This window comes from Kluyvera sp. NPDC087067, from assembly GCF_044745165.1.
Taxonomy (GTDB): Bacteria; Pseudomonadota; Gammaproteobacteria; order Enterobacterales; family Enterobacteriaceae; genus Kluyvera.
The window spans coordinates 346,030-403,700 of record NZ_JBIUZS010000002.1 but is presented as its reverse complement, the minus strand read 5'-3'; the positions used below and the strand labels follow the sequence as shown (position 1 = coordinate 403,700).

Here is a 57,671-nt window from a genome sequence, read left to right as displayed (position 1 = left end):
ACTCCCACGGTGCGCCGCTGGGTGAAGAAGAAGTTGCGCTGACCCGTAAAGCGCTGGGCTGGAACTATGGTCCATTCGAAATCCCGGCTGACATTTATGCCCAGTGGGATGCGAAAGCCGCAGGCCAGGCGAAAGAAGCAAGCTGGAACGAGAAGTTTGCTGCCTACGCGAAAGCCTTCCCGCAGGAAGCCGCTGAATTCACCCGTCGTATGAAAGGTGACATGCCAGCTGATTTCGATGCAAAAGCTAACGAAATCATCGCTAAGCTGCAGGCTAACCCGGCTAAAATCGCCAGCCGTAAAGCGTCTCAGAACGCGATTGAAGCATTCGGCCCTCTGCTGCCAGAATTCCTCGGCGGTTCCGCTGACCTCGCACCTTCTAACCTGACTATCTGGTCTGGTTCGAAATCGATTAACGAAGACACCGCGGGTAACTATATCCATTACGGCGTGCGTGAATTCGGTATGACCGCGATTGCCAACGGTATTTCGCTGCACGGCGGTTTCCTGCCGTACACCTCAACCTTCCTGATGTTCGTTGAATATGCCCGTAACGCGGTGCGTATGGCAGCGCTGATGAAGAAACGTCAGGTGATGGTCTACACCCACGACTCCATCGGTCTGGGCGAAGATGGCCCAACTCACCAGCCGGTAGAGCAGATTGCTTCTCTGCGCGTGACGCCAAATATGAGCACATGGCGCCCATGTGACCAGGTTGAATCCGCTATTGCCTGGAAATATGGCGTTGAGCGTCAGGACGGCCCAACCGCGCTGATTCTGTCCCGTCAGAACCTGGCACAGCAGGAACGTACCGAAGAGCAGCTGGCTAACGTCGCTCGCGGCGGCTACGTGCTGAAAGATTGCGCAGGTCAGCCTGAGCTTATCTTCATCGCCACCGGTTCCGAAGTTGAGCTGGCGGTTGCCGCTTATGAAAAACTGACTGCTGAAGGCGTGAAAGCGCGCGTGGTTTCCATGCCGTCTACCGACGCATTCGACAAGCAGGACGAGGCTTACCGTGAATCCGTACTGCCGAAAGCGGTATCAGCGCGCGTGGCAGTGGAAGCGGCTATCGCTGACTACTGGTACAAATACGTGGGCCTGAACGGCGCTATCGTCGGTATGACCACCTTTGGTGAGTCTGCACCGGCTGAGCAGCTGTTCGAAGAGTTTGGCTTCACCGTTGATAACGTTGTTGCGAAAGCAAAAGCGCTGCTGTAGTTTTTCACACCGTAGAAAACGGGTCGCTCAGGCGGCCCGTTTTTTTTGCCTACGAACGGGCGCTAAGTTGACCCTTTTCGAAGCGCATTACAGGATTTCAGCGGCATTAACGACAGCAAAAATAAGATGTCTTGGGAGCGACAGGGCAATGATAACCCTGCATCATTAAATTATATGAATTGATTGGGTGTATAACTGTCTTTGTTTTTATTTCTTTGGTTATTTATTATTTTTATTAAAATATGACAACAGAAAAATAAACTTGATTTTTATATTTTCAGGTATTTTTATTTGAGTGGTGAATGTATACCGGTTTCATAGCGCTAAAGTATATCTCTGAATTATTAATGTGTCGATTTAAGTATAGCCCGTTTAAATATAATGACGTCATTAACAGGCAGTTGGTGATTGTCATATTGAATGATTATGCGTTGCAAATAATAATATAAATTGTCACATAATTTTTCTAACGGAATAGACAGCCATGAGACCAGGATTACAAAAAATTCTTGCCGCGGTTCAAATTGTTCTGCAGCTCTGCCCACCGTCGTTCTTATTATATGTTATGCAAACAAATACGGTAAGCGCGCAGGACAATATCGCCCCCAATATCACTCAGTCACCCAAAGATGCTAATTCAACCGAGAAGAGCGTTGCCCAGATTGCGGTACAAGCAGGAACGGCTCTAGGCGCTGATGATGCATCAAGTTCCGCGGCGAATGCGCTAGTTTCCACGGCAACAGGCACTGCCTCTGCCGAAGTACAACAATGGCTCAGCCAGTTTGGCACCGCCCGGGTGAGTATCAGCACCGATGAGCGCTTCACCCTGAATGATTCAGAACTGGATCTGCTGGTGCCGTTATACAATCAAAAAGAGAATCTCCTGTTCACCCAGCTGGGCGGACGCCGCAATGACGATCGTAATATTATTAATACCGGTCTCGGCTATCGTCATTTCTCCGATAACTGGATGTGGGGGACTAACGTCTTTTACGATCGCCAGATTTCCGGTAATCAGCACGAACGGTTGGGTGTGGGGGCAGAATTAGGCTGGGATTATATTAAGCTTTCTGCGAATGGTTATTTCCGTCTTAGTGACTGGATGTCATCTTCCCGCTATCAGGATTATGATGAGCGCGTGGCGAATGGATTTGATATCCGGGCAACCGGTTATTTACCCGCTTACCCACAGTTGGGGGCGAATGTTATTTATGAACAGTACTATGGCGATAGCGTAGGGCTGTTCGGCGACGATGAAGACGATCGCCAGAAAAATCCTCACGCGGTGACGCTGGGCCTGAATTATACCCCTGTTCCTCTGGTGACCTTTGGCGTTAACCAGAAATTTGGTAAAGGCGGTGAAAATGACACCCAACTGAACCTGGCCGTTAGCTGGACGCCGGGTGTACCAATGAGCGTTCAGCTTGATCCATCCTCGGTGGCTGCGCGTCGCTCGCTAATGGGCGGACGTCAGGATTTGGTCGATCGTAATAATAATATCGTACTGGAATACCGCAAACAGGAACTGATAACCCTCTTTTTGCCTCCAATGATTGAAGGCGATGAACTGTCAAAACAGAGCGTTACCGCAAAAGTAAAAACCAAGCACGGCCTTGACCATATCGAATGGCAGGCCGCGTCATTTTTAAGCAACGGCGGGAAAATCAGCGCCGGAAAAAGCCCTGACCAGTGGGTATTCACTCTGCCATCCTGGCAAAGCAGCGGCGTCAACAGCTATACGCTCACAGGCACTGCGTGGGATAAAAATGGCAACGCCTCTAATACCAGCGAGATGAAAGTCAACGTCACCGGGATGGATGTTAATTCGTTACAGTCCTCAACCACCGTGTCGCCGACCAAAATAGCGGCAGATGGCGTGAGCACGGCAACCGTGACGGTTACGTTGAAAACCAGTAATGCCGAAAGCGCTACCGGTCTGGCTTCACGAATGAGCGCGACATTAACGTCTTCGGTGACTCCTTCTGCGAACGCATCTTCTACCGTCGATGTGAAAAAACCAACGATCGCCAGCTTCAGCGAAACGTCCCCTGGGATATATACCGCGACGCTAACCTCGGGAACGACACCGGACACCTTAACCATCCAGCCGTTTATTGATGGTTCTGTGAAACTGGCAAGCGCAAAGTTGATTGAAGAAGCGACCGTTACCCTCCCGCAGCTGACGACGCTGGATGTCTCGGCAACCAGCGCGGTGGCAGGTGGCAGCACGCCTATTACCCTGACCGCACATGTGGCAGACCAGAACGGCAATCCTCTCAAAGACGCGGTGGTGAACTGGGCCTCTGATAACGAGCAGGCGCAACTGTCGCAAACCCAGTCATCAACGGATGAAAAAGGCGTCGCTCAAATTCAGGTGTCCAGTACACAGGTGATTTCCACCGTTGTGACTGCGCAACTGGCCGAGGGCAATAGCCTCAGTACGCCAACGCTGAGCTTCACCGTTGATGCTTCGACGGCAAAAGTCGCTTCTGTTGAGAGTGATAAACTGCAAATTGTGGCAAACAATATCGATACCGGCACCGTAACGGCTAAGGTCGTGGATAATTATGATCATCCTTTAAACGGCATAACGGTTAGCTGGTTGGTAGAGAACAGCGACGTTGTGAAAGTGGGTGAGAAAACCTCGGTAACCAATAGCCAGGGGATCGCGACGCTGCCGCTTAAATCAGCGAAAACCGGAGCGGTTACGGTGACTGCCAGCGTCAACGGCACGTCGCCACAGAAAACGGACACGATTAACTTTGTGGCCGACAGCAGCACACAAAAAGTCACGTCAATAACCTTAAGTAAAAACAGCGCGCTGGCGAATGGTAGCGACAGCATTACCTATGAAGCCACCGTCACCGATGCGTCTGGAAACGTTATTAAAAATGCGGCCGTGAGCTGGTCTGCGGATAATACCGATGCGGTGCTGTCAGCCACACAAACCACCAGCGATGCTGATGGTAAGGCGAAAATCCAGGTCAGTTCACGCAAAGTTGGCGACGTTGTAATTTCTGCACAAACCAGTGCCAGCACCGCGTATCAGGCAGAAAAAGCCACCTTCACCGCCGATACGTCAACCGCGACAATCCTTACGCTCGATAGCGATCGCGATTCTGCACTGGCCAATGGCGCAGATGGCATCGCTCTTAGTACCACCATTGTTGATGCCAACGGCAACCGATTGTCGGGCGTTGACGTCAACTGGTCGTCCTCTCCTGCGACGGGCGCGCTCTCGGCGAGCAGTACGAAAACGGATAGCTCGGGCGTGGCGAAAGTCACCCTGACCTCAAAAGAGGTGGCGGTCTACAGCGTGAGCGCTGACGTGAATGGCACCACGAAAACGTCGTCTCCGCTTACGTTTATCGCGGATAGCAACTCGGCACATCTGGATACGTTGAAATCGTCTACCAATAGCGCACTGGCTGACGGCAGTACGGCGATCACCCTGACCGCGACGGTGCTTGATTCATCAGGACATCCGGTCAAGGGCGAACAAATTAACTGGCGTGCAGAAAACAGCAAGGCCCAGCTTTCCGCAACGCAATCCACGACGGATGAGCAAGGGCAAACGCAAATCCAGGTGACCAGTGCGGAGGTGATCAGTACCGTTATCACCGCCCAGCACAACCAGGCTGAAGCGCTGCAAAGCGACACGCTGAACTTTACCGCCGATACCGCTTCAGCCAGCGTGTATTCGGTTAAGCCCGAAAAAACGCAGGTCGTTGCGAATAACATCGATACCAGCACCATCGAAGCGCAGGTGGTGGATAGCTTCAATCACCCGTTAAGCGGCATTACCGTTAACTGGAAGGTCAACAAAGCTGATGGTACTTCTGCCGCAACGGCAACGTCGGTGACGGACAGTCAGGGAACGGCGACCTTCGTCGTGAAATCGGCAAAAGCGGGCGTGGTGACGGTGTCTGCGGACGTTAACGGTAGCAATGCGAAGCAAACCGGCGAGATTACTTTTGTTGCTGATAGCAGTACGCAAAGCGTAAGCCAGGTTCAGCCAGATAAAAATCAGGCCACCGCCAACGGTACGGACACGATTATCTATGAAGCCACCGTCACGGATGCGAAAGGCAACCCGGTTTCTGGCGTGGCAGTGAACTGGTCTGCGGACAGCACCGATGCCACCTTGAGCGTGAAGCAAACCACCAGTGATGCCAGCGGAAAATCGCAGATTAGCCTGACGTCGCTGAAAGCGGCAACGGTGATAGTGACCGCGCAAACCAGCGACACGACGGCAAAACAGGCCGATGGCGTGAAGTTTGTGGCGGATACCGCTAGCGCAAAAATCGCCAATGTTACCAGCGATAAACAGTCAGCACTGGCAAACGGCAGCGATGCCATCATGGTGAAAGCGACGGTGACAGATGCCAACGGCAACGCTCTCGACGGTGCAGATGTTGCCTGGGCCGCCACGCCAACCGGCGCAAACTTATCCGCCGCCAGCGCTAAAACTGGCAGTGATGGCGTAGCGCAGGTACAACTGACTTCGACGAGCGTCGGAAAATATAGCGTAGCAGCCACGATCAACGGTTCTTCTGAGTCGGCATCCGATCTAAGTTTCACCGCGGACAGTTCAACGGCAGAATTAACATTGCTGGAAGCGGACAAAGAGAGCGGAATTGTCGCGGATAAAGATAACGTCACGCTTACCGCTACCGTCGTGGATGAAAACAAACATCCCGTCTCAGGCGTAACGGTCAACTGGACAAGCAGTGAGACGAATAGCACCTTTACCGCCTCTTCTTCCGTGACCGATGTGAATGGACAGGCAACGACGCTCTTCTCGAGCTTAAAAGCAGGCGATATCATGGTGACGGCGGCACTGGGAACCCACACTCAGACTAAGACTCTGAAGGTTATCGGTAATGTGGATACGGCCACTATCGTAAGCGTAACCCCGGATAAGTCGAAGGAAGTGGCCGATGGCACGGCGTCGATAGCATGGACGGCAAAAGTTACCGATGCTAACGATAATGCGCTAAACGGCGTCACGGTAAACTGGAGTGCGGATAACAGTCAGGTGGTGTTATCACCTGCAAGCACTACGTCAGGCGAAAGCGGCGAGGCGACGACGCATGCAACGTCGGTTAAATCGGGTCAGGTGGCGATGACCGCAGCCATCACCACGCCAGCGGTACAGCGTGCTGCAAGCGTAGTGAGCTTTGTTGGGGACGCGAAAACCGCGAGAATAAGCAAATTAACTGCGAATACTGACCACGTCGCGGCAAATACCACGCCGGTTACCTATACGGCAACGGTGCTCGACGTCAATGACAACCTGGTCGAAGGGGCGACGGTGGCGTGGACGACCACCATGAACAAGCTCTCGGCTCAAACCAGTAATACCAATGCCAGCGGCGAAGCCACGGTGAAACTCTCCGGCGCGGAATTTGGTAAACCCACGGTCTCGGCCACCATTAACAACAGCACCTTGTCGGATGCTACGGTGATGTTTATGGGGACGATTGATGATACGTGGACCATTGCTAACGGTGCTCAGGCGAGTTCCTATAAAGGTGAAACCATCAGTAACCTGAATTATCTGGGCTTCATCGTAACCGGGAACACGACGGGGCCTACGCAGTTGGTATGGAACACAAACTATGGTGCGTACTCGGTACTGACCGCGCCGTTAGTCGATGAAAATGGGGTAACTCATACGGTGACGTTCAGAGGTCAAGTGAGCAATCAGTGCACCTTATTTGAGTTTAACAACGCGTCTGGTTGTCAGTATCCGGGGAACGCACCGAAGATTACCTACGATCCTTCATGGGGCGATAACGCTAAGCTGCCAGCAGGGAAGTACACCGGTGAGATTACGTTCAACGGTAAGGACTGGCACTCTTCCTGGGCGCTCAGTTATACCGTGCACACCACGTTAAACATTAACTAACCTTAATCGCCTCTGCTGTTCATTCAGCAGGGGCGATAGTCACTATTCCAGTTTGCAAGATTATGTCGGGCAACTATTCCATTTAAAATGTGACGCACATCAGATAACAAGCTAATCAATCTGGACAAACATTCCTTTTATTCCTTGTTTCGCTTATTCTAGCTGAAGCGTTTCAGTCGGCATTTTGTTCGACATTTAACCAATCAGTCACTGTTTGTGGCAGGTAAGGTTTCCCTGAACGTTTGGCTGCATTACTCTGTGAGCCACTTTGCATCGGGAAAGCCTTGCAGGAGATCTATGACCGTACGCGTAGCGATTAATGGCTTCGGTCGCATTGGACGTAACGTGGTTCGTGCTTTGTATGAATCCGGACGTCGTGCGGAAATCACCGTGGTGGCAATCAACGAACTGGCAGACGCTGCCGGCATTGCGCATTTGTTGAAATATGACACCAGCCATGGGCGCTTTGCCTGGGATGTTCGCCAGGAGCGAGAGCTGCTCTACGTCGGCGACGATAGCATCCGTCTTCTGCACGAGCGCGCTATTGACGCGCTGCCCTGGCGCGAGCTGTCGGTTGATGTTGTGCTCGACTGCACCGGTGTATACGGTAGCCGTGAGGACGGTGAAGCGCATATCGCCGCAGGCGCGAAGAAGGTGCTCTTTTCACATCCTGGCAGCAACGATCTCGATGCCACCGTCGTGTTTGGCGTTAACCAACACGAACTGCGCGCCGAACACCGTATTGTGTCCAACGCCTCCTGTACCACGAATTGCATAATCCCCGTCATCAAATTGTTAGATGATGCCTATGGCATTGAATCGGGTACGGTCACGACTATTCACTCCGCAATGCATGACCAGCAGGTGATTGACGCTTATCACCCGGATTTACGCCGCACACGCGCGGCAAGCCAATCTATCATTCCTGTCGACACCAAACTTGCGGCGGGCATCGCCCGTATTTTCCCGCAGTTTAGCGACCGTTTTGAAGCGATTGCGGTGCGTGTACCGACCATCAACGTGACGGCTATTGACCTGAGCGTGACGGTGAAGAAACCTGTAAAAGCCAATGAAGTCAACCAGTTGTTGCAAAAAGCAGCACAGGATGCATTTCATGGTATAGTTGACTATACGGAATTACCGTTGGTCTCGACTGATTTTAATCACGATCCGCACAGTGCCATTGTTGATGGCACGCAGACGCGGGTCAGTGGCGCGCATCTGATCAAAACTTTGGTCTGGTGCGATAACGAATGGGGCTTTGCTAACCGAATGATCGACACGACGTTAGCGATGGCTGCTATTGGTTTCAGGCTCGACGCTCAAGCGTCGACAAAACTTTAAGTATCAACGAGAGGATTCACCATGTCTGTAATTAAGATGACCGATCTGGATCTGGCTGGTAAACGCGTTTTCATCCGTGCGGATTTGAACGTGCCGGTTAAAGAAGGGAAAGTAACCAGCGACGCGCGTATTCGTGCATCTCTGCCGACCATTGAAATGGCTCTGAAGCAGGGCGCAAAAGTCATGGTCACTTCTCACCTGGGTCGTCCGACCGAAGGCGAGTACAACGAAGAATTCTCTCTGCTGCCGGTTGTTAATTACCTGAAAGACAAACTGTCTAGCCCGGTACGCCTGGTTAAAGATTACCTGGACGGCGTTGAAGTTGCTGCCGGTGAGCTGGTTGTTCTGGAAAACGTTCGCTTTAACAAAGGCGAAAAGAAAGACGACGAAACCCTGTCTAAAAAATATGCCGCACTGTGCGACGTATTCGTAATGGACGCATTCGGTACTGCACACCGTGCACAGGCTTCTACTCACGGTATCGGCAAATTTGCTGACGTGGCGTGCGCAGGTCCGCTGCTGGCCGCTGAGCTGGACGCACTGGGTAAAGCACTGAAAGAACCAGCACGTCCAATGGTTGCTATCGTTGGCGGTTCTAAAGTTTCTACCAAACTGACCGTTCTGGATTCTCTGTCTAAAATCGCTGACCAGCTGATCGTTGGCGGTGGCATCGCGAACACCTTCGTTGCCGCTCAGGGCCATAACGTGGGTAAATCCCTGTACGAAGCTGACCTGGTTGATGAAGCAAAACGTCTGCTGACCACTTGTGACATCCCAGTCCCAACTGACGTTCGCGTAGCGACCGAGTTCTCTGAAACGGCGACCGCGACCCTGAAATCTGTTAACGACATCAAAGATGACGAGCAGATTCTGGACCTGGGCGACGCTTCTGCACAGCAGCTGGCTGAAATCCTGAAGAATGCAAAAACCATTCTGTGGAACGGCCCGGTTGGCGTATTTGAGTTCCCTAACTTCCGTAAAGGGACTGAAATCGTGGCTAACGCTATCGCAGACAGCGAAGCGTTCTCCATCGCAGGCGGCGGCGATACTCTGGCTGCTATCGACCTGTTCGGTATTTCTGACAAAATCTCCTACATCTCTACCGGCGGCGGTGCATTCCTCGAATTCGTGGAAGGTAAAGTTCTGCCAGCAGTAGCAATGCTCGAAGAGCGTGCGAAGAAGTAAGTCAGCTTTACCCTAAATAATTAGCGCGCTCTTTAGGGCGCGCCCCTTTCCAAGGCCGAAGATACAGGACTCGTAACATGTCTAAAATTTTTGATTTCGTAAAACCAGGCGTAATCACTGGTGATGACGTACAGAAAGTTTTCCAGGTAGCAAAAGAAAACAACTTTGCTCTGCCAGCCGTTAACTGCGTCGGTACCGACTCCATCAACGCCGTACTGGAAACCGCAGCAAAAGTTAAAGCACCGGTTATCATCCAGTTCTCCAACGGCGGCGCTGCGTTCATCGCAGGTAAAGGCGTGAAAACTGACGTTCCTCAGGGCGCAGCAATCCTCGGCGCAATCTCTGGCGCGCACCACGTTCACCAGATGGCTGAGCACTACGGTGTTCCTGTTATCCTGCACACCGACCACTGCGCGAAGAAACTGCTGCCGTGGATCGACGGTCTGCTGGACGCTGGTGAAAAACACTTTGCAGTGACCGGTAAGCCACTGTTCTCTTCTCACATGATTGACCTGTCTGAAGAGTCACTGCACGAAAACATCGAAATCTGCTCCAAATACCTGGCGCGCATGGCCAAAATGGACATGACTCTGGAAATCGAACTGGGTTGCACCGGCGGTGAAGAAGACGGCGTGGACAACAGCCACATGGACGCTTCTGCACTCTACACCCAGCCAGAAGACGTTGACTACGCGTACACTGAGCTGAGCAAAATCAGCCCACGTTTCACCATCGCGGCTTCCTTCGGTAACGTACACGGCGTGTACAAACCAGGTAACGTGGTTCTGACTCCAACTATCCTGCGCGATTCCCAGGACTATGTTTCTAAGAAACATAACCTGCCGCACAACAGCCTGAACTTCGTATTCCACGGCGGTTCCGGTTCTTCTGCTCAGGAAATCAAAGACTCAGTAAGCTACGGTGTTATCAAAATGAACATCGATACCGACACCCAGTGGGCAACCTGGGAAGGTATTCTGAACTACTACAAAGAGAACGAAGCTTACCTGCAGGGTCAGCTGGGCAACCCGAAAGGCGAAGACCAGCCGAACAAGAAATACTACGATCCACGCGTATGGCTGCGTGCCGCTCAGACTTCAATGATCGCCCGTCTGGAACAGGCTTTCACTGAACTGAACGCGAAAGACGTTCTGTAAGACAAAACTCATCTTTGTCATAAAGCCCGCTAATAAGCGGGCTTTTTTATTGTCTTTTCAATATGAATGACCGCGAAAAAACGTGATCAGTTTGGCATATTCCTGATTTTTTGTTTACCCTTTACACCTGCCTGAACTTTTACAGGCCGTTTTTTGTTTCCCATAAGGAATATTGAATGGAAGATTTAAACGTTGTCGATAGCATAAATGGCGCGGGTACGTGGCTGGTACGCAATCAGGCATTGTTACTGAGCTATGCAGTCAATATCGTTGCAGCAATTGCGATTATTATCGTCGGGATGATTGTGGCGCGTATTGTTTCTAATACCGTCAACCGCCTGATGCTGGCGCGCAAAATTGATGCCACCGTCGCGGACTTCCTGTCGGCGCTGGTGCGCTATGCGGTGATTGCTTTCACCCTGATTGCCGCGCTTGGCCGCGTTGGCGTACAGACCGCTTCCGTTATTGCGGTGCTCGGTGCCGCCGGTCTGGCCGTGGGTCTGGCGCTGCAAGGCTCGCTCTCGAACCTGGCGGCTGGCGTGCTGCTGGTGATGTTCCGTCCGTTCCGCGCCGGTGAATATGTTGATCTTGGCGGCGTTGCGGGAACCGTACTAAGCGTGCAGATCTTCTCCACCACCATGCGCACCGTTGATGGTAAAATTGTTGTTATTCCAAATGGTAAAATTATCGCCGGGAATATCATCAACTTTTCCCGCGAACCTGCTCGCCGTAACGAATTTATTATTGGCGTTTCTTACGATGCCGATATTGATCAGGTTAAGCAGATCCTGACCCGAATTCTGGAATCAGACAGCCGCGTACTGAAAGACCGCGATATTACCGTGCGCTTAAATGAACTGGCACCGTCATCGGTGAATTTTGTCGTTCGCGCATGGAGCCTCAGTGGCGATCTGCAAAACGTTTATTGGGATGTGCTGGAGAAAATTAAGCGTGAATTTGACGCAAACGGCATTAGTTTCCCTTACCCGCAGTTAGACGTGAATATGAAAGCGGAAAAAGCGCCGCAACAATAATACGTCGCGTAATATTGAAAAGGGTCGCCATGGATAAGGGCGACCCTTTTTTGTTAGCGGATTGCTGCGTCAAGCGCAGTGCTGACCTGCTTCATAATCCGTCCTGCGTCGACGACACCTTCTTGTTTTTGCTCTGCAACCCACCGCTCCTGTACCTCTTGATAGCGGCTTGCCTGACGCCATGTTTGTAATTTAGCAGGGGAAAGCCAGGTAATGCTGGCACCGCTTTGGCGCATCGAGTCCGCCATATTGCGCAGGCTGGTGTCGAGCAGCGGCCCAATCTGCCTTTGCGTTAACGCCGCTGCCCGCCCAATAGCGGCTTTATCCTCAGCGGAAAGCGTATCCCAGCGAGTCTTATTAATGACCAGCAGATAGACGTGACCCAACCAAAGCTGCGGTGACAGTTGAATATATTTTGCAGCCTGCTGCGCCTTGATATCGTCGCCGCTATCAAGATTAACCAGCAGCCCATTGAGCGTCCCGGTTTTGAGTGCATCGGTAATTTGCGCATTCCACGGCATCTTAACCACCTTACCGCCGGCATTTTCCAGATACGCCTGGTGCCAGAAACTGGCGGTGCGCCAGGTGGTGCCTTGTAAATGGTTTAACGGCGTAGTGGGTGAGGTCGAGAAGAATGCGGCAGGGTAGCCGAGGAAAAATTGTAAGTTAACCAGGTTATTTTTTGCCAGTTCAGCATTGAATTCCGGCATGTCATGAAAGACGCGCAGGAAGAATGCGGCCTGCTTTTCGCCGCTATCTGGGCCAATGGGGAAGCTTTTGAAGATCTGGAATAGGGGAAGCTGTTTCGGCGTGTATTCCGGCACAACGATGCCAATATCTGCCTTTTCACCGTCCTGCACGGTGCGTAGCGCGTCATAGCTGGTGGAGAGTTCACCATTCCAGTGTGCTTCAATATGCACGCGGCCTTGCGATTCTTTTTCTATGGCGGCGAAGAAAACATCGTTTATCGCCTTTGTTCGCATATTGCCGTAAGGTTCGTGATCGGTGTAACGCAGCACGGTTTCTGCTCTGGCGCAGGTGATAACAGACAGTGCTGTAATAGTTAATGCATAAACAATGACGACACGTAATTTCATGCCACTTCCTTATGATTTCAGGGGCTGATGCGGGCCGCATTATGGCTTAATCTATCGTCTTAGGTGCTGCCTTTTAGCGACGATGCCACGAACCGCCCCTTCTGATTAGTTTTGCTAATTACTGATTAAGAATATCAATTTCCTCTAATGATGATGCCGCGTTATAGTCAGCGCCATTCCTGAACAACGTTAAGAAAAAACATCATGTTATCTTATTATTTTCAAGGGCTTGCCCTTGGTGCCGCAATGATTCTACCGCTCGGACCGCAGAATGCGTTTGTGATGAACCAAGGGATACGCCGCCAGTACCATTTGATGATTGCGCTGCTGTGTGCAATTAGCGATCTGCTGCTCATCTGCGCGGGTATCTTTGGCGGTAGCGCGTTGCTGATGGCCTCGCCGTGGTTATTAGCGCTGGTCACCTGGGGCGGGGTAGCGTTCTTGCTCTGGTACGGTTTTGGCGCATTGAAAACGGCTATGGGCAGCAATATTGAGTTGGCTAATGCTGAAGTGATGAAACAGGGGCGCTGGAAGCTGATTGCCACTATGCTGGCAGTCACCTGGCTTAATCCTCATGTTTATCTCGATACCTTCGTCGTATTGGGCAGTTTGGGCGGACAGCTGGACGTAATACCTAAACGCTGGTTTGCTTTGGGTACTATTAGCGCCTCGTTCTTATGGTTCTTTGCCCTGGCGCTGCTGGCCGCCTGGCTCGCGCCGCGTCTGCGCACCGCCAAAGCACAACGTATCATCAACGTGGTGGTGGGTGTGGTTATGTGGTTTATCGCCTTTCAGCTGGCGAAAGAGGGCGTTCAACACATTCTGGTACTCTTTAACTAAGCGTCGTCTGATGGACTTTCGTCTGGTAAAGGCTAAGCTTGCAGGCAAGACCCCCGTTGTCGGGTGAAACCATGGAGATACAACAGTGAAGTTTAAAGTGATGGCTCTGGCCGCAGTAATTGGATTTAGCACAATGGCGGTTCAGGCAAATGAGTTGCCGGATGGCCCACATATCGTTACTTCAGGCACGGCCAGCGTAGATGCGGTACCAGATATTGCGACGCTGGCTATTGAAGTGAATATTGCCGCTAAGGACGCTGCAAGTGCTAAAAAACAGGCCGATCAGCGTGTTGCGCAATATCTCTCGTTCCTTGAGCAAAATGGCGTAAACAAGAAAGACATTAGCTCCGCGAATCTGCGTACCCAGCCGGATTATGACTATCAGGATGGAAAGAGCGTATTGAAAGGATACCGTGCAGTCCGTACGGTGGAAGTGACTCTGCGTCAGTTAGACAAGCTTAATTCGCTGCTGGATGGCGCATTAAAAGCGGGATTAAACGAAATTCGTTCCGTGTCGCTGGGCGTTGCGCAACCGGACGCTTACAAAGATCAGGCGCGTAAAGCGGCGATTGAAAACGCTATTCATCAGGCTGAATCACTGGCGTCAGGCTTCCACAGTAAACTGGGACCGGTTTACAGCGTGCGCTACCACGTCTCTAACTATCAGCCAAGCCCGATGGTTCGTATGATGAAGGCCGATGCGGCGCCAGCGTCAGCACAAGAAACCTATGAACAGGCAACTATTCAATTTGACGATCAGGTTGATGTCGTGTTCCAGCTGCAGCCAGAACAGGCGGCTGCCCCAGCTCCTGCTGCGAAATAATCACCCGCTAACCCCTCGCCACGCGAGGGGTTTTTTCTGGTTTTAATCCTGACGTAAAACCTTGTGCCCGTAGGCCAGCAGCGCATCGGTAACTTTGCGCATCATGCGGCTTTCTGGCGCAAAACGATGCCAGTACAGCATACGGCGCTGGAACAAACTTGGGGTGAGATCGATAAGCTCACCGCTGGCGAGTTCTTTCTCGATTTGCAGATGGGGGATCATGCAGCAGGTGGTTCCCTGACGCGCCAGTTGCACAAAGGCTTCCGACGAGTTGACGATGTGGCACGGCACGCTGCCCGGTGGTAAATCGAAGTTTTGCTGCAAAAAGGCCTGGTGCATATCATCCAGATGATCAAACGCCACGGCAGGGGCTTTCAGCAGTGCGGAGCGCGTGACGCCGTTAGGGAAATAGCGTTCAGCGAAGGCTTTAGAACCAACAAAAAGGTAATCGAGCGCGCCGAGTTGATCGACCAGACAGCTTGGTAGCGCCTGTGGCTGAATACTCACCGCACCAACCACTTCACCGCGGCGCAGGCGTTCCTGAGTGCGGGTTTCATCTTCAACCTGAAGATTTAAGCGAATAGGCAAATTGCTCAGCACGTCGGATAACGCCGGCAGCAGCCAGGTTGCCAGACTGTCGGCGTTGACCGCCAGCGACAATAACAGCGGCGTTGACCCGGTTTGCTCATCGCCCAACCACTCTTCTTCCAGCAGTTCAACCTGACGCAGCAACGCCAGCAATTTTTGCCCTTGCTCCGTTGGCCGCGGGGGAACGGTACGCACCAGCAACGGTTGCCCGAACATATTCTCCAGTTGCTTAATGCGCTGAGAAACGGCGGACTGAGTAATACACAGTTTCTGCGCGGCGCGTTCAAACCCACGTTCCCTGATAACGGCATCCAGCGCCTGTAGTGTTCTGTAGTCCGGACGTTTCATTGCTCTGAGCTGCTCCCCTTTAGGTGTTATCTGCACTATGACATAAATTTTGTGTAGATACAGACGAAATTGAATTGCACTTTACTGTGATATGAATCACGTGCTGGCATGCTTATCTATCATGCCCGGCTTGCGGGCTGGCTGTCGCTCGAATTGTGCGGGGGATATGTTCTATAATGCGCGGCAGATGATGACACCACAGGCGAAACGATCATGACGCAGGATGAACTGAAAAAAGCAGTAGGTTGGGCGGCACTTCAATACGTACAACCGGGGACGATTGTCGGTGTAGGTACGGGGTCTACCGCGGCGCACTTTATTGATGCGTTAGGCACGATGAAAGGACAAATCGAAGGAGCCGTTTCCAGCTCTGATGCCTCTACCGAAAAGCTGAAAAGTCTCGGTATCACCGTTTTCGACCTCAACGAAGTTGACCGTCTGGGCATCTACGTCGATGGCGCAGATGAGATTAACGGCCACATGCAGATGATCAAGGGCGGCGGAGCGGCGTTAACGCGCGAAAAAATCATCGCTTCCGTGGCGGATAAATTTATCTGCATCGCCGATGCCTCAAAGCAGGTGGATATTCTGGGTAATTTCCCGCTGCCGGTTGAGGTTATTCCGATGGCGCGCAGCGCAGTGGCGCGCGAACTGGTGAAACTGGGCGGTCGCCCGGAGTATCGTCAGGGCGTTGTGACCGATAACGGCAACGTTATCCTCGATGTACACGGCCTGGAAATTCTCGATGCCATCGCCCTGGAAAATGCCATTAACGGTATTCCGGGCGTGGTGACGGTGGGCCTGTTCGCCAATCGCGGCGCTGATGTTGCTCTTATCGGTACCGCCGATGGCGTAAAAACCATTGTGAAATGATCTGACGCCAGGGGGGAATGACCATTTCCCCCATTTTTTTTATTCAGGGCAAATTTGGTGACTTGTGTCACATTTGTTATCCCTCGTCTAATTAACATCCCACAGAAAGTTTTCTGTTTAGCATTTTATGCTGGTATCTGGCCGTGCATGACGCTTCTTCATGACCCCGACGCAAACGTTCATATTGCCGCAATATTTATTTTTGATATGTTGCTTAGATGAACTTTCGTTCAGCACAACACGAATAATGCGAAGACAGGACGGGGAAATGGCTAAGGTATCACTGGAAAAAGACAAAATTAAGTTTCTGCTGGTTGAAGGCGTGCACCAGAAGGCGCTGGATAGCCTTCGCGCAGCAGGTTACACCAATATCGAATTTCACAAAGGTGCGCTGGATAGCGAACAGCTGAAGGAGTCCATCCGTGATGCTCATTTCATCGGCCTGCGCTCGCGCACACAGTTGACGGAAGAGATCCTGGCGGTTGCCGACAAACTGGTGGCGGTAGGTTGCTTCTGTATCGGCACCAACCAGGTTGACCTGAAAGCAGCGGCCAGACGCGGCGTTCCGGTGTTTAACGCACCGTTTTCTAACACACGTTCCGTGGCGGAGCTGGTGATTGGCGAGCTGCTCCTTCTGCTACGCGGTATTCCTGAAGCCAACGCCAAAGCGCACCGTGGCATCTGGAATAAACTGGCGGCGGGTTCTTATGAAGCGCGTGGTAAAAAGCTGGGGATCATTGGCTACGGTCATATCGGCACTCAGTTGGGGATCCTCGCCGAATCGCTGGGCATGCACGTCTTCTTCTACGATATCGAAAACAAACTGCCGCTGGGGAATGCCACTCAGGTGCAGCATCTTTCCGACCTGCTGAATATGAGCGACGTTGTCAGCCTGCATGTGCCAGAAAACGCGTCGACTAAAAATATGATGGGCGCCGAAGAGCTTGCGCTGATGAAACCGGGCGCGCTGCTGATTAACGCCTCACGCGGCACGGTGGTGGATATTCCTGCCCTGTGCGCGGTGCTGGCGAGCAAACATCTTGCGGGCGCGGCGGTTGACGTATTCCCAACTGAGCCGGCAACCAACAGCGATCCGTTTACTTCACCGCTGTGTGAATTCGACAACGTGATCCTGACGCCGCATATCGGCGGATCGACCCAGGAAGCGCAAGAAAATATCGGTCTGGAAGTGGCAGGGAAACTGGCGAAGTACTCTGATAATGGTTCGACGCTGTCTGCGGTGAACTTCCCTGAAGTGTCTCTGCCGCTGCACGGTGGTCGTCGTCTGCTGCACATCCATGAAAACCGTCCTGGCATCATGACCGCACTGAACCAGATTTTTGCCGAGCAGGGCGTCAACATTGCCGCGCAGTATCTGCAAACTACTGCGGATATGGGGTATGTGGTTATTGATATCGAAGCGGAAGAAGATGTTGCTGAAAAAGCGCTGCTGAGCATGAAAGCCATCCCGGGCACCGTTCGCGCGCGTCTGCTGTACTAATCCATCCTCTCACGGGCAGGCAAGTAGTCTGCCCGTTTCTCTTTTTCCCGTCCTGAATTATCCCTTTTTGCAACGCATACACTGGATTTCCGAGCCTTGCCGCAAACGGCGATAAAAGGCTAAACCCCGCATTGTTTATGGGTAAAAGCAATTTACGATAGGGGTTCAGCATTGGGCTGAAACGGAAAAGCCCCTACCGAAGCAGGGGCTCAAAAAGGAAAGGGACAATGATGAGATACGTCATCATACTGCTGATTCTGTTAATTATCGCTTACCCGGCATATTAACAGTTAGCACGCAGGAGGGAGGTTCGCCTCCCTCACCCTTTACCGAGGAATTTAGGTCAAAAAAACGGCGCTGTCAATCGATAGAATTTGTCTACCACTGCCAGGTTTTTGACGGTGTCACCACGGCAGGAAGAGGGATATCCCACTCTTCGACCGGCAGCGTGGTCACCAACTGACAGTCATGCGCGTAGCCGACGGGTTGAACGCCATACTGGCGCCAGTTTTGTAATGTGCGGTCATAGAAACCACCGCCCATGCCTAGCCGTTGCCCTTTTTCATCAAAGGCCACTAACGGCGTAATTAGCACATCCAACTGACTGAGCGGTAGCACGTCACGCACATCAAGCCGTGGCTCGCTGATTTTCAGGCGATTAACCACCAGATGGCTGTGCGGATGGTAGTGCAGAAACAGCAGATTGCCCGGGCTAAACGGATGTAATACCGGCAAATAAACACGTTTGCCTGCCTGCCAGAGCTGTTCTATCAAGGGTTGGGTATCAAGTTCACCATCGAAGGATAAAAACAAGGCGACCGTTTTGGCTGTCAGAACGGGAGGCCAGGCCATCATTCGGGCCGCGGCTTGTTGACCGAACAGCTGCTGTTGCTCAGCGGTGAGCGCACGACGTCGTTGCCGGATTAACTGGCGAATGTCTTGTCGGGAAAGGGTATGCTCAGGAAACTGTGTCATAAGACCGGTAGGTAGAAGGGGAATCTCCGAGATGCCGCCGCAGGCTGTAACCCTTGAACCCTTGGTTCAAGGTGAATGTGTCGTCACAGTTTTAAGGCTTCTCGGACGAACCGAGCATGCTCACCAACCGTGGAGCGCCACATTCTTGTGGTATGAAATATCGGCTCAGGGGACTGGCCCGCTTGCGAACATCTCAGAGAAATTTTTTCTTCACAGTCACTCTACCATAGTAGACTGCAAAGTGTTATTCAAACTTTGGCCCTGACTTTTCGGATGTGCGACCCTGATCAAGTAACGCTTGTTCAATAGTCTGTTGCAACATCCGAATACGCTGTTCCATGCTTGATGCATAGTCACGCGTCTTCGCCTTTTCCTGAGTTAACTCATAGCTGATGTTCAACGCGGCGATGAAAACCAACTGCTCAGTATTTGTGACTTTAGTGCGTTCTTTTAGATCTTGCAACCGCTGATTCAGATCGTCCGCAGCCTGATTCAAAGCATCCCTTTGTTCAGGCGGGCAATTCACTCGCAGTGAACGGCCAAAAATATGGATATCGACGGGTTCTGCAGACATGCCACCTTCCTGCTGATTGACTGCGCGACCTTCACTCTCAGGGCGTGAAGGGGCGACACTATAGCTACCCTGGTGCGAACATACAAGCCCTTTTCTGGTATCCCCAGGGTCCAAAGTGGTAGCATATCATGAAATCCCTCCAACGATGACGAATGCGCATGTCTATAAAGAACGAAATGCCGGGTTACACCCTGGTAAACCAGCAATTGAACCAACAAGGCGTGGGTCTGACCCCCGCTGAAATGCACGGACTGCTGAGCGGGCTGCTGTGCGGCGGCAACAAAGACAGCTCATGGCAGCCGCTGGTTCACGACCTGACTAACGAAGGCCTGGCCTTTGGTCAGGAATTGGCTCAGTCGCTGCGCGCCATGCATGCCGCAACCAGTGACGCGCTGGAAGATGACGGTTTTCTTTTTCAGCTTTATCTGCCTGACGGTGATGACGTCACCGTGTTTGAGCGCGCCGATGCGCTGTCCGGTTGGGTAAACCACTTCCTGCTGGGCCTCGGCATGGTGCAGCCTAAGCTTGATAAAGTGAAAGATGAAACTGGCGAAGCCATTGACGATCTTCGTAATATTGCGCAACTTGGTTATGACGAAGATGAAGACCAGGAAGAGCTGGAGATGTCGCTGGAGGAGATTATTGAATACGTTCGTGTTGCAGCGCTCTTGTGCCACGATACTTTCACGCATCCGCAGCCGACAGCACCTGAAGTTCAAAAACCAACATTACACTAAGCCTGATTGCTCTGTTGACGGCGTATTCACGCGAACGGAGCGCTAAGGGATTGAAAGGAGATGTCATGACACAGCAAGCGTTTCTCCGCCGTCGCCAGGCGCTACTGGCACAGATGAAGCCAGGTAGCGCGGCGCTGATTTTTGCCGCGCCAGAAGTGACGCGCAGCGCGGATTCCGAGTATCCCTATCGCCAGAACAGCGATTTCTGGTACTTCACGGGCTTTAATGAGCCAGAAGCCTTGCTGGTGCTGATTAAAAGCAATGACACCCACAACCATAGCGTCCTTTTTAACCGCGTTCGCGATCTGACCGCTGAAATCTGGTTTGGTCGCCGCCTGGGACAGGATGCGGCACCGGAAAAACTGGGCGTCGATCGGGCACTGGCGTTCAGCGAAATCAATCAACAGCTGTATCAACTGTTGAACGGTCTGGACGTGATTTATCACGCTCAGGGCGAATACGGCTGGGCCGATGAGATTGTCTTTACCGCCCTGGATAAACTGCGTAAAGGCTCGCGTCAGAATCTGACCGCGCCGGATTCAATCATCGATTGGCGTCCGATGGTGCACGAAATGCGCCTGTTTAAGGACAGCGAAGAGATTGATATTCTGCGCCGCGCGGGCGAGATTAGCGCGCTGGCGCATACCCGCGCGATGGAAAAATGCCGCCCGGGCATGTTTGAATATCAGCTGGAAGGGGAGATTCTGCATGAGTTTTCCCGCCACGGTGCCCGCTATCCGTCCTACAACACCATCGTCGGCGGCGGTGAAAATGGCTGTATCTTGCACTACACCGAAAACGAGTCTGAACTGCGCGACGGCGATCTGGTGCTGATTGATGCGGGCTGTGAATATCAAGGTTACGCCGGTGATATTACCCGTACCTTCCCGGTTAACGGCAAATTTACCCCCGCACAGCGCGCCATCTATGACATCGTTCTCGCGTCGCTGTACAAGTCTCTTGAGCTGTATCGTCCCGGCACCTCAATTCAGGAAGTGACCACGGAAGTGGTGCGGATCATGATTACCGGTCTGCACGGCCTGGGGATCCTCAAGGGCGATATTGAACAGCTCATCACCGACAACGCGCATCGCCCATATTTTATGCATGGCTTAAGCCACTGGCTGGGGCTCGATGTCCATGACGTGGGCGCCTACGGCGTAGAACGTTCTCGCGTGCTTGAACCTGGCATGGTGCTGACCGTTGAGCCGGGCCTTTATATCGCGCCGGACGCTGACGTTCCGGCAGAGTATCGCGGCATCGGTATTCGTATTGAAGACGATATCCTGATAACCGAAGACGGCAACGAAAACCTCACCGCCAGCGTCGTCAAAAACGCCGATGACATTGAAGCCTTGATGGCGGCGGCGCGAAAGCTATGAGCCTGATAATCGTCGGCGGCGGAATGACCGGCGCCACGCTTGCCCTGGCGGCATCGCAACTTACCGCTGGCCGTCTGCCGGTACACGTGATTGAGGCGGCTGATATTCACGCCGCCCAGCACCCGGGCTTTGATGCGCGAGCGATTGCGCTGGCCGCTGGCACCTGTCAGCAGCTGGAGAAAATCGATCTTTGGCAGGCCATTGCCGACTGTGCGACCGCTATTACCACCGTGCATGTCAGCGATCGTGGTCACGCGGGATTTGTCACCCTGGACGCTGCCGACTACCGTCTGGCGGCGCTCGGTAACGTGGTCGAGCTGCATGACGTCGGTCAGCGGCTGTTCGGCTTGCTGCGCAAAGCGCGCGGCGTGACGCTGCATTGTCCTTCACGAGTGACGCAGGTCGAGCGGCAATCCGACGGCGTGAGCGTCACGCTGGATAACGGCGAAACGCTGCACGGTAAACTGCTGGTGGCGGCTGATGGCTCGCGCTCAACGCTGGGCGAGCAGTGCGGTATTCACTGGCAGCAGGAACCGTATAATCAGGTGGCGGTAATTGCTAACGTCACCACCGCCGTCCCTCATCAGGGACGTGCGTTCGAGCGCTTCACCGAATACGGGCCGCTGGCAATGTTGCCGATGTCCCATAACCGCTGCTCGCTGGTGTGGTGTCATCCGCTGGAACGTCATGACGAGGTATTAAGCTGGTCAGATGAACGTTTTTGCCACGAACTGCAGCAGGCGTTTGGCTGGCGATTAGGTCGCATTACCCAGGCCGGGGCGCGCAACGCTTATCCGCTATCGTTATCTACCGCAACGCGCACCGTGTCACACCGGCTGGCGCTGGTGGGCAACGCCGCGCAGACGCTGCATCCGATTGCCGGGCAGGGATTTAACTTAGGCTTGCGCGATGTGATGACGCTGGCAGAAACGCTGGCGCAGGCGCATGCCAACAATCACGATATCGGCGACTACCCGCTGTTATGCCAGTATCAACGCCAGCGGGCAGAGGATAAATCTGCCACCATTGGCGTTACGGACGGTCTGGTGCATCTGTTTGCTAACCGCTGGGCGCCGCTGGTTGCCGGACGCAACGCGGGGCTGATGGCAATGGAATTATTTACCCCGGCACGCGATGTGCTGGCGCAGCGTACGCTGGGCTGGGTCGCTCGTTAAGAGCTTTAAGGAGTTAATGTGCAAAGTGTTGATGTTGCCATCGTAGGCGGTGGAATGGTTGGGCTGGCGGTGGCCTGCGGTTTACAGGGCAGCGGCCTGCGGGTTGCAGTACTGGAACAATCGCTGCCGCAGCCACTTGCCGCCGATGCGCCGCCTGCGCTGCGCGTGTCGGCCATTAATGCGGGTAGCGAAAAGCTGTTATCGAAGCTGGACGTCTGGTCGGCAATTGTTGCCCAGCGCGCCAGCTGTTACCACGGCATGGAAGTGTGGGATAAAGACAGCTTTGGCCGCATCGCGTTTGACGACCGCAGCATGGGTTACAGCCATCTCGGGCATATCGTCGAGAATGCGGTTATTCATCAGGCGCTGTGGCAAAAGGCCGAGCGCTGCGCAGACGTCACGTTAATGGCACCGGCAGAATTACAGCAGGTGGTGTGGGGCGAGAACGAAGCCTTTTTGACCCTGAAAGATGGCAACATGCTGACCGCTCGCCTGGTGGTTGGCGCCGACGGCGCAAACTCCTGGCTACGCAACAAAGCCGATATTCCGCTGACCTTCTGGGATTACCGACACCATGCGCTGGTCGCCACCGTGCTCACCGAGGAGCCGCATGAAGCCGTCGCGCGCCAGTGTTTCCACGGCGAAGGTATCCTCGCTTTCCTGCCGCTGTCCGATCCTCATTTATGCTCTATTGTCTGGTCGCTGTCGCCGCAGGAAGCTGAGCGGATGCAGCAAGCCGATGCAGCCGAATTTAATCAGGCGCTGAATATTGCCTTTGATAACCGTCTGGGGCTTTGCAAGGTGGAGAGTGAGCGGCAGATTTACCCGCTCACCGGACGCTATGCGCGCCAGTTTGCGGCGCACCGTTTAGCGCTGGTCGGCGATGCGGCGCACACCATCCACCCGCTTGCCGGGCAGGGCGTTAATCTGGGCTTTATGGATGCGGCTGAACTGATTAATGAGCTTAAACGGCTACAGGCGCAGGGCAAAGATTTTGGTCAGCATTTCTATCTGCGTCGTTACGAGCGTAGCCGCAAGCATAGCGCGGCGGTCATGCTGGCGGGCATGCAAGGTTTCCGCGAACTGTTCGCTGGGGAAAATCCGGCGAAAAAACTGTTGCGCGATATCGGCCTGAAACTGGCGGACACGCTGCCCGGCGTTAAGCCGCAATTAATTCGTCAGGCGATGGGCCTGAATGACCTGCCTGAGTGGCTTCGTTAAGTCGCTCACACTTTTACTCCCGGTGATTCCACCGGGAGTCTCTCCCTCATTTGAAAAAATCTAATTTCACGTCATTTTTCGCATTAGTTTTATTAATCCATCCATTTTTTTGTTACGGAAAACACGCCTTGTTTCCCGCAGGAAATATTATCTTGTGCTAAATATTTCGCCGTTATTGTTAATAATATGTGGCGTATTTCGCTTTTTTGCAGTTGATAGTTCTGTATGATTTTTGGCGTCTTTGGGTCATAAGCTAATGTGATGGCCCTTTTTTCTTGATGGTTAACGACGGTGTTCAGTGGTAAGTTCAGGGAAAAGATAACGTTTGCGTCGGTGCCTTAGACGGGGATCGGCGTCAGGTTTTGTGGTGCGATTTACAAAACGAGGATATGATGGCTCAAGAAACGCCTTTGTACGATCAGCACGTGTTATGTGGCGCGCGCATGGTAGATTTCCACGGCTGGATGATGCCGCTGCACTATGGCTCGCAGATTGATGAACACCACGCGGTGCGTACCGATGCCGGGATGTTCGATGTGTCGCATATGACCATCGTTGACCTCCACGGCCCGAGAACCCGAGAATTTCTGCGCTACCTGCTGGCGAACGACGTCGCAAAGCTCACCAAACCGGGTAAAGCGCTTTACAGCGGCATGCTAAATGCCTCGGGTGGCGTGATTGACGACCTGATTGTCTATTACCTTACCGAAGATTATTTCCGCCTCGTTGTTAACTCCGCTACCCGCGAAAAAGACCTCTCCTGGATTACCCAACACGCCGAACCTTATGCCATCGACATCACCGTCCGTGATGACCTGTCGCTTATTGCGGTACAGGGGCCGAACGCGCAGGCGAAAGCCAATAGCCTGTTTACCGATGAGCAGCGTCAGGCCGTTGACGGCATGAAACCGTTCTTTGGCGTACAGGCGGGCGACTTCTTTATCGCGACGACCGGCTATACCGGGGAAGCGGGTTATGAAATTGCGCTGCCGAAAGAGCAGGCCGCTGATTTCTGGCAAAAGCTGGTACAGGCTGGCGTGAAGCCTTGCGGTCTGGGCGCGCGCGACACGCTGCGTCTGGAAGCGGGCATGAACCTGTACGGTCAGGAGATGGATGAAGGCGTTTCGCCGCTGGCTGCCAATATGGGCTGGACTATCGCCTGGGAACCGGCCGATCGTGACTTTATTGGTCGCGACGTACTGGAACAAGAACGCGAGAGAGGGACTGAACAACTCGTCGGCCTGGTGATGACAGAGAAAGGCGTTCTGCGCGGCGAACTGCCGGTACGCTTTACCGATGCCAACGGCAACGCCTGTGAAGGGACGATCACCAGCGGCACCTTCTCGCCAACTTTAGGCCACAGCATTGCGCTGGCTCGCGTCCCGGAAGGGATTGGCGAAACGGCAATTGTGCAAATCCGTAACCGCGAAATGCCGGTGAAAGTGACCAAACCTATTTTTGTGCGTAACGGCAAGGCCGTCGCGTAACCTATTCTTATTCTGGAGAATTTTTGATGAGCAACGTACCAGCAGAACTGAAATACAGCAAAGAACACGAATGGCTGCGCAAAGAAGCTGACGGTAGCTACACCGTGGGGATTACCGAGCACGCGCAGGAGCTCCTGGGCGATATGGTCTTTGTTGACCTGCCGGACGTAGGCGCCACCGTTAGCGCGGGCGATGACTGTGCGGTCGCAGAATCCGTTAAAGCGGCTTCTGATATTTACGCGCCAATCAGCGGTGAAATTGTCGCCGTCAACGAAGAACTGGGTGATTCACCGGAGCTTGTGAACAGTGAACCATATGAAGGCGGCTGGATCTTCAAAATTAAAGCCAGTGACGAATCGCAGGTTGCCGCGTTGCTCGATGCAACCGCATACGAAGCATTATTAGAAAACGAGTAAGGTTGTGCCGGATGGCACTGCGTTTATCCGGCCTACGTGATGTGGGCCCGGTAAGCGAAGCGCCACCGGGCAGTTCAGTTAGATAATCTCGATTCACCGCACGTTTCAGGAACCATCGCTCATGACACAGACTTTAAGCCAGCTTGAAAACCGTGGCGCGTTTATTGAACGTCACATCGGGCCGGATGCCCAACAGCAGCATGAAATGCTCAAAACCGTCGGCGCAGATTCATTAAATGCGCTGATTGGGCAGATCGTGCCGAAAGATATCCAGCTTGCTACGCCGCCACAGGTAGGCGACGCCACGACAGAATTCGCCGCGCTGGCAGAGCTGAAGGCGATTGCCAGCCGCAACAAGCGCTTTAAGTCATACATTGGCATGGGCTACACCCCGGTACAGCTGCCGCCGGTTATTCAGCGTAATATGCTGGAAAATCCAGGCTGGTACACGGCTTACACTCCGTATCAGCCGGAAGTGTCGCAGGGGCGCCTGGAATCGTTGCTCAACTTCCAGCAGGTGACGCTGGATTTGACCGGCCTGGATATGGCCTCCGCCTCCTTGCTGGACGAAGCGACCGCCGCGGCTGAAGCCATGGCAATGGCTAAACGCGTCAGCAAACTGAAAAATGCGAATCGCTTCTTCGTCGCCGCTGACGTGCATCCGCAAACGCTGGACGTGGTGCGCACCCGTGCGGAAACCTTCGGCTTTGACGTGATTGTGGATGACGCGGACAAGGCGCTCGAGCATCAGGACGTCTTCGGCGTGCTGTTACAGCAGGTAGGTACGACCGGCGAGGTTCACGACTACAGCAAGCTGATCGCTGAGCTGAAATCGCGCAAAGTGGTCGTAAGCGTTGCCGCTGATTTTATGGCGCTGGTGCTGTTAACCGCACCGGGTAAGCAGGGCGCGGACATTGTCTTCGGCTCCGCTCAACGTTTCGGCGTACCGATGGGCTACGGCGGCCCACACGCGGCGTTCTTTGCAGCCAAAGATGAATTCAAGCGCGCGATGCCGGGCCGTATTATCGGCGTATCGAAAGATGCGGCGGGCAATACCGCCCTGCGCATGGCGATGCAGACGCGTGAGCAGCATATCCGCCGCGAGAAAGCCAACTCCAACATCTGTACCTCGCAGGTACTGCTGGCGAACATCGCCAGCCTGTATGCTGTTTATCACGGCCCGGTTGGCCTGAAACGTATCGCCAATCGTATCCACCGTCTGACCGATATTCTGGCTGCCGGCCTGCAACAAAAAGGCCAGAAGCTGCGTTTTGCGCACTACTTTGACACCCTGTGTGTCGAAGTGGCCGACAAAGCCGCCGTACTGGCGCGCGCGCAAGCCGCTGAGATTAACCTGCGTAGCGACATCCTGAACGCCGTGGGGATCACCCTGAACGAAACCACCACTCGCGAAGATGTGCTGGGTCTGTTTAACGTCATTCTGGGCGACAACCACGGCCTGGATATCGACACGCTGGACAAAGATGTCGCGCTCGATAGCCGCTCTATCCCGCAGACCATGCTGCGTGATGATGCCATTCTCAGCCACCCGGTCTTTAATCGCTACCACAGCGAAACGGAGATGATGCGCTATATGCACTCTCTGGAGCGTAAAGATCTGGCGCTGAATCAGGCGATGATCCCGCTGGGATCGTGCACCATGAAGCTTAACGCCGCCGCGGAAATGATCCCAATCACGTGGCCTGAATTTGCCGAACTGCACCCGTTCTGCCCGGTTGAGCAGGCGGAAGGTTACCATCAGATGATCGGTCAGCTGTCCGATTGGCTGGTGAAATTAACCGGTTACGACGCGCTGTGTATGCAGCCGAACTCCGGCGCGCAGGGCGAATATGCGGGTCTGCTGGCGATTCGTCACTACCATGAAAGCCGTAACGACGGTCATCGCGATATTTGCCTTATCCCAAGCTCGGCGCACGGCACTAACCCGGCCTCCGCGCAGATGGCGGGAATGCAGGTTGTGGTAGTGGCTTGTGATAAAAACGGCAACATCGATCTGGCCGATCTGCGCGCGAAAGCGGAGCAGAATGCGGCGAACCTGTCCTGCATTATGGTGACCTACCCGTCGACCCACGGCGTGTATGAAGAGACGATCCGCGAAGTGTGTGAAATCGTGCACCAGTTCGGCGGTCAGGTTTATCTTGATGGCGCGAACATGAACGCGCAGGTGGGCATTACTTCCCCAGGCTTTATCGGCGCGGACGTTTCGCACCTTAACCTGCATAAAACTTTCTGTATTCCGCACGGCGGCGGCGGCCCAGGTATGGGGCCTATCGGCGTGAAAGCGCATCTGGCGCCGTTTGTTCCGGGCCATAGCGTTGTGCATATTGAAGGCATGCTGACCCGTCAGGGCGCGGTCTCCGCGGCACCGTTCGGTAGCGCCTCTATTTTGCCAATCAGCTGGATGTATATCCGCATGATGGGCGCGGAAGGCTTAAAACAGGCAAGCCAGCTGGCGATTCTGAACGCTAACTATATTGCGACTCGCCTGAAAGACGCTTATCCGGTGCTGTACACCGGTCGCGACGGTCACGTGGCGCACGAATGTATTCTTGATATTCGTCCGCTGAAAGAAGAGACGGGCATCAGCGAGCTGGATATTGCTAAGCGCTTGATCGACTACGGTTTCCACGCACCGACCATGTCATTCCCGGTAGCCGGTACGCTGATGGTTGAGCCGACCGAATCGGAAAGCAAAGCTGAGCTGGATCGCTTTATTGAGGCGATGCTGGCAATCCGCGCTGAAATCGACCGCGTGAAAGCGGGTGAGTGGACGCTCGAAGATAACCCGCTGGTTAACGCGCCGCACACGCAGAGTGAGCTGGTGAGCGAGTGGAATCATGGTTACAGCCGTGAAGTTGCTGTTTTCCCGGCGGGCATGGCGAACAAATACTGGCCGACGGTGAAACGTCTCGACGATGTTTACGGCGACCGTAACCTGTTCTGCTCTTGTGTCCCGATGAGCGAATATCAGTAATCGCTTGATTACACTATTCTTTAAAGGCGCTTCGGCGCCTTTATTTTTTTGGGAGAAACGTATGGCACTGGCATTGGTCACCGGCGCAAGCCGGGGAATTGGTCGAGCGACGGCGATCCAGCTGGCGCAGGAAGGGTATACGGTCGCGGTGAACTATCACCAGAATGCGCAGGCGGCGGATGAAGTGGTGAGCCTTATTAAGGCGTCGGGCGGTAAGGCATTTGCTGTGCAGGCCGATGTGGGGGATGAAGCGCAGGTCGAGGCGATGTTTGCGGTACTGGACGAGCAACCAGAGGCGCTGACCGCGCTGGTCAATAACGCCGGTATCCTGTTTACGCAAAGCCGCGTGGAAGCGCTGAGCGCCGAGCGTATCAATCGGGTACTGAAAACTAACGTCACCGGCTATTTCCTCTGTTGCCGTGAGGCGGTAAAGCGGATGGGGCAGGGAGGCGCGATTGTAAACGTCTCTTCTGCGGCATCTCGCCTGGGTGCGCCTTTTGAATATGTGGATTACGCGGCTTCAAAGGGGGCGGTGGACACGCTGACAACGGGGCTGGCGCTTGAGGTCGCGGCGCAGGGGATCCGCGTGAATGGCGTGCGCCCGGGTTTGATTTATACCGAGATGCACGCCAGCGGCGGCGAGCCGGGGCGCGTCGATCGCGTGAAGTCGATGCTGCCGATGCAGCGCGGCGGCGAGCCTGAAGAGGTGGCGCAGGCGATTGTCTGGCTGTTGAGTGAGAAGGCGTCTTATGTGACGGGGAGTTTTCTGGAGTTAGCGGGTGGGAAGTAGTGCGAGATTGCCCCCTCACCCTAACCCTCTCCCCGTGGGGGAGAGGGGACCGATCGAGCATGTGGCACGCCCGCTTTTCTCCCTCGCCCCGTGGGGATGAGGGGACCGGTCGAGCATGTGGCACGCCCGCTTTTCTCCCTCGCCCCGTGGGGATGAGGGGACCGGTCGAGCATGTGGCACGTCCGCTTTTCTCCCTCGCCCCTTTGGGGAGAGGGCCGGGGTGAGGGGGAAGTTCCCGTAGGCCGGATAAGCGTAGCGCCATCCGGCAAAACTCACAGACTCTCGCCGTTGCTGGCAATCACCTCTTTGTACCAGTTAAAACTCTTCTTACGTGAACGCGACATATCCCCCGTGCCGTCATCATGCTTGTTCACATAGATAAAGCCGTAACGTTTGCTGTACTGCCCGGTGGTGAAGGACACGCAGTCGATGCAGCCCCACGGCGTGTAGCCCATCAGATCAACGCCATCGTAGGTGACCGCTTTCATCATCTCTTCCACGTGCGCACGCAGATAGTCGATACGGTAATCATCATTAATGCTGCCGTCGTCTTCCACCTTATCGTAAGCGCCAAAACCGTTTTCGACGATAAACAATGGCTTCTGATAACGCTCGTACAGCTCGCACAGCGAATAACGCAGGCCAACCGGATCAATCTGCCATCCCCAGTCGGAAGCTTTTACGTGCGGATTAGGCACGCTACCTTCGAAACCGGAAATCGCATCGCCCCTGCCGCCTTCGGCCTTCACGGCGTTGGTCATGTAGTAGCTAAGCCCCAGATAGGCACAGGTGCCTTCACGCAGAATGTCTTCATCACCGGCTTCCATTTTGATGTTGAAGCCGCGACGCTCCCACTCATTCAGTACATAGCGCGGGTAGTAGCCACGCATTTGCACGTCGGTAAAGACATAGCGCTCACGCATGGATTCCTGAGCAAACATCACATCTTCCGGCTTACAGGAGAACGGATAGAGCGCCACCATCGCCAGCATACAGCCGACCTGCATTTCTGGATTAATACGACGCGCAGCCTTCACTGCCAGTGCGCTGGCAACAAACTGGTGGTGCAGTACCTGATACATGGTCTCTTCTGGATTCTCATGCTCGGTGTAAACCACGCCAGAACAGCAGTAACCAAATAGCGGGGCGCGCCAGTTACGCTGGTTATTGATCTCGTTGAAGGTCATCCAGTATTTGACCTTGTGCTTATAACGTTCGAAAACGACTTCGGCAAAGCGGACAAAGAAATCGACCACTTTGCGGTTAGTCCATGCCCCGTACTGCTGCACCAGATGCAGCGGCATTTCGAAGTGGGAAAGGGTAATGACCGGTTCGATATTATATTTCAGCAGCTCATCGAACATATCGTCGTAGAACTTCAGCCCTTCTTCATTTGGCTGGGTTTCATCGCCGTTTGGGAAGATGCGGGTCCAGGCAATCGAAGTGCGGAAGCATTTGAAGCCCATTTCGGCGAACAGCTTGATGTCTTCTTTATAGTGGCCGTGGAAGTCGATGGCCTCATGGTTCGGATAGTATTTACCGGGCACCACTTCCTGCGTAATTTCGCGGGGAACGCCGTGGGCGCCACCGGTTAGCACATCACAGATGCTGGGGCCTTTGCCGCCTTTATTCCAGCCGCCTTCAACCTGGTGTGCGGCTATGGCACCGCCCCATAAAAAGTCTTTCGGTAAGGTCAGTTTTTTCATCTTTGTTATGCTCATTTATTTGGCTTAATAAATTCGAGTCTAACAAAGGGATAATAAATGTCACGATATAACAAATTCCACCAAAAGGAATATGTGACATCTATAAAACACCCTGTTTTTTTATGCTAATTTCTTCGCCAGTTTACGGCCTAACGTTTCCAGAATATAGATAACTGGGATCTGCGTCGTAATATCATAAACTCCGCCGATACGCGTTTGTGGAACATGCCACGAGAGGTTGAAATCGGCGAGTTTTGCCAGCCGTGAGTTTTCATGACTGGTGATGGACATGACCTTGCAGCGATGCAGGCTGAACTGCCCAGCAAAACGCAGGATCTCTTCCGTTTCACCGGAAACGGAAAGCACAATCGCCAGAGCATTTTTGGCCATGTCGTTAGTTACCGGGAAATAGGGATCGTCAATGTGATTACTGAATTTTCCAATATTGGAAAAGAACCGTGCGCCATATTTTGCTAATGAACCAGAGGTGCCTGCGCCGACAAAAATAACACGTTCCGAAGACAGTATTATTTCGACCGCCTCATTGAGTAGCGTATCAAATTCATCATTATTGACGCTTTTAAAAAAGCTAATAATTTCACTGGTGCCGAAATTTGTCTGCTGCGGTTCATCCTGCTCCAGGTATAATTTGAAGCGCACGCGAAACTCCGAGTAACCATCGCAGTTGAGCTTACGACAAAACCGCATCACCGTCGTGGTGGATACGCCCGCCGCATCCGCCAGCTCGCGGATGGTCATGTACATCACCGTGTCACGATTTTTGATGACATAGTGATAGACCATCATCTCAAGATTATTGAGGCTGGCAATGGCGGCGTGGGAGAATAAGCTCACGGTGGCGATACTCGTAAATTAAATGACCTATAGGGAATGATACCATGCAGCCAAACGACATCACTTTTTTTCAACGTTTTCAGGACGACATTCTGGCTGGCCGCAAGACCATTACGCTGCGCGATGCGGCGGAGTCTCATTTTAAGGTGGGCGATATTCTGCGGGTTGGCCGTTACGAAGATGACGGCTATTTTTGTACTATCGCCGTGCAGGCAACCGCGACCGTGACGATGGATACGCTGACCCAGCGGCACGCTGAGCAGGAAAATATGACGCTTCCTGAGTTAAAACAGGTGATTGCAGATATTTACCCTGGTGAGAATACTTTTTATGTTATTGAATTTAAACGTATCGCGTAAAAAAGCTTACACGTGTGAGTTGAATGATCCTATTAACTAATTGATTGGTAAGATTTTACAAAAATTCATCATTTTATTTTAGCTTACATGTGTTCACTGGAATCATTCTCAGTTACGCTAGGGTGTTTGTACGATTTTTCGTTCGCCCGGAGCGCGTAATGGATAAGAAACCACTCATTAAGCAGGGATATTCTCTGGCAGAGGAAATTGCCAATAGCATTAGTCACGGCGTCGGTTTTGTTATGGGAATCGTTGGGCTGGTGTTGCTGCTGGTACAGGCCCTTGAGGCTAACGCCAACGCAACGGCCATCACCAGCTATAGCCTGTACGGCGGCAGCATGATCCTGCTGTTTTTGGCCTCGACGCTGTACCACGCCATTCCTTCCCAGCGTGCCAAAGTATGGCTCAAAAAATTCGACCATTGCGCGATTTACCTGTTGATTGCCGGCACCTACACGCCATTTTTGCTGGTGGGGCTGGACTCACCGCTGGCGCGAGGTCTGATGATTGTCATCTGGAGCCTGGCGCTGCTGGGCATTTTGTTCAAGCTGACCATTGCACATCGTTTTAAAATTCTGTCGCTGGTGACCTATTTGACCATGGGCTGGCTGTCGCTGATTGTGGTGTATCAGTTGGCGGTCAAGCTGTCGCCGGGCGGGGTAACGCTGCTGGCGCTGGGCGGGATTATCTATTCGTTGGGGGTGATTTTTTATGTCTGCAAGCGGATACCGTACAACCACGCTATCTGGCACGGCTTCGTGTTAGGCGGTAGCGCCTGTCATTTCCTGGCGATATATTTGTATGTGGGGCAGGTCGCGTAGTTTTTGTGCTATCCCGGCGGCGCTGCGCTTGGCCAGGCTACCAACTCCCCTGGCGGCGTAAATGCCTCGTCCGGGCTACGCTTGTAGGCCGGATAAGGCAACGCCGCCATCCGGCAATCGGCACCGAATAGCCTGATGGGCTGTGCTTATCAGGCCTACTCCCACACAGCGCGGGGCAATTACTCTTTGTCTAACGAATACGGCAGCGGTTGAATGCTCAATGTATTGGCATCATCGCGCACCCGGAACACGCTATCGGCTTCCATATCGTTATTCATAACCACCTGCACCAATAGCTGACCATCATCCAGTTGAACCGCTGCCAGCACGGTACCGGTACGGCGCCAGTTGTCACCCATTTTCAGCTCGAGATCTTCCCCGGCTTCCGGTACGCGGGCGGCGTTGCCTGCTAACGTCCACAGCGCACGCTTGTTGGCGCCACGGAATTTAGCGCGAGCCACCATCTCCTGACCGGTATAGCAGCCTTTTTTAAAGCTGATACCGCCCAGCGCCTGTAGGTTTGTAGCCTGCGGAATAAACAGCGCGCTGTTGGCTTCATCAATCACCGGTAGACCGGCTTCGATGTCTAACGCCAGCCACTGCTGGCTGTTATTAAGCTGGGCTTCACCACGTAGTGCTTCGGTGACCCGTTCGGCGGTGGCGGCATCGGTGACCAGCAGGAAACGCTCGTCTGGATGAGCGAACCACAGCAGCGACGTTTCGCCTTCCTGCACGCTCGGTTTATCGGCGTCAGGCAGCTCAGTAAAAAGATTGGCTAGCGCGGCGCGCGCCTGGAAACCGGCAACGCCCAGCAAGACGAGGGAGTCGTCTGCTGCGATGGTCACTTTCGAGAATACGGCGTATTTCTTCAATTGCGTTAGCTGCGCTTCACGCACGCTGCGGCGCTCAATAAAGGCAAAACCGTCCTGGCGGCGGAACAGACGCAGGTTGCTCCACATTTTGCCCTTGGCATCGCAATGCGCCACCAGCAGATGCTGATGTTCGTCCATCTGCGCGACGTCAGCAGTGACCTGGCCCTGCAGATACTTTTCGCTGTCAGCCCCGGTGAGGGTCGCCAGCGCCCAGTCATCTAGCGTCATTAACGTCAGCGGTAAACGCGCACAGGCGCAAGGCTTTCGTGGAGGAAATGGAGTAAAAGGCATATGGGTGTCCTGAATTGAGTAACGAACGCGCTTTTGACTCATGGTAAAAGAGATACCGGTCATTGCAAGCGCTTTCGACGGTCGTTTTGTGCCGTTAGCGCGTTCTGCGAGACGTCACGAAACAAAATGAATCCCTTTCATTTATCATGGTTTTTTTTGGAATATGGCGCGTGTAACGTGAGATTCCAGTAAGGTAACTGCAAAAAACACGTTAAACTAATCACAACGTAATGCTGGAAGGAAATTATGGACATCAATAACAAAGCCCGTATCCATTGGGCATGCCGCCGAGGTATGCGTGAACTCGATATTTCAATCATGCCGTTCTTCGAGCATGAGTACGACACGCTGAGCGATGAAGACAAAACGGTCTTTATCCGTCTGCTGGAATGTGATGACCCAGACCTGTTCAACTGGCTGATGAACCACGGTAAACCGGCTAATGCCGACTTCCAGCGTATGGTACAACTTATTCAAACACGGAATCGGGAACGTGGTCCTGTGGCAATCTGATTTACGCGTCTCCTGGCGCTCACAGTGGCTCTCTTTACTGCTCCATGGTTTAGTGGCGGCCTTTGTGCTGCTGATGCCGTGGCCGTTAAGCTACACCCCGCTTTGGCTGTTGTTGCTGTCGCTGGTGGTGTTCGACTGCGTGCGCAGCCAACGGCGCATTCATTCGCATCAGGGGGAAATTAAGCTGCTGATGGATTCCCGCTTACGCTGGCACGATCAGGAGTGGGATATTCTGGGGGCGCCGTGGATGTTGAGCTCAGGGATGATGCTGCGGATCCGCCGCTGTGACGGTGGTCGACGCCATCATCTGTGGTTAGCGGCAGACAGTATGAATGCTGAGGAGTGGCGCGACCTGCGGCGGATATTATTGCAGCAACCCGCGCCGGGGCAGCATTAAGAGAACTGCTCGGCCATTTCGCCAAGAATTTGTTCACACCAGCTTTGGATGCGCTCATCACTGAGATCGTACTGGTTGGTTTCATCCAGCGCGAGACCGACAAACAGCTGCCCGTCAGCAATAACCGGTTTCGGGCTGGTGAACTCATAGCCTTCGGTTGGCCAATAGCCGACAAATTTCACCCCTTTCGTCGCGAGCTTGTCGTGCAGCATACCCAGCGCGTCGAGGAACCATTCACCATAGCCAAGCTGATCGCCCATTCCGTAGAGCGCAATAATTTTGCCTTCCAGATTCAGCGTATCCAGTTGTTCCCAGACCGCTTCCCAATCTTCCTGAATTTCACCAAAATCCCAGGTCGGGATCCCCAGAATGAGCACATCGTACTGCTCCATTAACGCCGGGGAATCATCTTTTAAATTATGCAGTGTGACCAGTTCCGGCCCGATGATGTCACGGATTTTCTCTGCTGCCATCTCGGTGTAACAGGTGCTGGAACCATAAAAAAGGCCGATATTCATGACGTACAGCTCTCGATTCTGATGATGATGATGTCGGTAGTGTACCAGAAAGGCACCTGAATCAGGCATAATGACGCTGATTAAACACGCACAGGAGCCGATGTGGACAAGGATCTTGCACGAATCGAACAATTTCTCGATGCGCTGTGGCTGGAGCGAAATCTGGCGGAAAACACCCTTAGCGCGTACCGTCGTGACCTCACGATGGTGGTTGAATGGCTGGCGCATCGCAGCCTGACGATTGAGAATGCTCAAAGCGACGATCTGCAAAACTTACTCGCTGAACGCCAGCAGGGCGGCTATAAAGCAACCAGCACGGCGCGGCTGCTCAGCGCTATGCGTCGTTTCTTTCAGCACCTGTACCGTGAAAAAATTCGCGCAGATGATCCTAGCGCGCAGCTGGCATCGCCTAAACTACCTCAACGGTTGCCGAAAGACCTCAGTGAAGCGCAGGTCGAACGTTTACTAAAGGCGCCGGTTGTTGACCAACCGCTTGAGCTTCGTGATAAGGCGATGCTCGAAGTGCTGTATGCTACCGGGCTGCGCGTTTCAGAACTCGTCGGCCTGACGATGAGCGATATCAGCCTGCGCCAGGGCGTGGTGCGGGTTATCGGTAAAGGGAATAAAGAGCGGCTGGTTCCTCTGGGGGAAGAGGCCGTGTATTGGGTTGAAAACTGGCTGGAGCACGGTCGCCCGTGGATGTTGAACGGCGTGGCTATCGACGTGCTGTTCCCAAGCCAGCGCGCCCAGCAAATGACGCGACAGACCTTCTGGCATCGTATTAAGCACTATGCCCAATTGGCCGGGATTGATAGCGAAAAGCTGTCACCGCACGTTTTACGTCACGCCTTCGCGACGCATTTGCTAAACCACGGCGCCGATCTGCGCGTGGTGCAAATGCTGTTAGGGCATAGCGATTTATCGACCACCCAAATTTATACGCATGTTGCCACCGAGCGGCTGCGACAACTTCATCAACAGCACCATCCACGAGCATGATGCTGATTAAAGGATAATTTATGAAAAAAGGTTTAATGATGTTCACCCTGCTGGCCGCCGCTTTTTCCGGCCTCGCCCATGCTGACGATGCCGCAATTAAACAATCGCTGGCGAAGCTTGGCGTGCAGAGTACCGACATCCAGCCTGCCCCCGTGGCGGGCATGAAAACGGTGCTGACCAACAGCGGCGTGCTGTACGTGACGGAAGATGGCAAACACATCATCCAGGGGCCGATGTATGATGTCAGCGGCGCGCAGCCGGTGAACGTCACTAACGCTTTGCTGATGACGCACCTGAAAGCGCTGGATAAAGAGATGATTGTTTACAAAGCCGCGCAGGAAAAACATGTCATCACCGTCTTCACTGACATCACCTGTGGCTACTGCCACAAGCTGCATGAAGAGATGAAAGACTATAACGCGCTGGGGATCACCGTGCGCTATCTGGCGTTCCCACGTCAGGGGATCCAAAGCCAGGCCGAGCAGGATATGAAATCCATCTGGTGCGCTAAAGATCGCAACAAAGCGTTCGATGATGCGATGGCGGGCAAAGGCGTACAGGCTGCAAGCTGTAATATCGATATTGCCAACCACTACGCGCTGGGCGTGCAGTTCGGTATCAACGGTACCCCGGCTATCGTTCTCAACGATGGCTATGTGGTTCCAGGTTATCAGGGGCCGAAAGAGATGAAAGCCTTCCTCGACGAACATCAAAAACAGACCGGCGGTAAATAATTCGCGTGAAACATCAGACACAACTTCGCCGCCGTGAGGTGGATGATTCAATTGCGCTCCCGGAAGAACTCTCCCCGCTGCTGCGTCGTCTGTACGCCAGCCGGGGCGTGAAGTCGGCAGGCGATCTGGAGCGCGGCCTGAAAGGAATGCTGCACTGGCGCAGCCTGACGGGCGTCGAAAAAGCCGTTGAGATGCTGCACGACGCATTCGAGAAAAACCTGCGCATCATGGTGGTGGGCGATTTTGATGCCGACGGCGCGACCAGTACTGCGTTAAGCGTCCTGTCGCTGCGCGCGATGGGCTGCCAAAGCGTGGAATACCTGGTGCCCAACCGCTTTGAAGACGGTTACGGCCTAAGCCCGGAAGTGGTCGATCAGGCTCATGCGCGCGGTGCGCAGATGATCATGACCGTGGATAACGGGATCTCATCCCATGAAGGGGTCGATCACGCGCATGCGCTGGGGATCCGCGTGCTGGTCACCGATCATCACCTGCCGGGAGAAAAGTTGCCCAACGCCGATGCGATGGTCAACCCGAACCTCGTCGACTGCCCGTTCCCGTCGAAATCGCTGGCGGGCGTGGGCGTCGCTTTCTACCTGATGCTGGTGCTGTGTAGCCACCTTAAAGAAAAAGGCTGGTTTGAGCGCCGCGGTATTGCCGTGCCGAAGATTGTCGAGTTTCTCGATCTGGTGGCGTTGGGGACGGTAGCCGACGTGGTGCCGCTGGATGCCAACAACCGAATCCTGACCTGGCAAGGGCTCAGCCGCATTCGTGCCGGCGTTTGCCGTCCGGGCATTAAGGCGCTGCTTGAAATTGCTAACCGTGACGCATCGAAACTGGTCGCAAGCGATCTCGGCTTTGCGCTGGGCCCGCGCCTGAACGCCGCAGGCCGTCTCGATGATATGTCGGTCGGCGTGGCGCTGCTGCTTTCCGATAACCTCGGTGAAGCCCGCATGCTGGCAAGCGAGCTGGATGCCCTAAACCAGACGCGCAAAGAGATTGAGCAGGGGATGCAGGCAGAGGCGTTAACCCTGTGCGAACAGCTTGAGCGGGGCCGTGAAACGTTGCCCGGTGGGCTGGCGATGTATCACCCGGAGTGGCATCAGGGCGTGGTCGGAATTCTGGCTTCACGCATTAAAGAGCGTTTCCACCGCCCGGTCATTGCTTTTGCGCCTGCCGGAAACGGTCAGTTAAAAGGGTCGGGACGCTCTATTCAGGGGCTGCACATGCGCGATGCGCTGGAGCGTCTGGATACGCTGCATCCTAACTTGATGCTGAAGTTCGGCGGCCATGCAATGGCGGCAGGACTCTCTTTGGAAGAAGCGCGGTTTGAGGAGTTTCAGCTGCGCTTTGGCGAGCTGGTGACGGAATGGTTAGATCCGGCGCTGCTGCAAGGGGAGATCCTCTCCGACGGCGAACTGACTCCGCAGGAGATGACGCTTGAGATGGCGCAGATGCTGCGTGAAGCTGGGCCATGGGGGCAAATGTTCCCGGAACCGTTATTTGATGGACGTTTCCGCCTGCTGCAACAGCGGCTGGTGGGCGAGCGTCACCTGAAGGTGATGGTGGAACCGGTGGGCGGCGGGCCGCTGCTGGACGGCATCGCGTTTAACGTCGATACCGCCATCTGGCCGGATAACGGCGTGCGTGAAGTGACGCTGGCTTACCGGCTGGACATTAATGAATATCGTGGCAACCGCACCTTACAGCTTATCATCGACAATCTCTGGCCGAATTAGCACCGCTTTAACTGTAATTAAGAGCGGGAATCCGCTAAGATTCCGCTCTTATAACCGCATTTTTCTCGTCCATTAAAAGAAAATAGACCATGTTTGAAATAAACCCGGTAAATAATCGCATTCAGGACCTCACGGAGCGCTCTGACGTTCTTAGGGGGTACCTTTGACTATGATGCTAAGAAAGAGCGTCTGGAAGAAGTAAACGCCGAGCTGGAACAGCCGGATGTCTGGAATGAACCCGAACGCGCGCAGGCGCTGGGCAAAGAACGTTCCTCCCTGGAAGCCATCGTCGACACGCTCGACCAGATGACGCAAGGTCTTGAGGATGTTTCTGGCCTGCTCGAACTGGCTGTAGAAGCCGACGACGAAGATACTTTCAACGAAGCCGTGGCTGAGCTGGACACGCTGGAAGATAAGCTGGCGCAGCTGGAATTCCGTCGGATGTTCTCCGGTGAATATGACAGCGCGGATTGTTACATTGATATCCAGGCCGGTTCTGGCGGTACTGAAGCGCAGGACTGGGCAAGCATGCTGGAGCGCATGTATCTGCGTTGGGCAGAAGCGCGCGGTTTTAAAACCGAAATTATCGAAGAATCCGAAGGTGACGTGGCAGGGATTAAATCCGTGACCATCAAAATCTCCGGCGATTATGCGTACGGTTGGCTGCGTACTGAAACCGGCGTTCACCGCCTGGTGCGTAAGAGTCCGTTTGACTCCGGCGGCCGTCGGCATACCTCGTTTAGCTCTGCGTTCGTTTACCCGGAAGTGGATGACGATATTGATATCGACATTAACCCGGCGGATCTGCGTATCGACGTATACCGTGCTTCCGGCGCGGGTGGTCAGCACGTTAACCGTACGGAATCCGCGGTGCGTATCACTCACATCCCAACCGGGCTTGTGACGCAGTGCCAGAACGACCGTTCTCAGCATAAGAACAAAGACCAGGCCATGAAGCAGATGAAAGCGAAGCTTTATGAACTGGAAATGCAGAAGAAGAATGCAGAAAAACAGGCGATGGAAGATAACAAGTCTGACATCGGCTGGGGCAGCCAGATTCGTTCATATGTTCTGGACGATTCCCGCATTAAAGACCTGCGCACCGGGGTTGAAACCCGTAACACGCAGGCGGTACTGGACGGAAGTCTGGATCAATTTATCGAAGCAAGTCTGAAAGCAGGGTTATGAGGAACCAACATGTCTGAACAAAACGCACAAGGCGCTGACGAGGTAGTCGATCTTAATAACGAAATGAAGGCACGCCGCGAGAAGCTGGCTGCACTGCGTGAGCAGGGCATCCCGTTCCCGAATGATTTCCGTCGCGACCGTACCTCAGACCAACTGCACGCTGAATTCGATAGCAAGGAAGGCGAAGAGCTGGAAGCGCTGAATATCGAAGTTTCCGTTGCTGGTCGTATGATGACTCGCCGTATTATGGGTAAAGCCTCTTTCGTGACTTTACAGGACGTTGGCGGCCGTATTCAGCTGTACGTTGCCCGTGACGACCTGCCGGAAGGCATCTATAACGAGCAGTTCAAAAAATGGGACCTCGGCGATATCCTGGGCGCGAAAGGTAAGCTGTTCAAAACCAAAACCGGTGAACTGTCTATCCATTGTACCGAGCTGCGTCTGCTGACCAAAGCTTTGCGTCCGCTGCCGGACAAATTCCACGGCCTGCAGGATCAGGAAGCGCGTTATCGTCAGCGTTACCTGGACCTCATCTCTAACGATGAATCCCGCAAGACCTTTAAAGTGCGTTCACAGATTATGGCGGGCATCCGTCAGTTCATGGTGGGTCGCAACTTTATGGAAGTTGAAACCCCAATGATGCAGGTGATCCCAGGCGGTGCGGCAGCACGTCCATTCATCACCCATCACAACGCACTGGATCTGGACATGTACCTGCGTATCGCGCCGGAACTGTACCTGAAGCGTCTGGTCGTGGGTGGCTTCGAACGCGTATTCGAAATCAACCGTAACTTCCGTAACGAAGGTATTTCCGTTCGCCATAACCCAGAGTTCACCATGATGGAACTCTATATGGCGTACGCGGATTACAAAGATCTGATCGAACTGACCGAATCCCTGTTCCGCACCCTGGCGCAGGATATTCTGGGTAACACTCAGGTGCCTTATGGCGACCAGACTTTCGACTTCGGTAAGCCGTTCGAAAAACTGACCATGCGCGAAGCGATCAAGAAATACCGTCCAGAAACGGATATGGCCGATCTGGATAACTTTGATAGCGCGAAGGCGATTGCTGAAAGCATCGGTATCCGCGTTGAGAAGAGCTGGGGTCTGGGCCGTATCGTTACCGAAATCTTCGAAGAAGTGGCCGAAGCGCATCTGATTCAGCCGACCTTCATCACCGAATACCCGGCAGAGGTTTCTCCGCTGGCGCGTCGTAACGATGAGAACCCGGAAATCACTGACCGCTTTGAATTCTTCATCGGCGGCCGCGAAATCGGTAACGGTTTCAGCGAGCTCAACGATGCAGAAGACCAGGCGCAGCGTTTCCAGGATCAGGTTAACGCGAAAGAAGCCGGTGACGACGAAGCGATGTTCTACGACGAAGACTACGTGACCGCGCTGGAACACGGTCTGCCACCGACCGCAGGTCTGGGTATTGGTATCGACCGTATGGTGATGCTGTTCACCAACAGCCACACCATCCGTGACGTGATTCTGTTCCCGGCAATGCGCCCGGTGAAATAATCGCTACAGCGAAAAGTAAAAACCCGGCTTGCCGGGTTTTTTTATGCCTGATGGCGCGTAGCTTATCAGGCATACATGTTGTCAATGCCCACAGTATCTATACCGTGTAGGCCTGATAAGGCGTAGCCGCCATCAGGCATAACCGCGCACATTGCCGGATGGCGGCTTTGCCTTATCCGGCCTACATCAATCGGTAGCCCAGCCGAGCGCAGCGACGCCGGGAATGCCTAGCCGCGCGCGAATGCACTAAACGCCTGGCGCGCTTTATCGTCGGCGGCTTCCATCACCATCCACGGGCTAAACGCCCACGGCGTCAGTTCCAGCGCGCGCAGCATATCTTCAAGCTCGCACCACTGATATTCCATCACCTCATCCGTATTCGGCGCAACGCTGGTGGTTACGTGCGCCGCATAAACCGGGCAAACCTCATTCTCGACGATGCCATTTGGCGCCACGGCGCGATAGCGAAAGTCGGCGGCAACCGGCGTTATATCTGCAATCTCCACGCCAAGCTCAAAGCGACAGCGGCGAACAATCGCCTGCTCGAACGTTTCGCCCTGCTGCGGATGCCCGCAAACCGAGTTGGTCCAGACTCCAGGCCAGGCCACTTTGCTTAACGAACGGCGCGTAACCAGCAGTTGGCCGCGTTCATTGAACAGCCAGCAGGAGAAGGCGAGATGCAGGGGAGTGAAGAGGGTGTGAGCGGCGTACTTCTCCAGAATGCCTGAAGGTTTATCGTGCTCATCGAGCAAAATGACATGTTCGCCAGTCATGACTACTCCTGAAAATAAAAGATGACCCAGCGTTTACCCGCAGGGCCATAGACTCAGGCAACCAGCGTAGCCCATAAAGGGGAAAAAGGCATTACCAAAACAAGCCTCCGATTCCTGCACGCTTACGATACGGGGAGTTTGGCATCCGCCGCTAGCCTGTTATCATAGTTCACCCGAACGTTCATGACCCGAGGATTCGCTTTGCGAGCAGGACGCCAAATCACTTCGCCATTCCGTCTGTTAATGTGCCTGATTATCGGGCTCATTCTCTCCGGCTGTGCTGGAAACGCCTCCAACTCAGAAGGCAGCTACAGCGGCTCGGTCTACACCGTTAAGCGCGGCGACACGCTGTCGCGTATTTCGCGTATGACGGGCACCAGCGTAAGGGATTTGGCGCGAATGAACGGTATTTCGCCGCCCTATACCATCGAGGTTGGGCAGAAGCTGAAAGTGAGTAGCTCGTCTAAATCCTCGGGCAGTAAAAAATCAACTGCCACCAGAACCGCGAAAGTCACGCCGTCTTCCGCGGTGCCGAAATCCTCCTGGCCGCCGGTCGGCCAGCGCTGCTGGCGATGGCCTGCAAGCGGTAAAGTGGTTATGACCTATTCCACCTCGGAAGGGGGGAACAAAGGGATCGATATCGCGGGCAGCCGCGGTCAGCCGGTTTATGCCGCCGCCGCCGGGAAAGTGGTGTACGTCGGTAACCAGCTGCGAGGTTACGGCAACCTGGTGATGATTAAGCATAACGAGGATTACATCACCGCTTACGCGCATAACGATAAACTGATGGTTAACAACGGGCAAAGCGTGAAAATTGGCCAGCAGATTGCCACCATGGGTAACTCCGATGCCGATTCGGTGAGGCTGCATTTCCAGATTCGTTATCGCGCCACGGCGATTGATCCGCTGCGCTATTTACCGCCTCAGGGCAGTAAACCTAAATGCTAAGCGGTTAATTTATATTCACTTACTAAGAATGAAGGCTTGCCAGATGAGGAGTAAAGTTTATAATGCTCCTCGCACACCTTTGCGGGCGTAGTTCAATGGTAGAACGAGAGCTTCCCAAGCTCTATACGAGGGTTCGATTCCCTTCGCCCGCTCCAAACTCAACTCCCCTGAAGTCTACAAAACTCAATTACTCCTTGATAAATCAGCAGTTATAGCATTCTATAAGAACATTAGCTGCTGGCTATGATCCTTCTCTTGAACGAAAAATTGAGAAACTAAGTCGTCAACAAGATGCTGAAAACTCGTTTGAGGCTCTTACGCGGGAGTGGTATCAGCGTCTCTATGACCGCTGGTCTGTGTCCTATCGTGAAGAGATGATGAGAACCTTTGAGAAAGATGTATTTCCTTATATCGGTCACCGGCCAATCAAAGATATCAAGCCGATGGAGTTGCTTGCAGTTCTTTCAAAGATAGAAGCACGAGGGGCAACTGAGAAGGTCCGTAAGGTTCGCCAGCGCTGTGGAGAGGGCTGTTGTGACTGGCAGGGCCGAGTACAATCCAGCATCTGATCTAGCCAGCGCCTTGAGTCCTCATGAGAAAGAGCACTATGCTTTTTTAACCCAGGATGAATTGCCTGAGTTTCTTCGGACTCTGAACACCTATGCTGGTAGTGTGCTTGTTAAGATTGCTATGCAATTGCTTATTTTAACGGGATCTAATACCTCTTTTAAAATCTATGTTTAAAACTGGACTTGTATCAGGAGTAACTTCCTCCATCTGTATATTCAAATATACAGACTTAAACTGACATGAGGCTGACGGCTATATGACAAAATTGTCAGGGTTATCGATTGGTTAATTTTTTTGAATGCAAATTCAGCTCGTTAATAATGCAGTCAGGTTCTTCACGCAGAGGCATATTGTCTATGTCCAGAACCCCATCATTTTTTTGTGGATCATCAGCCTGCAGGTCCGCAAACAGTGGGTTAAGATCCTGCTGTGCTTCACCTCGTTCAGCGACCAGCTCGAACGTTTTATTTTTTGCCTCGTCGTTGGTCAGGACACTGACCAGAACCTGGGCGATTTGTTCCCGGGATATCACGCCATCTTCCGGTGTTCCCGCATGGCGACGATCACCCTGAAGCATAACGATTCTGTGCTCATCATCATTGTTGTAATCAAACCAGCCGGGCCGGACGATGGTATAGGGATGACCGCTGGCCCTGACCAGACGCTCGGCACGTCTTTTCCAGTCATGAACTTCAGTGCGTTGATTCCAGGTGCTGAGCCGCTCAGTCACGCCAATCGTGGTCATCAGGCTGATACGAACAGGCGTATCCTTGAAAATTCTTAAAATATTACGTACTCCGCCGTAATCGATCGCTCTGGCACCAATACGACCCTGACCATCGGAACCGAGCGTGAAGATGATGGCATCAATATCTTTCGGTAATTCGGTGAGTGTTTCAGGCATTGAAACATCGCCGTAAAAAACATCTGCTCCACGAGGAAGCAATTTTACTTTGCGTTTATTTCTGACCAGCGCCACGGGCTGATGGCCCATTTTAATAGCGATATTGACGACAGGAAGGCCAATACTTCCTGTCGCGCCTGCAATGAGTATTTTCATGATAAACCTTCTGATAATTCAGACTTATTTTCGATACAGTCAGAATATCAATTATCATTATTGTCAGTAATAGGGCTAAAATGATTGTGTCTATGAATACCCTTCATGAGTATGCGATGAAGGGAATGCCTCCATAAGGAAATCGCCGATGCTTAAAGAAAACTTCAACGAACTGCAAATCTTTCTTGTGGTGGCAAGGGAGAGAAGTTTTACCAAAGCAGCGGGTAAACTGGGCGTTTCTCAGTCTGCACTCAGCCACGCGATGAAGGCACTGGAGGAAAGGCTGAATATCCGCCTTCTGACCCGCACGACCCGAAGCGTTGCCCCTACAGAGGCCGGTGAGAGAATTATTGCCTGCCTTGAACCGCGTATTGCCGATCTTGAGCAGGAGCTGGAATCGCTTGTTCAACTGAACGGCACTGCCTCCGGCAATATCCGTTTATCTGCCGGGGAGCATGCCGTGCGAAGTCTGGTATGGCCGAAGCTAAAACCCTTCCTCAGGGAATACCCGGAAATCAATGTTGAACTGGTCGTTGATAACGGCTTTGTCGATATTGTGGAGGGGCGTTTTGATGCCGGGATCCGTCTGGGAGAAAGCGTGGATAAGGACATGATTGCGGTAAGAATTGGGCCTGACATGAGAATGGCTGTGGTGGGAGCACCGTCTTATTTCGCTGCAAACCCTGCACCTGAAACGCCGCACGAGCTACAAAATCATCGGTGTATAAATATGCGCCTGCCGACAGTCGGTGGGCTTTACCACTGGGAGTTTGAGAAGGATGGGAAACCGTTACGGGTCAGAGTGGAAGGGCAGGTCACGTTTAATCTGCAGGCAGAAAGGATTGATGCGGCGTTATCCGGTTTTGGTATCGCCTGTATACCTGAAGACAGGGTGCAGGATTATATAAAGTCAGGAGAGCTTATTCAGGTTCTGCAGGACTGGTGTCCGTCTTTCCCCGGATATTATCTTTATTACCCGAGCCGTAAGCAGCATCCGCCCGCTTTTGCGTTGATGATCGATGCACTTCGCTACTCGGAATAACGGGTCCGTAGACCCGTCCGGGTATTAACGGCCCACGCGAGCCTGATGCTCAGGAGAGTAACGCTCGCCGACGATTTTAATCGTTTCAAGCGCCTGGGTTATCTGCAGTGAGTCATCCTGTGAAAGAATGATGTCGGCAGCCCCAAGGTTTTCTTCCAGTCGATGCAGTTTGGTGGTACCAGGAATAGGAACAATCCACGGCTTTTGTGCCAGCAGCCATGCCAGCGCGATTTGTGCAGACGTCACGCCTTTCTCTGCCGCCAGTTCACCCAGCAATGAGACCAGCTTTTCATTGGCTTCAATCGCCTGCTCGGCGAAACGCGGCACGGTGCTGCGGTAATCATCCTTGCCAAAAGTGGTTCCTGGCTTAATCGATCCCGTCAGGAAACCTTTGCCTAATGGGCTGAAGGGCACAAAACCAATACCCAGTTCCTCCAGTAACGGCAGGATCTCCTGCTCAGGCTCGCGCCACCACATGGAGTATTCGCTTTGCAGCGCAGTAACCGGTTGTACGGCATGCGCACGACGAATGGTTTGCGCACCCGCTTCGGACAGACCGAAATGTTTAACTTTGCCTTCAGCGATCAGGTCTTTTACCGTACCCGCAACATCTTCAATCGGGACATCCGGATCGACACGGTGTTGATATAGCAGGTCAATGACATCAGTGTTAAGACGGCGTAATGATCCTTCCACAGCTTCACGGATATGCTCCGGACGGCTGTTTAAAATCTGCTGCTTGTTGTCGTCGCCAAAAGTAAAACCAAACTTGGTGGCAATGACCACACGGTCACGAAACGGTTTTAAGGCTTCGCCGACAACTTCTTCATTGAGGAAGGGACCATACACTTCAGCGGTATCGAAGAAGGTCACCCCACGTTCAACCGCTGCGCGAATGAGCTCGATAGCCTGTCGGGTATCGGTCGCCGGGCCGTAGCCGTGGCTTAAGCCCATGCAACCGAGCCCAAGCGCGGAGACTTCGAGTCGGGATTTACCCAGATAACGTTTTTGCATTGAATGAATACCTCTATTATCGCGACTTAAACATCAAGTTTGCGGCCAGTCAGCCATTCCACCATCGCCGGGTCGCGGTGAGAGAAGAAGGCGCTGGTTGCGGTGTCGAGGGCGGCAATTTGCAGCATATCCTCAGCGCTGAGTTCAAAATCGAGAATATTGATGTTCTCTTCCATACGTTCTTTGCGCACCGATTTCGCCAGTGAAATGATGCCTCGCTGGAAGATCCAACGCAGCACAACCTGGCCCACGCTTTTGCCGTACTTCTGGCCAATTGCCGTTAACACGGGATGCTGGAACAGGCCATTTTTACCCTCAGCAAACGGTGCCCAGGCTTCCGGCTGGATGCCACGGCTTTGATTCCATGGAACGGCATGCAGTTGCTGGTTGAACGGGTTAACTTCAATCTGGTTTACCGCAGGCGCAACTTTGTTGAAGGCGATAAGGTCGGCAAGTCGGTCTGGATGGAAGTTGCTGACACCAATGGCGTGAATTTTGCCTGCCTGCTGCAGTTCTTCCATAGCACGCCATGCCCCATGGACATCGCCGTAAGGCTGGTGAATCAGATACAGGTCGACGTAATCAAGTTGCAGCCGATTCAGGGAGCGTTCGAACTGGGCTTTAGCGCCTTCGTAATTGGTATCCTGTAGCCACAGTTTGGTCGTTACAAAAAGTTCGTTACGCGCGATACCGCTCTGTTTCAGAGCGTTCCCGACCTGGGTTTCATTCTGGTAAGACGCTGCGGTATCAATCAGTCGGTATCCTGTATCGATGGCATCAATAACCGCTCTTTCGCATTCAGCAGCATCCGTCATCTGAAAGACACCAAAGCCCAGCAGGGGCATTTCAATACCGTTGTTCAGTTTTACAGTTTGCATGACGTTATCCTTCAGCTGTTGTGTTGGAAAGCATAACGCGAAATGATTTATTCGATTAGATGGGGTAATTAGCTAGGGCTTATTAGTAATTGTCATTAATTTGGAAATACCCAATCGATAGACTTTGCATAAAGCGGTTACTTATGAAAATCATTCATAAGGGTAAGCGCCTTAGCTGACTAAACCAATCCTCTTCCAGACGCTATGCTGCCTGAGTTGTCATCATGACAGGGGCCCATCTGGTCTAAGCTGATGGCTAAACCTGTAGAAGAGGGATAAAAATGAAAGATGTCATTGTTGTAATTGGTAGTGGCTCGATTGCTCAAGCCATTGCGCGACGTGTGAGCGTTGGAAAACATATTCTCCTGGCCGATATAAGAACTGAAAACGCTCAACAGGCTGAAAATACCCTCTCACGTGCCGGTTTTGACGTGAGTACTACCACGGTCGATGTGCGTTCGCGTGATTCTATCCTGGAACTCGTGAAAACAGCGTGTAGCGTAGGTGAAATCAAGGGAGTTATCCATACTGCAGGATTGTCACCGTCTCAAGCACAAGCACAGGACCTCATCCGCGTTGATCTATACGGCAGCGCCGTGCTGTTTGAGGAATTTGGTAAAGTTATCGCACCCGGTGGCTCCTGCGTTGTGATTGGCTCGCAGTCCAGTCATCGCTTAGATGTTGATGCTCTGACACAGGTTGAGGCGGATGCGCTTGCAACCCTGCCGCCTGAAGATCTTCTCGAACTGCCTCTGGTGAAAGAAATTGAAGACAGCTTATATGCTTATCAGATTTCCAAACGCTGTAATGCGCTTCGCGTTATGTCTGAAGCGGTGAAATGGGGCAAGCGCGGTGCACGAATTAACTGCATCAGCGCCGGTATCGTCTATACGCCTCTGGCTTATGACGAGCTTAATAGTGCTGAAAGAGGTGAATTTTATCGAAATATGCTGGATAAATCTCCGGCGGGACGGGGCGGTACGCCAGATGAAATCGGTGCGCTGGCGGAGTTTCTGTTCGGGCCTAATGGTACCTACGTGACGGGAAGCGATCTGCTGATTGATGGTGGTGCAACTGCTTCTTACAAATACGGCGAGTTACGTCCGCAGTAATACATCCTGATTTCCCCACGTGAGATTTTTCGGGCGCCTCATGTTGCCCTGCTGTTCATTCCTGCTGTAGGGGACAACGTTCGCGTAGCCTCGGACGCCGGTATGTATGCGCAGACATTCCTGCTTTCTCTGGCAGCTCGCGGTTACGCAGGTGTTCCACAGGCAGTGCTGAGTTATTTTGCCCAAACGGTGCATTGAATATTAAATGCTCCTGAGATACTCACCCTTCCCTGTAACTCAGGGAGGGGGGCGTTTTATCTGGGATCCCAAAAGAAATACCGTAAAGCAGCCTGAAGCCCTCAAGCCGAAAGTGTCGTCTGGCATCAATAACGACGTTTTATTTTTTTATCTGAACGGTCAGTGCCATCAGGGCGCTGGCTGCTGTAAACAACGCAATTATCCAGCCCATCGTCCAGGGTGTGCCGTCACTGAACAGAGCGAGAAGCAGTGAAGAAATGATGCCGCTGCCATATTGTAACGCCCCCATTAGCGCCGACGCGGAGCCAGCCACATTAGGCACTGCGTCCAGAGCGCATGCCGTGGAGGTCGCCGCGATGATGCCATTCATAGAGAAGAACACGAACACAGCGCCGATAATCACGGTAATCCCACCCACACCCAGGCCGGTGGTGACCGCCAGCACTATTGCGGCAATAGTGGCGATGAATACAGCATTCCTGAGCAACGCTTCCAGTGGATAGCGGTGAACCAGACGTCTGTTGACCATGCTCACCGCCATTAATCCAACAATGTTTACTGCAAACAGCCAACCGTAATGCTGCGGGTCAACACCGAAGTACGTGATGTACACAAACGGAGAGCCGGTGATAAAGGCGTAGGCTGCAACGTAGTAGAACATCAGACATAGCGTAAACCGCATGTATCTGGCGTTGGTGAGTAAGGCATAGTAGTTGTGAAAGGCTCTGGTTACAGAGGCTTGCGAGCGTTTTTCAGCAGGTAATGTCTCCGGTAGCCAGAATAAAGACATCAGCATTAATGTTCCGATAATCGTCAGCAGCCAGAATATGGCATGCCACGAGGTGACTTTAATCATCTGCCCGCCAATCAGGGGCCCGGCAATCGGCGCGATGGCCATGATGATCATCAGAGTCGAAAGCATTTGTGCTGCACGAGTACGGCTAAACAGGTCACGGATCATTGCTCGTGCCAGCATCGGTCCGGTACAGGCACCTAACGCCTGAAAAACGCGCCAGAAGACTATTTGCACGATATCAGTTGATAACGCGCAGCCCACCGAGCCGATGATAAATAGACCTAAACCGATAAACAGCGGCAGTCGACGCCCATAACGATCGCTAATCGGTCCCCATATCAGTTGTGCGATGCAAAAGCCGATAAGGAATCCGGTGATAGTTAGCTCTGCATCACCCTGTAAATCTGTTGCCATGACGGGCATCGCTGGAAGATAGATGTCGGTTGATAAAGAGGTCACGGCCATCAGGGCACTGAGAATGAGTAAAAACAATAGACCGGTTTTTTTAGCCGTCGGTGACTGTGCTTTAATATTAAGCATGATTATCCGTTTAGAGAGGAAATTATCGTCATATTCTAACGAGATCATGCAGTTTGATAACTCATGGGAATAGGATAGGCACTATGAATAACATTCATTAATAGAGCAAATCCTTGTATCTCAGTACATACTCAATTCGATATCAATCTGCATTTCTATCCCATTCCAGCGGGTTGATTACTGAAAACTAAGGGAACCCAAAATGGCTTTAACGCTGCATCATCTCAATGCCTCTCGTTCAATGCGTATCCTCTGGCTGCTAGAAGAAGCAGGAATTGAGTATCAACTTGTTAAGTATCAGCGTGATGCTAAAACACACCTCGCGCCAGCTTCACTTAAAGCGATCCATCCGTTAGGAAAATCCCCTGTGATTGAACTGGATGGCAAAGTGATTGCCGAATCGGGTGCCATTGTGGAAATTCTTATTTCACGTTATGCCCCGCATCTGGCACCTGCGGCAGACTCCTCGGCATATATTGATTACCTACAGTGGATCCATTTCGCTGAAAGTTCAGCCATGCTGCCAGTCCTGTTGAAACTCTTTGGCGGAATTGAAAAAAGCACCGGAACACCGCTCAATTTCCTGGATAATTATGCAGATAGTGAGTTTGAAAAAGTGTTCGGTTTCCTTGACCAAATGCTGGCGTCACGTGAGTTTATCCTTGGTGATACGCTCAGTGGTGCCGACTTTATGCTGGGCTTTGTCGTCAGCACTGCGATTGACCAACTGAACGCAGGAGACCGTTTCCCCAATATCTCGCGTTACGCACAGCGGCTCAAAAATACCGCCAGCTGGCAAAGCGCAAAGGCTATTGAGTCAGGTGAAAATTCCTGAAGGGGACAGGCGGCGCCGGTAATATAAAACAGCGGGGTTTTATTCTGGTAAGAATAAAACCTCAGCAATACCACCGTTGATGAAAATTGCGCCACTCTTACTCAAGGCAATTAATATACTTTTCGCCCGAACGCTGCACGATTGCATCGGCATCTTCCAGAATATCTTTTCCTTCAAACGCACCGTAGAGCTTGTTAAATTTCACCGCCCTCAGCCGATGGATGATATCGCAGACCGTTCGGGCCGGTAACGGGAGCATATTCGGGTAGCTCCACATAAAGGAGACGGCATCAGAACCGGGTGTGACTTGCAGGATATCGCCCGAAAGCACTATGCCTTCCTCTCGCGCCCAGTGCAGTACGCAACCGCCGGCGAAATGCCCTCCCAGACGTATTAATTTTATGTCCTGAGCGATTGCCAGCGTGTCGCCATCCCAAAATTTAATCCAGGGGCTGTCGCGCATCACCCACTTACTGTCGCTGGCGTGAAGATAAATCGGGGCGTTAAATTCTGCTGCCCAATCTTGCATGGTGGTGTAGTAATGCGGGTGCGATATCGCAATAGCCTTAAGGCCGCCCAGAGACGTGATGAGTGTTTTGGTAGCGTCGTCGAGGGTGGCGATGCAGTCCCAGAGAATATTGCCTTCCGGGGTAAGCAGAATAAATGCACGCTGATTGATAGCAAAATCAGGAACCGTGCGAATGCTCAGCAGCGCGCTGTCGTGTTGTCGCCACTTATTGCTGTGCGACGCACATAGGTCATCAAAATTAACCCACTGCTGGCCGGTTGCGGGCACATATTGGCGCTCATCTTCGCAAATATCACAATGTTCAGGGGGCGTACCGATTACCTCATACGAGGTGCCGCAGGTTTTGCATAATGTGATCATTGAATCCTCCTTAGTCTTTTCTTAAATCAGGGGGGAGGGAATATTCTTTGACTAAGCCCCAAAAAGTATAAATGCCCTATAAAGGGCATTTATACCGTTCCCGCTTGACTGCTATTTTTGTGGGGGGGACATCTTGCTTCAGTACGGATTTGTTACCGTGTCTTAGTGAACAAATAAGGCAATCAGAATAATAATTGGGATCGGAACCCCGAGAAAGAATAGTAATAATGAGCGCATTCTTCTTCTCCAGTCTGGTTATAAATTAACAGTTACAAATCACGCTGACGGCCACCGTAAGTCGCACACAGGCTTGCAACGAACGCACCAATTAACAATGAGATAAATGTCCACAGAGTGACATAGCTCGTCGTTTTACGTGCGGTATCAGCAGCTTCTTTAGCGGTCTTTTTGGCTTCTTCCAGTTTGGACTGAACATTTGCGTAAATACTTTTTACGCGCTCTTCGGCCTGAGCCTGGTTAAGTCCGGTATTCTGGGAGACTAACTGAGCGATATAGTTAAGATCTTCAGGAGGAAGCGAGCCTGAACCGATGCTGTTAATGAAAATACCCGTGACTTCGCCAAGCTGAGCAGGAGAGACTGACTGCGTCGGTGGTACGGTAATATTGGTTTGGCCATCTGCGGTGACGTTGGTTTTACGGAATAAAGAGTTGATAAAGTAACTCATAGATTCATTAGAGACTTCAGATGAACCCTTTGCCGCACCGGCAACGGAGAGTGCAGATGCCCCAGCGGCGACAGAACCCACTGCGCCAACGGCTTTTGCGCCACCGCTAACAATCGAGCCCAGCGAGGTGGTCAGCAGAACGGCTGAGATCAGTGCCGCAACGGCCCAGGTGAGGAAGCCATGCGCGGTATCGCGGAAATAGACCTCATCAACGTGCGTGTCTACCCATTTAGTCCGCAGTCGACCGGCTAAATAGCCGCCCATACCGGAGGCGACAATTTGGGTAAACGTCAGCCAGGCGATGGCGGCAATACCCACGGTGCCAGCGCTTAGCCCATGATCGTCCCACGGAGAGATGGAAGATAACCCGAGACCAGTGCCCAGCATGAGCAGTACCATTGCCAAAGATGCCGCAGCTACTGCACCAGCAAAGATGGCGGCCCATGACACCGCGCTGTTGCTGGCCGGTGCGGGTACAGCGAGATTTCTATCTGGATATTCGTTTCGGAGATGGGGCTGTTCTAATGGTTCGTAAGTATGAGTCATTTCAAATGTCCTGATAAATTTATTCCGGAGTTCTGCCGTAGATGCTTTATCCACACACAGACGTTAGGCGTAACTTTATATATTTACACTATTCCCATCGTAGCTTTGAATTATTGACCCTTCGATATTTATACCCTTAATATTTAAAATCTTGACCAAGCATAGATTTAATAAGTATTAAAAACTCATCAGAATTTTAGCTGACGTCTTAATGGTAGTAGATTATTCAAAACTAACAATTTATTAACCGTGAGATTTGCTGGATGGCTTGTAATTGACTGTAAAATAAGGTTTTTATCCAATTACAATAATTCCTAAAAAATATCTGTCTGTTTAATGTACTTCTTTTGAAGCGTACGAATCCTCCGGCGGGATAAAGTGGTAGCGTATCTTTTAGCTCGGTGAAATATCGTCAGTTCATTTAGACTTCCTTGTCGGGCGATACCGGGGATGATCATCATTTCCGCCGTGGAAGCTATCCATAACGCCTATGTAGTGATGGTCACAATTCTGCACCACCTACCGTTTTATCCAGTGTCCCACCACAACCCGTACGTTTGCCATCCCCAACTCACCTATGGCGAACGTATTTGCACTTTTTACTCACCTCAACGGCAGCAATGCAGTTGGTAAAACCGCAAATTTGCTACTGGAGAATGATGCGAAAATGTTTCAAATACTTCTTTATTCGTAGGGTAATTCTTGATAAAGATATTATTGCCATGCCTTACTATTAGCATTGTAAAAATAAATTAGATTATTACTTTATTTATATCCTATTGATTTTATAGCAATAATTGGTTTAATTAAAGTTATGTAAGCCCAATGTAAATTAACCTTCAGTGTGATCTGTAACGATATTTTTAGCTCGTCAAGCGGCAATTTATTGACCCCTGTCACGCCCTTTCACTTCCTGCCACTTTGAAATAAATCTTTACGATCTCGATCACTAAAACAATTCTTTTAAAAAAATAAAATCCAGTTTCATAAAAATGAAACATGATTCCAATTGAGGGTTATTGAATGTTTAAAAAATCTCTGGTCATGATGGCTTTATGCGGCGCGTCTTTTGCTGCATCTGCAGTAACAGTTGATTTACGTCACGAATTTATTGACGGTGGCAAGACGGATAAAACTAACGCTGACCGTGTTTCGGTTTCCCACCGCTTTGCAAACGGCTTTGGTTTCTCTGTGGAAGCGAAATGGAAATCGGGTGGCGATAATACCGATAAACCGTATGCCGATTTTATTGGTAACGGTCACGAAGAATCGATTAGCTACCAATATAAATTCAATAAGAATTTCTCAGTGCAGCCGGGCTTTAATATTGAAAGTAACGACAGCCGTTCTATCTATAAGCCAAATTTGCGCGTGCAATATAGCTTCGACAGCGGTTTCTATGTGGCAGCACGTTATCGTTATGACTACACCCGTTATCCGTCAAATGCCAATAAGGATGATGATAAGGTAAACCGTGGTGATGCCTGGGCGGGTTATGTGTTCGGCGACTGGCGTACCGAGCTGAACTACGTTTATGCCCGCAGTACTGAAGGCACTAAGCGTAATAATAATAAGCCGTATTCTCAGGAATATAACGTCAAAGTGGCGTATAAAATCGATAAAAACTGGGCGCCGTATGGTGAAGTGGGCAACGTGGGCGTAAACGATCGCGATGACCGCCAGACCCGATTCCGTGTAGGCGTGGCATACTCCTTCTAAAATAGGCTGTTAGATGAAATCCCCCGGCGCTGTTGGCCGGGGTTCTCATTTTATCTTGCTGAATACTCTTTCGGCTGCTCATATATCTGAGAATCGTTATTTAATATTCCCGCCCCATTGTGTCGCTCTTACCTGACGTCAATTATCATTACCTTTTTGAAGGGGCCCGTGAATGGATAGTGTTGTGCTGATAATATTACTTCTCATCCTCTGTTTTGCGATGTTGGTTGGGGGATGGTTTCTCATCATGCGCACTGAAATGAAAATAGAAAAAAAGATGCTCAATGAATTTGAGTTAAAACGGAAAGAGGAAAAACAGCAGAAAATACTCCAAAAGTATGAGGAGTTATTGGCAATGGAAATTGAGTGGCATACGCAGCGTATTGCCAGTATTCATTTCTTCCTGGCGAAGATAAAGAAAAAACAGGATGCTGAATACCGAGGAACTCAGGCCAGTATTAACGGCGATAACACTCAGCTTCACTCTAAGATCAAAGCCTTAATCTTCATTTACTTTCCGCATTTACAGGACGATTACGCCAAGCTGTGCAAAATTGCTGACTGCACGGTCTACTTTGACTATGTTTACGGGCGTTCTTCAGACGGCCCGCGAGTGCTGGCGCAGTTGACGGATAAATTGCAGAAGTTCTCCGCGCTGTCCACCGAGTTTCAGAATCGCATTCGTAATGAAGTCGTTGTTGAATGATTGACGATTTTCACCGGCGACAGGTCTATGATTAGTCTCGAACGTATATAAAAAAACAGAGGCAATGTCATGGATAAGGAACTACAGGACGCAGGTTATCGCGTCTATACCGGCGAGAAGATTGATGTCTACTTCAATACGGCAATCTGCCAGCATTCCGGCAATTGCGTCCGTGGCAGCGGTAAGCTTTTCAATTTAAAGCGCAAACCGTGGATAATCCCGGATGAGGTTGACGTCGCTACGGTGGTTCGTGTTATTGATACCTGCCCAAGCGGGGCACTTAAGTATCGTCATCATGACTAAAGGCCTGACCCATCAGGCACTAAGCGAGGACATATGGAAATTCTGGAAGGCCATAACAAGTTTTATGTCAACGATGCTAACGGTCATCAGGTGGCGGAGATCGTTTTTGTTCCTACCGGTGAGCATCTGAGCATTATTGAGCATACAGATGTTGATGAAAGCCTGAAAGGGCAGGGTGTTGGTAAAAAATTGGTCGCTAAAGTGGTGGAAAAAATGCGTGCGGAGCAGCGCAAAATTATCCCACTGTGCCCGTTTGCTAAACATGAGTTTGATAACACTCGCGAATACGACGATATTCGCGCCTGACCCTTAGCGCCAGCTTCGGCTGGCGCGACTCCTCTCAGCGAAGTTGTTCAACTAGTAGCAGCGCGGCAATCGCCACCATCAAAGCGCCAGATACCCGGCTCACCACTCTCGCAGCCTGCGGACGGCTGGTTAACAGCGCCCGCGAACCGTAGCCAACCAGCAAATAGATTATCGTACAGGTGATAAGATGCATCAGCCCCAGCGCCGACATCTGTAGCGCTATCGGCCACTGTCCTTGCGGATCGGTAAATTGGGGCAACAATGCAAGAAACAGTAAAAAGACCTTTGGATTCAACCCGCTGATGCATAGCCCTTTCATTGCCCACTGATTCCAGCCACCGCTCTGCTGGCAAGCACGGGTAACTTCCGCCGGATGACGCAGCAGGGAAATCCCCAGCCACAGCAAATAGCACGCGCCCAGCAGCGTCAGCGCTGACAGTGCCAGCGGATGCCCGGCAATCAACACGCCGACGCCAGCCACCACCACAATCGTTGCCAAAAGATGCCCTGATATTAAGCCCGCGACCGCCGGTACGATGGTTCGTCCGTGGATCCCCGCGC

At 52.4% G+C, this 57,671-nt stretch carries 51 protein-coding genes, 1 tRNA gene, 1 other RNA gene and 2 pseudogenes (2 of these 55 only partly in view); 38 read left to right on the top strand and 17 right to left on the bottom strand.

All coding sequences use genetic code 11. The features are described 5' to 3' along the window. From tkt to mscS, 6 genes are all read left to right on the top strand, one after another. Nucleotides 1–1,217, top strand: partial view of a transketolase gene (gene tkt / locus ACIPDS_RS07255; protein WP_400734219.1) — the 3' portion only. 775 nt of this gene lie to the left of the window's left edge; only the last 1,217 of its 1,992 coding nucleotides appear in the window; the start codon falls outside the window, past its left edge; it ends in the stop codon at nucleotides 1,215–1,217. Nucleotides 1,218–1,782: 565 nt separating this feature from the next. Continuing rightward, complete coding sequence (locus ACIPDS_RS07250) at nucleotides 1,783–7,128, top strand: Ig-like domain-containing protein (protein ID WP_400734216.1); 5,346 nt, start codon at nucleotides 1,783–1,785, stop codon at nucleotides 7,126–7,128. A 297-nt stretch (nucleotides 7,129–7,425) separates the two neighbouring features. Further along, nucleotides 7,426–8,472, top strand: a complete 1,047-nt coding sequence (epd, locus tag ACIPDS_RS07245; protein WP_400734213.1) for an erythrose-4-phosphate dehydrogenase — start codon at nucleotides 7,426–7,428, stop codon at nucleotides 8,470–8,472. A 21-nt stretch (nucleotides 8,473–8,493) separates the two neighbouring features. Then, complete coding sequence (gene pgk / locus ACIPDS_RS07240) at nucleotides 8,494–9,657, top strand: phosphoglycerate kinase (protein ID WP_166515581.1); 1,164 nt, start codon at nucleotides 8,494–8,496, stop codon at nucleotides 9,655–9,657. Nucleotides 9,658–9,734: 77 nt separating this feature from the next. Next, the gene (fbaA, locus tag ACIPDS_RS07235; RefSeq protein ID WP_400734210.1) at nucleotides 9,735–10,814 is read left to right on the top strand and encodes a class II fructose-bisphosphate aldolase; all 1,080 of its coding nucleotides are present in this window, start codon (nucleotides 9,735–9,737) and stop codon (nucleotides 10,812–10,814) included. A gap of 176 nt (nucleotides 10,815–10,990) precedes the next feature. Beyond that, the gene (gene mscS, locus ACIPDS_RS07230; RefSeq protein WP_400734207.1) at nucleotides 10,991–11,848 is read left to right on the top strand and encodes a small-conductance mechanosensitive channel MscS; all 858 of its coding nucleotides are present in this window, start codon (nucleotides 10,991–10,993) and stop codon (nucleotides 11,846–11,848) included. Between the two features lie 53 nt (nucleotides 11,849–11,901). On the opposite strand, the gene dctP is transcribed toward mscS, so the two are convergent. Next, on the bottom strand, nucleotides 11,902–12,945 hold the full coding sequence (gene dctP, locus ACIPDS_RS07225; protein ID WP_400734205.1) for a TRAP transporter substrate-binding protein DctP: 1,044 nt from the start codon (nucleotides 12,943–12,945) through the stop codon (nucleotides 11,902–11,904). Between the two features lie 204 nt (nucleotides 12,946–13,149). Here dctP and argO point away from each other — a divergent pair, with 204 nt between their 5' ends. Both argO and ACIPDS_RS07215 read left to right on the top strand, forming a co-directional pair. Further along, nucleotides 13,150–13,785 carry an arginine exporter ArgO gene (argO, locus tag ACIPDS_RS07220; RefSeq protein WP_166515585.1) on the top strand — a complete coding sequence of 212 codons (636 nt, stop codon included), beginning with the start codon at nucleotides 13,150–13,152 and terminating at the stop codon, nucleotides 13,783–13,785. Between the two features lie 85 nt (nucleotides 13,786–13,870). Further along, nucleotides 13,871–14,608, top strand: a complete 738-nt coding sequence (locus tag ACIPDS_RS07215) for an oxidative stress defense protein (RefSeq protein WP_166515586.1) — start codon at nucleotides 13,871–13,873, stop codon at nucleotides 14,606–14,608. A 42-nt stretch (nucleotides 14,609–14,650) separates the two neighbouring features. On the opposite strand, the gene argP is transcribed toward ACIPDS_RS07215, so the two are convergent. Further along, nucleotides 14,651–15,544, bottom strand: coding sequence for a DNA-binding transcriptional regulator ArgP (gene argP, locus ACIPDS_RS07210; RefSeq protein ID WP_062772993.1), 894 nt, complete (start codon nucleotides 15,542–15,544; stop codon nucleotides 14,651–14,653). Between the two features lie 213 nt (nucleotides 15,545–15,757). Here argP and rpiA point away from each other — a divergent pair, with 213 nt between their 5' ends. Both rpiA and serA read left to right on the top strand, forming a co-directional pair. Beyond that, nucleotides 15,758–16,417, top strand: coding sequence for a ribose-5-phosphate isomerase RpiA (gene rpiA / locus ACIPDS_RS07205; RefSeq protein ID WP_047347933.1), 660 nt, complete (start codon nucleotides 15,758–15,760; stop codon nucleotides 16,415–16,417). A gap of 268 nt (nucleotides 16,418–16,685) precedes the next feature. Continuing rightward, nucleotides 16,686–17,918, top strand: coding sequence for a phosphoglycerate dehydrogenase (gene serA / locus ACIPDS_RS07200; protein ID WP_166515587.1), 1,233 nt, complete (start codon nucleotides 16,686–16,688; stop codon nucleotides 17,916–17,918). 378 nt (nucleotides 17,919–18,296) lie between these two features. On the opposite strand, the gene ACIPDS_RS07195 is transcribed toward serA, so the two are convergent. From ACIPDS_RS07195 to zapA, 3 genes are all read right to left on the bottom strand, one after another. Continuing rightward, a complete protein-coding gene (locus ACIPDS_RS07195; RefSeq protein ID WP_400734201.1) occupies nucleotides 18,297–18,893 on the bottom strand; it encodes a 5-formyltetrahydrofolate cyclo-ligase in 597 nt (198 codons plus the stop codon). A 19-nt stretch (nucleotides 18,894–18,912) separates the two neighbouring features. After that, nucleotides 18,913–19,096, bottom strand: a non-coding RNA gene (gene ssrS, locus ACIPDS_RS07190) — 6S RNA. Nucleotides 19,097–19,137: 41 nt separating this feature from the next. Next, nucleotides 19,138–19,467 (bottom strand): cell division protein ZapA, encoded by a 330-nt coding sequence (zapA, locus tag ACIPDS_RS07185; protein ID WP_166515589.1) that lies wholly within the window; start codon nucleotides 19,465–19,467, stop codon nucleotides 19,138–19,140. A 158-nt stretch (nucleotides 19,468–19,625) separates the two neighbouring features. Between zapA and ACIPDS_RS07180 the strand changes: the two genes are divergently transcribed. The 8 genes from ACIPDS_RS07180 (at nucleotide 19,626) to ACIPDS_RS07145 (ending at nucleotide 29,670) form a co-directional block, all read left to right on the top strand. Beyond that, nucleotides 19,626–20,204, top strand: coding sequence for a YecA family protein (locus ACIPDS_RS07180; protein WP_166515590.1), 579 nt, complete (start codon nucleotides 19,626–19,628; stop codon nucleotides 20,202–20,204). 65 nt (nucleotides 20,205–20,269) lie between these two features. Next, on the top strand, nucleotides 20,270–21,586 hold the full coding sequence (gene pepP, locus ACIPDS_RS07175; protein WP_400734198.1) for a Xaa-Pro aminopeptidase: 1,317 nt from the start codon (nucleotides 20,270–20,272) through the stop codon (nucleotides 21,584–21,586). Then, the gene (gene ubiH / locus ACIPDS_RS07170; protein WP_400734196.1) at nucleotides 21,583–22,761 is read left to right on the top strand and encodes a 2-octaprenyl-6-methoxyphenyl hydroxylase; all 1,179 of its coding nucleotides are present in this window, start codon (nucleotides 21,583–21,585) and stop codon (nucleotides 22,759–22,761) included. The genes pepP and ubiH overlap by 4 nt, the downstream gene beginning before the upstream one ends. An 18-nt stretch (nucleotides 22,762–22,779) precedes the next feature. Next, nucleotides 22,780–23,982, top strand: a complete 1,203-nt coding sequence (ubiI, locus tag ACIPDS_RS07165; RefSeq protein ID WP_400734194.1) for an FAD-dependent 2-octaprenylphenol hydroxylase — start codon at nucleotides 22,780–22,782, stop codon at nucleotides 23,980–23,982. 392 nt (nucleotides 23,983–24,374) lie between these two features. Further along, on the top strand, nucleotides 24,375–25,469 hold the full coding sequence (gene gcvT / locus ACIPDS_RS07160) for a glycine cleavage system aminomethyltransferase GcvT (RefSeq protein WP_400734709.1): 1,095 nt from the start codon (nucleotides 24,375–24,377) through the stop codon (nucleotides 25,467–25,469). 26 nt (nucleotides 25,470–25,495) lie between these two features. Next, complete coding sequence (gene gcvH / locus ACIPDS_RS07155; RefSeq protein WP_400734192.1) at nucleotides 25,496–25,885, top strand: glycine cleavage system protein GcvH; 390 nt, start codon at nucleotides 25,496–25,498, stop codon at nucleotides 25,883–25,885. Nucleotides 25,886–26,006: 121 nt separating this feature from the next. After that, a complete protein-coding gene (gcvP, locus tag ACIPDS_RS07150) occupies nucleotides 26,007–28,880 on the top strand; it encodes an aminomethyl-transferring glycine dehydrogenase (protein ID WP_400734190.1) in 2,874 nt (957 codons plus the stop codon). Between the two features lie 61 nt (nucleotides 28,881–28,941). After that, a complete protein-coding gene (locus ACIPDS_RS07145; RefSeq protein ID WP_400734187.1) occupies nucleotides 28,942–29,670 on the top strand; it encodes an SDR family oxidoreductase in 729 nt (242 codons plus the stop codon). Nucleotides 29,671–29,942: 272 nt separating this feature from the next. Here ACIPDS_RS07145 and bglA read toward each other — a convergent pair whose 3' ends face one another. Beyond that, nucleotides 29,943–31,376, bottom strand: a complete 1,434-nt coding sequence (gene bglA / locus ACIPDS_RS07140) for a 6-phospho-beta-glucosidase BglA (RefSeq protein ID WP_400734184.1) — start codon at nucleotides 31,374–31,376, stop codon at nucleotides 29,943–29,945. Nucleotides 31,377–31,496: 120 nt separating this feature from the next. Then, nucleotides 31,497–32,231, bottom strand: a complete 735-nt coding sequence (locus ACIPDS_RS07135; RefSeq protein WP_400734181.1) for a MurR/RpiR family transcriptional regulator — start codon at nucleotides 32,229–32,231, stop codon at nucleotides 31,497–31,499. Nucleotides 32,232–32,275: 44 nt separating this feature from the next. On the opposite strand from ACIPDS_RS07135, the gene yqfB reads away from it, so the two are divergent. Then, nucleotides 32,276–32,590: a N(4)-acetylcytidine aminohydrolase gene (gene yqfB, locus ACIPDS_RS07130; RefSeq protein WP_400734178.1), complete on the top strand. Its 315-nt coding sequence runs from the start codon at nucleotides 32,276–32,278 to the stop codon at nucleotides 32,588–32,590. 158 nt (nucleotides 32,591–32,748) lie between these two features. Beyond that, entirely contained in the window at nucleotides 32,749–33,411 is a 663-nt protein-coding gene (locus ACIPDS_RS07125) for a hemolysin III family protein (protein ID WP_400734176.1), read from the top strand. 179 nt (nucleotides 33,412–33,590) lie between these two features. On the opposite strand, the gene ygfZ is transcribed toward ACIPDS_RS07125, so the two are convergent. After that, the gene (gene ygfZ / locus ACIPDS_RS07120) at nucleotides 33,591–34,574 is read right to left on the bottom strand and encodes a tRNA-modifying protein YgfZ (RefSeq protein ID WP_400734707.1); all 984 of its coding nucleotides are present in this window, start codon (nucleotides 34,572–34,574) and stop codon (nucleotides 33,591–33,593) included. Nucleotides 34,575–34,820: 246 nt separating this feature from the next. Here ygfZ and sdhE point away from each other — a divergent pair, with 246 nt between their 5' ends. Beyond that, on the top strand, nucleotides 34,821–35,087 hold the full coding sequence (sdhE, locus tag ACIPDS_RS07115) for an FAD assembly factor SdhE (RefSeq protein ID WP_062773044.1): 267 nt from the start codon (nucleotides 34,821–34,823) through the stop codon (nucleotides 35,085–35,087). Continuing rightward, nucleotides 35,068–35,484, top strand: coding sequence for a protein YgfX (locus tag ACIPDS_RS07110; protein ID WP_166515644.1), 417 nt, complete (start codon nucleotides 35,068–35,070; stop codon nucleotides 35,482–35,484). Before sdhE ends, ACIPDS_RS07110 begins: the two co-directional genes overlap by 20 nt. Here ACIPDS_RS07110 and fldB read toward each other — a convergent pair. After that, on the bottom strand, nucleotides 35,481–36,002 hold the full coding sequence (gene fldB / locus ACIPDS_RS07105; protein ID WP_166515919.1) for a flavodoxin FldB: 522 nt from the start codon (nucleotides 36,000–36,002) through the stop codon (nucleotides 35,481–35,483). The genes ACIPDS_RS07110 and fldB overlap by 4 nt on opposite strands. Before the next feature lie 102 nt (nucleotides 36,003–36,104). Between fldB and xerD the strand changes: the two genes are divergently transcribed. From xerD to lysS, 5 genes are all read left to right on the top strand, one after another. Then, the gene (gene xerD / locus ACIPDS_RS07100) at nucleotides 36,105–37,001 is read left to right on the top strand and encodes a site-specific tyrosine recombinase XerD (protein ID WP_400734171.1); all 897 of its coding nucleotides are present in this window, start codon (nucleotides 36,105–36,107) and stop codon (nucleotides 36,999–37,001) included. Nucleotides 37,002–37,021: 20 nt separating this feature from the next. After that, nucleotides 37,022–37,735: a bifunctional protein-disulfide isomerase/oxidoreductase DsbC gene (gene dsbC, locus ACIPDS_RS07095; RefSeq protein WP_166515646.1), complete on the top strand. Its 714-nt coding sequence runs from the start codon at nucleotides 37,022–37,024 to the stop codon at nucleotides 37,733–37,735. 5 nt (nucleotides 37,736–37,740) lie between these two features. Continuing rightward, nucleotides 37,741–39,474, top strand: a complete 1,734-nt coding sequence (recJ, locus tag ACIPDS_RS07090; protein ID WP_400734167.1) for a single-stranded-DNA-specific exonuclease RecJ — start codon at nucleotides 37,741–37,743, stop codon at nucleotides 39,472–39,474. 89 nt (nucleotides 39,475–39,563) lie between these two features. Next, a protein-coding gene (gene prfB, locus ACIPDS_RS07085; RefSeq protein WP_166515648.1) for a peptide chain release factor 2 occupies nucleotides 39,564–40,662 on the top strand; the annotation gives its coding sequence in 2 pieces (ribosomal slippage) (nucleotides 39,564–39,638 and nucleotides 39,640–40,662; 1,098 coding nt in all). 9 nt (nucleotides 40,663–40,671) lie between these two features. Further along, on the top strand, nucleotides 40,672–42,189 hold the full coding sequence (lysS, locus tag ACIPDS_RS07080) for a lysine--tRNA ligase (RefSeq protein WP_166515649.1): 1,518 nt from the start codon (nucleotides 40,672–40,674) through the stop codon (nucleotides 42,187–42,189). Between the two features lie 227 nt (nucleotides 42,190–42,416). On the opposite strand, the gene idi is transcribed toward lysS, so the two are convergent. Continuing rightward, complete coding sequence (gene idi, locus ACIPDS_RS07075) at nucleotides 42,417–42,962, bottom strand: isopentenyl-diphosphate Delta-isomerase (protein ID WP_400734162.1); 546 nt, start codon at nucleotides 42,960–42,962, stop codon at nucleotides 42,417–42,419. Between the two features lie 201 nt (nucleotides 42,963–43,163). Here idi and actS point away from each other — a divergent pair, with 201 nt between their 5' ends. The 3 genes and pseudogenes from actS to ACIPDS_RS07060 all read left to right on the top strand — a co-directional run. Further along, nucleotides 43,164–43,910 (top strand): amidase activator ActS, encoded by a 747-nt coding sequence (gene actS / locus ACIPDS_RS07070; RefSeq protein WP_400734159.1) that lies wholly within the window; start codon nucleotides 43,164–43,166, stop codon nucleotides 43,908–43,910. Nucleotides 43,911–43,991: 81 nt separating this feature from the next. Then, a tRNA-Gly gene (locus ACIPDS_RS07065) sits at nucleotides 43,992–44,065 on the top strand. Nucleotides 44,066–44,134: 69 nt separating this feature from the next. Next, a pseudogene (locus ACIPDS_RS07060) lies at nucleotides 44,135–44,624 on the top strand (tyrosine-type recombinase/integrase); the annotation flags it as partial. Nucleotides 44,625–44,754: 130 nt separating this feature from the next. Here ACIPDS_RS07060 and ACIPDS_RS07055 read toward each other — a convergent pair. After that, nucleotides 44,755–45,540, bottom strand: a complete 786-nt coding sequence (locus ACIPDS_RS07055) for an SDR family oxidoreductase (protein ID WP_400734156.1) — start codon at nucleotides 45,538–45,540, stop codon at nucleotides 44,755–44,757. Between the two features lie 148 nt (nucleotides 45,541–45,688). On the opposite strand from ACIPDS_RS07055, the gene ACIPDS_RS07050 reads away from it, so the two are divergent. Further along, nucleotides 45,689–46,582: a LysR family transcriptional regulator gene (locus ACIPDS_RS07050; protein ID WP_400734153.1), complete on the top strand. Its 894-nt coding sequence runs from the start codon at nucleotides 45,689–45,691 to the stop codon at nucleotides 46,580–46,582. A gap of 24 nt (nucleotides 46,583–46,606) precedes the next feature. Here ACIPDS_RS07050 and ACIPDS_RS07045 read toward each other — a convergent pair whose 3' ends face one another. Next, entirely contained in the window at nucleotides 46,607–47,596 is a 990-nt protein-coding gene (locus tag ACIPDS_RS07045; RefSeq protein WP_400734150.1) for an aldo/keto reductase, read from the bottom strand. Between the two features lie 26 nt (nucleotides 47,597–47,622). Next, the gene (locus ACIPDS_RS07040) at nucleotides 47,623–48,474 is read right to left on the bottom strand and encodes an aldo/keto reductase (RefSeq protein WP_400734147.1); all 852 of its coding nucleotides are present in this window, start codon (nucleotides 48,472–48,474) and stop codon (nucleotides 47,623–47,625) included. Between the two features lie 281 nt (nucleotides 48,475–48,755). Here ACIPDS_RS07040 and ACIPDS_RS07035 point away from each other — a divergent pair, with 281 nt between their 5' ends. Together ACIPDS_RS07035 and ACIPDS_RS07030 are read left to right on the top strand one after the other, a co-directional pair. Beyond that, nucleotides 48,756–49,586, top strand: a complete 831-nt coding sequence (locus ACIPDS_RS07035) for an SDR family oxidoreductase (RefSeq protein WP_166515656.1) — start codon at nucleotides 48,756–48,758, stop codon at nucleotides 49,584–49,586. Nucleotides 49,587–49,607: 21 nt separating this feature from the next. Further along, nucleotides 49,608–49,778 (top strand): annotated as a pseudogene (locus ACIPDS_RS07030) (nitroreductase family protein); the annotation flags it as partial. 145 nt (nucleotides 49,779–49,923) lie between these two features. Here the strand turns inward: ACIPDS_RS07030 and ACIPDS_RS07025 are convergent. Further along, nucleotides 49,924–51,120 (bottom strand): multidrug effflux MFS transporter, encoded by a 1,197-nt coding sequence (locus ACIPDS_RS07025; RefSeq protein WP_400734142.1) that lies wholly within the window; start codon nucleotides 51,118–51,120, stop codon nucleotides 49,924–49,926. A 202-nt stretch (nucleotides 51,121–51,322) separates the two neighbouring features. Between ACIPDS_RS07025 and ACIPDS_RS07020 the strand changes: the two genes are divergently transcribed. Continuing rightward, complete coding sequence (locus ACIPDS_RS07020) at nucleotides 51,323–51,955, top strand: glutathione S-transferase family protein (RefSeq protein WP_400734139.1); 633 nt, start codon at nucleotides 51,323–51,325, stop codon at nucleotides 51,953–51,955. Nucleotides 51,956–52,052: 97 nt separating this feature from the next. Here the strand turns inward: ACIPDS_RS07020 and ACIPDS_RS07015 are convergent, their stop codons facing one another. Continuing rightward, the gene (locus tag ACIPDS_RS07015) at nucleotides 52,053–52,844 is read right to left on the bottom strand and encodes an MBL fold metallo-hydrolase (protein WP_400734136.1); all 792 of its coding nucleotides are present in this window, start codon (nucleotides 52,842–52,844) and stop codon (nucleotides 52,053–52,055) included. 269 nt (nucleotides 52,845–53,113) lie between these two features. Further along, nucleotides 53,114–54,076 (bottom strand): hypothetical protein, encoded by a 963-nt coding sequence (locus tag ACIPDS_RS07010; protein ID WP_400734133.1) that lies wholly within the window; start codon nucleotides 54,074–54,076, stop codon nucleotides 53,114–53,116. A 1,023-nt stretch (nucleotides 54,077–55,099) separates the two neighbouring features. Between ACIPDS_RS07010 and ACIPDS_RS07005 the strand changes: the two genes are divergently transcribed. From ACIPDS_RS07005 to ACIPDS_RS06990, 4 genes are all read left to right on the top strand, one after another. After that, nucleotides 55,100–55,795 (top strand): porin, encoded by a 696-nt coding sequence (locus tag ACIPDS_RS07005; protein WP_166515670.1) that lies wholly within the window; start codon nucleotides 55,100–55,102, stop codon nucleotides 55,793–55,795. A gap of 172 nt (nucleotides 55,796–55,967) precedes the next feature. Further along, nucleotides 55,968–56,501, top strand: coding sequence for a hypothetical protein (locus ACIPDS_RS07000; RefSeq protein WP_166515671.1), 534 nt, complete (start codon nucleotides 55,968–55,970; stop codon nucleotides 56,499–56,501). A 69-nt stretch (nucleotides 56,502–56,570) separates the two neighbouring features. After that, entirely contained in the window at nucleotides 56,571–56,804 is a 234-nt protein-coding gene (gene yjdI, locus ACIPDS_RS06995) for a 4Fe-4S mono-cluster protein YjdI (RefSeq protein WP_061283302.1), read from the top strand. Between the two features lie 33 nt (nucleotides 56,805–56,837). Then, nucleotides 56,838–57,110, top strand: a complete 273-nt coding sequence (locus tag ACIPDS_RS06990; RefSeq protein ID WP_166515673.1) for a GNAT family N-acetyltransferase — start codon at nucleotides 56,838–56,840, stop codon at nucleotides 57,108–57,110. Nucleotides 57,111–57,144: 34 nt separating this feature from the next. On the opposite strand, the gene ACIPDS_RS06985 is transcribed toward ACIPDS_RS06990, so the two are convergent. Continuing rightward, nucleotides 57,145–57,671: the 3' portion of a LysE family translocator gene (locus ACIPDS_RS06985; protein WP_400734126.1), read on the bottom strand. Its footprint extends 85 nt past the window's final position; the window shows 527 of its 612 coding nt (coding positions 86–612); its start codon lies off the right edge, out of view — the gene reads right to left on this strand; it ends in the stop codon at nucleotides 57,145–57,147.

Coding starts and splice junctions, on each gene's coding strand:
- dctP (WP_400734205.1), bottom strand. CDS start 12,945: ATGAAATTACGTGTCGTCATTGTTTATGCATTAACTATTACAGCACTG.
- ACIPDS_RS07045 (WP_400734150.1), bottom strand. CDS start 47,596: ATGCAAAAACGTTATCTGGGTAAATCCCGACTCGAAGTCTCCGCGCTT.
- ACIPDS_RS07195 (WP_400734201.1), bottom strand. CDS start 18,893: ATGACACAGTTTCCTGAGCATACCCTTTCCCGACAAGACATTCGCCAG.
- ACIPDS_RS07145 (WP_400734187.1), top strand. CDS start 28,942: ATGGCACTGGCATTGGTCACCGGCGCAAGCCGGGGAATTGGTCGAGCG.
- ubiH (WP_400734196.1), top strand. CDS start 21,583: ATGAGCCTGATAATCGTCGGCGGCGGAATGACCGGCGCCACGCTTGCC.
- ACIPDS_RS07180 (WP_166515590.1), top strand. CDS start 19,626: ATGTCTATAAAGAACGAAATGCCGGGTTACACCCTGGTAAACCAGCAA.
- gcvT (WP_400734709.1), top strand. CDS start 24,375: ATGGCTCAAGAAACGCCTTTGTACGATCAGCACGTGTTATGTGGCGCG.
- ACIPDS_RS07035 (WP_166515656.1), top strand. CDS start 48,756: ATGAAAGATGTCATTGTTGTAATTGGTAGTGGCTCGATTGCTCAAGCC.
- yqfB (WP_400734178.1), top strand. CDS start 32,276: ATGCAGCCAAACGACATCACTTTTTTTCAACGTTTTCAGGACGACATT.
- ACIPDS_RS07010 (WP_400734133.1), bottom strand. CDS start 54,076: ATGACTCATACTTACGAACCATTAGAACAGCCCCATCTCCGAAACGAA.
- ACIPDS_RS07015 (WP_400734136.1), bottom strand. CDS start 52,844: ATGATCACATTATGCAAAACCTGCGGCACCTCGTATGAGGTAATCGGT.
- fldB (WP_166515919.1), bottom strand. CDS start 36,002: ATGAATATCGGCCTTTTTTATGGTTCCAGCACCTGTTACACCGAGATG.
- argO (WP_166515585.1), top strand. CDS start 13,150: ATGTTATCTTATTATTTTCAAGGGCTTGCCCTTGGTGCCGCAATGATT.
- zapA (WP_166515589.1), bottom strand. CDS start 19,467: ATGTCTGCAGAACCCGTCGATATCCATATTTTTGGCCGTTCACTGCGA.
- mscS (WP_400734207.1), top strand. CDS start 10,991: ATGGAAGATTTAAACGTTGTCGATAGCATAAATGGCGCGGGTACGTGG.
- dsbC (WP_166515646.1), top strand. CDS start 37,022: ATGAAAAAAGGTTTAATGATGTTCACCCTGCTGGCCGCCGCTTTTTCC.
- ACIPDS_RS07020 (WP_400734139.1), top strand. CDS start 51,323: ATGGCTTTAACGCTGCATCATCTCAATGCCTCTCGTTCAATGCGTATC.
- pepP (WP_400734198.1), top strand. CDS start 20,270: ATGACACAGCAAGCGTTTCTCCGCCGTCGCCAGGCGCTACTGGCACAG.
- rpiA (WP_047347933.1), top strand. CDS start 15,758: ATGACGCAGGATGAACTGAAAAAAGCAGTAGGTTGGGCGGCACTTCAA.
- ygfZ (WP_400734707.1), bottom strand. CDS start 34,574: ATGCCTTTTACTCCATTTCCTCCACGAAAGCCTTGCGCCTGTGCGCGT.
- fbaA (WP_400734210.1), top strand. CDS start 9,735: ATGTCTAAAATTTTTGATTTCGTAAAACCAGGCGTAATCACTGGTGAT.
- epd (WP_400734213.1), top strand. CDS start 7,426: ATGACCGTACGCGTAGCGATTAATGGCTTCGGTCGCATTGGACGTAAC.
- sdhE (WP_062773044.1), top strand. CDS start 34,821: ATGGACATCAATAACAAAGCCCGTATCCATTGGGCATGCCGCCGAGGT.
- argP (WP_062772993.1), bottom strand. CDS start 15,544: ATGAAACGTCCGGACTACAGAACACTACAGGCGCTGGATGCCGTTATC.
- ACIPDS_RS07025 (WP_400734142.1), bottom strand. CDS start 51,120: ATGCTTAATATTAAAGCACAGTCACCGACGGCTAAAAAAACCGGTCTA.
- ACIPDS_RS07005 (WP_166515670.1), top strand. CDS start 55,100: ATGTTTAAAAAATCTCTGGTCATGATGGCTTTATGCGGCGCGTCTTTT.
- gcvH (WP_400734192.1), top strand. CDS start 25,496: ATGAGCAACGTACCAGCAGAACTGAAATACAGCAAAGAACACGAATGG.
- serA (WP_166515587.1), top strand. CDS start 16,686: ATGGCTAAGGTATCACTGGAAAAAGACAAAATTAAGTTTCTGCTGGTT.
- ACIPDS_RS07055 (WP_400734156.1), bottom strand. CDS start 45,540: ATGAAAATACTCATTGCAGGCGCGACAGGAAGTATTGGCCTTCCTGTC.
- ACIPDS_RS07050 (WP_400734153.1), top strand. CDS start 45,689: ATGCTTAAAGAAAACTTCAACGAACTGCAAATCTTTCTTGTGGTGGCA.
- lysS (WP_166515649.1), top strand. CDS start 40,672: ATGTCTGAACAAAACGCACAAGGCGCTGACGAGGTAGTCGATCTTAAT.
- idi (WP_400734162.1), bottom strand. CDS start 42,962: ATGACTGGCGAACATGTCATTTTGCTCGATGAGCACGATAAACCTTCA.
- ACIPDS_RS07000 (WP_166515671.1), top strand. CDS start 55,968: ATGGATAGTGTTGTGCTGATAATATTACTTCTCATCCTCTGTTTTGCG.
- bglA (WP_400734184.1), bottom strand. CDS start 31,376: ATGAAAAAACTGACCTTACCGAAAGACTTTTTATGGGGCGGTGCCATA.
- gcvP (WP_400734190.1), top strand. CDS start 26,007: ATGACACAGACTTTAAGCCAGCTTGAAAACCGTGGCGCGTTTATTGAA.
- pgk (WP_166515581.1), top strand. CDS start 8,494: ATGTCTGTAATTAAGATGACCGATCTGGATCTGGCTGGTAAACGCGTT.
- yjdI (WP_061283302.1), top strand. CDS start 56,571: ATGGATAAGGAACTACAGGACGCAGGTTATCGCGTCTATACCGGCGAG.
- ACIPDS_RS07125 (WP_400734176.1), top strand. CDS start 32,749: ATGGATAAGAAACCACTCATTAAGCAGGGATATTCTCTGGCAGAGGAA.
- ACIPDS_RS06990 (WP_166515673.1), top strand. CDS start 56,838: ATGGAAATTCTGGAAGGCCATAACAAGTTTTATGTCAACGATGCTAAC.
- ACIPDS_RS07250 (WP_400734216.1), top strand. CDS start 1,783: ATGCAAACAAATACGGTAAGCGCGCAGGACAATATCGCCCCCAATATC.
- ACIPDS_RS07040 (WP_400734147.1), bottom strand. CDS start 48,474: ATGCAAACTGTAAAACTGAACAACGGTATTGAAATGCCCCTGCTGGGC.